The organism is Levilactobacillus mulengensis (genome assembly GCF_003946045.1).
Lineage (GTDB): Bacteria > Bacillota > Bacilli > Lactobacillales > Lactobacillaceae > Levilactobacillus > Levilactobacillus mulengensis.
Map to the genome: position 1 here is coordinate 1 of NZ_RHNW01000011.1, position 57,671 is coordinate 57,671.

The following is a 57,671-nucleotide window of genomic DNA, read 5'->3' on the forward strand; positions in this document are numbered from 1 at the left end:
AATCGGTCGAGGACTTAACCAAGTTGAAAAACGTGGTGTTCTCAATAGAAAATAATTTGATGATATCTAGTTTTGAGAGAAGAAGTTCTTTCACAGTGTAGTGGCGATAGCCTGAAGGATACACCCGTTCCCATGCCGAACACGGAAGTTAAGCTTCAGCACGCCGATAGTAGTTGGGGGATCGCCCCCTGCGAGGATAGGACGTTGCTACGCGATTATTCCGGCATAGCTCAGTTGGTAGAGCACCTGACTGTTAATCAGGTTGTCGACGGTTCGAGCCCGCCTGCCGGAGTCGGGTTAACCTGGTTAGCCAGTTGATATGCCGGCTTAGCTCAGCTGGTAGAGCATCGGTATCGTAAACCGAGGGTCGGGGATTCGAATTCCTCAGCCGGCATCAAAGTAGTCGTTGGTCGTAGACCAGCGGCTTTTTTTGTGTTTTCATAAAATAAACTGACAATTGAAAGCCAAAACGGAGTTGACACGTATCATACAATTGGTATAGTCATTTCAAAATAATTGGTATAGAACTAAGAATGCCGGTTTGAAGCTAATTAGGATAATAAATTAAATATTGATTTATTTGATAAACCTATTGTGGTCTACTTCTGAAAGTGATATCCTATATTTATCGAATAGAGATACGAAAAAGGGAGAGGTCATCATGAAAAACGTCTTATTATTATCCGGAAATGAAAATTCAAGTCATTTATTTTTAGGTGAAGCCAAACGAACTGCAGAAACTCGGCACGCACCGTTGTGCTTTAAGGCGGCTGTGATGGCTGACTTGACTCCTGAACTGTTAGCAGACCAAGACCTGATCCTGTTAGCCCCACAAACGGCTAACGCTGCTGATACGGCGGCCATGAATACCCAGGTCCCAACCGTTGATATTCCTAACGACATCTATGGTTGGTTAAACGGTCAGGCTTTGGTTAAGTTTGCTTGTGGCAAGTTAAACTTAGTGCCAGCCGCTGCCATCTAAATTAGAATTCCGCGTGGGACGCCTTGTGAATCTGCAGGGCGTCTTTTTTGTGCCGGCTGAACAGCTTATTAGCGTCTCAGAGAGCAATTAAAACGAATTTTATACATAAATTTCTTAATATTTTGAATGAGGCAGAAATGAATAAAAATTAAGAAGATTGCATGAGACGACTAATAATTTCATCATTGTTTTTTGTCGGACACCAAAGGAATGGAGACGCTTTTATTCGGAAAACCGTTGCGTAACGGGAGTTCGTGCAGTATAATTACTACTATGTTTTATTAGAGGTCTATGAGACACCGTCGCCATCAGTTTTTACGATGTGCATTGCGGAAAATAAAATTATTCATTTTCAGAAATGCAATGGAGGTATTATCGTTTTGAATAACAAACCAGAACCAAGCACCACTACTGACCGAACATTCTTCGGTCAACCGCGTGGGTTATCAACGCTGTTCTTCACTGAAATGTGGGAACGGTTCAGTTACTACGGCATGCGGGCTATCCTGATCTACTACATGTACTACTCAGTGACTAAGGGTGGGTTAGGCTTTAGCCAAGCAACTGCTGCGTCCGTGATGTCCATTTACGGATCCATGGTTTACTTGTCCTCAGTTCTTGGAGGGTACATGAGTGACCGTGTCTGGGGGAGTCGGAAGACCGTCTTCATCGGTGGTGTCCTGATTATGTTCGGGCACATTGCCTTGTCTGTTCCAGCCGGTTCCATGGCACTCTTCATCTCAATTCTCTTGATTGTCTTGGGGACTGGGCTGTTGAAGCCTAACGTTTCCGAAATGGTTGGGGGACTTTACGATGAGGGCGATACGCGGCGTGATGCTGGGTTCACCATCTTCGTCTTCGGGATTAACCTGGGGTCCTTGGTTGCACCGCTCTTAGTTGGGTGGTTAGGCCTGAAGTACAACTTCCATTTAGGGTTCTCCTTGGCCGCTATTGGGATGTTCTTGGGCCTGGTTCAATACTGGATCGGTGGGAAGAAGTACTTGAGTAAGGATAGCCTTTACCCAACTGACCCACTGGAACCCGGCGACATGAAGAAGCTGACCGTTCGTGGGACCATTGGTTTGGTTGCTTTCGGATTGATCATCATCTTGATGTACCTCTTAGGTTCACTGAATTTAAACAACTTCGTGCTCTTACTATCCGTTATCGCGATTGCGGCACCAGTCGTTTACTTCACGATTTTCTTAACTAGTAAAAAAGTTACCAGCACTGAACGGAAGCACGTGTGGGCTTACTTAGGCCTGTTCATCGCTGCCATGATCTTCTGGGCAATTGAAGAACAAGGGTCCTCTGTGTTGGCCTTATTCGCGGCCAACCAGACGAACAACCATTTCTTAGGCATCCACATTTTGCCATCTTGGTACCAAATGTTAAACCCACTGTTCATCTTGATCTACACGCCATTCTTTGCCGCAATGTGGAACCGTTGGGGTAAGAAGCAACCTAGCTCACCAGCCAAGTTCGCAACTGGGATGCTGTTTGCTGGGGCTTCTTACCTGATCATGGTGGTTCCCGTTGTTATGTTCGGGACGGATGCCCGGGTCAGTCCGCTTTGGTTGGTCGGTAGCTGGGCAGTTGTTGAAATTGCCGAACTGTTGATTTCACCAATCGGATTGTCCGTGACGACCAAGTTAGCACCAAAGGCGTTCCAATCTCAGATGATGAGTATGTGGTTCTTAGCCGATGCTGCTGGACAAGCCGTTAACGCGCAAATCGTTAAATTATACACGCCAGAAAACGAAGCAGCTTACTTCATGGGCGTGGCCATCGTGGCCATTGTCGCTGGGCTGATTATGTTTGCCCTGGTTAAACCAATTAAGAACTTAATGGCCGGAATTAAATAATTTGTTTCTGGCGAAAAAGTGCTACTCTATGATGGAGTAGCATTTTTTGTATCCTGATATTTTGAAAGGGGGCGACGACGTGGTTAAAGTGGCCATGATCAGTGACTTACATTTAGACATCAATCACCAGAACGCAGAGGCCGTCGCACAGCAGCAGGCGACGTATCTGACCCAACGGAACGTGGGACTGTATTTAATTGCAGGTGACGTGACCAATTACTTTAGTCAGTCGCTAGCCTTCGTCACCCGGCTACAGGCGTTGCTAGCGCCAGCTAAAGTGCGCTTTATTGCGGGCAATCATGACATGCTGCACGACATTACGTATGCGGGCTTAGAATCGCCGCAGACGCCCGTTTACTTGCATCGCGGGTATTTAGACCTCCCCGGGACTAACTGGCGGGTAATCGGCAATAACGGCTGGTATGATTATCAATTTGCTAATAACCTGGCCGGTCGGAACTTCTTGAGTTGGAAACGGGCCTTTTGGATCGATAGTACCATCGTCCAGCCCCAAAGTGATTCGGAACGGCTGAACCAGGTCGTGGCACAGATGACCGATCAGTTGGAACAGGCACGAGCAGCCGGCAAACGGGTCCTGTTTATGACTCACTTTGTCCCGCGCCAGGACTATATCCGGTACACAGATGACAATCGCTTCTGGAACATGGCCAATGCGATGCTGGGGAGTCCACGAATCGGGGCTGTTTTGGAAAAATATTCAGTGGCTGATACTTTATTCGGTCACGTCCATGGTCGATTTGCACCCGCAACCTTTGGTCCAACAACGTATTACAATCAAGCAGTAGGGTACCACAATCGGCGACTCAACGAGTGGTCTCAGCCCGATTTTTTTGTTGAATGGCAGCGCCAATTAAGGATTTTGAATTTAAAATAAAAAAAACTGCAAAAAAGTCTTGACGATTTATGCAGTTTTTTGTATGATAGTGTAGTTGATTCGTTACGACGATTCACGTTTTTGGTGGGGTAGCGAAGTCTGGCTAAACGCGGCGGACTGTAAATCCGCTCCTTCGGGTTCGGTGGTTCGAATCCACTCCCCACCATTTTTATTATTGGGCTATAGCCAAGTGGTAAGGCAACAGGTTTTGATCCTGTCATGCGCTGGTTCGAACCCAGCTAGCCCAACTAAGGAACAGTCACGGTGTGTGACTGTTTTTTTATGTCTTCAAATATATATAATGTTAAGATTTGGCGCCCGGGGAATTTTCCGAGCGCCTTTTGTGTACGCAATGAAAATAGTTTAAAATGGGACAGTTTTTTGTGGTCGTCCTGTAAATGAATCGGTAATTAAGTAAACACGCGGGGAAATCCAGGCGTTCATCCGGGTTTCACCGGCACCAAAGATGGATAGAACATGGTACCAGCAAATTATAGGGACAATCGTTACCCTGGTTTTCAATTTATCATCGCTGACAAATAGTTCGTGGGGTGTTAGGATAATCTTAAAAGGGGTAGTCGGTGCTCGTGAAAGGGGTGGCAGTTGATGTTTAAAGAAAAATGGCAACATCGTAGTCAAGTTCAGCGGCCTAGTTGTCGGTGGATCTATGCTGGTGTCACCCTGGTGAGCTTAGGGGCGGGGGTCATGCTCGTCACGACGCCGGTCTTTGCGGATACTCGTGAGACGGCTACCGGCGATGGCGCGCCCCAAACGGAGAACGTGACGGCCACCCAAACGACACGTTCGGCCACGCCGGCTGATGTGTCGCAGTCCGGCCAAACTGGTACCGGTTCTGGGACTGGTGCCGTTCAGAAAGGCACTGGGACGTCAGACAAGACAGCGACGCCGGAAAGTCCGGCTAAGCCCGTGACACCGAGTCCTGAACCGACAACGAAAACAGCACCAACGACTGGAACGGAACCAACACCAACGACTGGGAAGACGCCAGAGACGCCCGCGCCAACTGATACGCCGACGCGGACGACGGTGAACTTCAAGCCAACGGTTCCAACCGAGAAAACAACTACGGCAATCAAGCCATCGTTTCGAGCGGCTCGCTACTTACTAGCGAGAGGCGCGGCGCAACCAACGGGACAAGACGACCCGGCGACTGAAGATTCGGCGACCGTGACATCAGATACCACCCCTGCGAGCGATGTGCCGACAGTACCCGCTACAACGGCAGCCGTGACCACGACTCCCGATGCCGATACGCAATCTGCGTTAACCTACACGTTAAATGACGGCAAGGACGGCTACGTGGTGACGGGCTTTGCCAATCAAGCACATGGCACGCAGCTTACGATTCCGGATACCTATTTAAACTTGCCCGTCACGGAGATTGCTGCGAACGCCTTTAATGGGGCCGGACTGACGGATGTGACGTTGGGGCAGAACCTACAGGTCATTTGGGATCATGCGTTTGCGAATAATCAATTAAAAACAATTAAATTTACGAGTGGTATCTGGTCCGTGGGGGCCGGGGCGTTTGCCAATAACGACTTGGTGACGGTTGATCTGGGGAACTTGCAGCAGATCAACGCCGGGGCCTTTCAGAGCAATCAGATTCAGCGACTGGTTCTTCCCGACTCGGTGACTAGTATTGCGGACGATGCCTTTGAAAATAATACGATTCAGTCCCTGACGTTGAGCCAAAAGGCGGTCTCAATCGGGACGTCGGTGTTTGCGAATAACCAGATTCAGGGCCACTTGGTGTTACCTGAGACGCTGACCGCGCTGGGGGATCAGGCCTTTGCCAACAATCAACTGACCGGGTTGACCTTAGACGCTGGCTTGAGCCTGCTGAACACCGGGGTATTTGCCAATAACCAACTGACCGGCACGTTAACGGTTCCCGCCACCATCACCAGCATTGGGGATGACGCCTTCGATGGGAACCAGTTGACTGGTTTGCAGCTGGACGATAGCGTGACATCGATTGGGACGGCCGCGTTTGCGCATAACCGATTAGCTGGGCCACTTAACTTACCAGCCAGTCTGACGCACTTGGGGGACCAAGCCTTCTGGGATAACCAGTTGCGGAGCGTGACGTTGAATGATAAATTGACGGAGATTGGGCCGCAGACGTTTGCCGATAATCAGCTAACGGGCACCCTGAATCTGCCGGACAGCATCTTAAACGTGGGGACATCGGCCTTTGCCAATAACCAACTGACCGGTTTGACCGGTGGGACCAAGCTGAACACGATTGAAAAGTATGCCTTTTACGGGAATAGATTGACTGGAACGCTGACGTTGTCGGATCAAATGACCAGTATTGGTGAGTCCGCCTTTGCGGGTGGCAACCAATTGACGCGACTTGAGCTGGGAACGGCCCCGTTGTCAACGATTGAAACCAATGCGTTTGCCAATAATAACTTAACGGGTGTTCTGAATTTTCCGGATACGCTGACCAACATTGGAGCCGATGCATTCGTGAATAACCAATTGACCGGGTTGACCTTTGGGACCGGTTTGGTGACCGTTGATGATGAAGCGTTTGAACATAATCAACTAAGTGGGACCCTGACGCTGAGCGACAATGTCCATGATGTCGGGAAATATGCGTTTGCCTATAACAAGTTGACTGACCTCGAAATGGGGTCGAACATGAACAGCTTGGAAAATTATTCGTTTGCTTATAATAGCTTACAGAAAATCAATGCTCGCGGCCAGATTGCGACGATTGGCGACTATGCCTTTGCCGGTCAAACCCTGTTGAACGCTGGTATTGCAGGAGCTATTGTGGCGAATCAAAATGGCACCATCACTACGGTAGCTTCTGGGGTGCAGCAGGCGATTCGCGATGCGCTGGGGATGAAGAATCTTGATATTGCGGGATTAACCTTCATTTTCACCGACAATCAAGCCCAACTGGTCTATGATCCGGTTACGGATACTTTGACGCTGCCGACTGTTTCTGACAGTGCGACTTTGCCGGATTGGGTGCAGAACGGCAAGGTGGTTCTGAGCCTGACGACTACCAGCACTGATACCGGTCGTTATGGCGTTGAAAACCTCAGACTGGACTTGAATCGGTGGGTCACGGACGACGTGGCGATTCCGAGTAATCTCAGCCGCGACCCTAGCATGATCGACATGTTGAAAGGGATGCGGGTGGATAAGGCGTGGGGGATTACCGACCGCGTTGGCAATACGCAAGTGGTTGTGACGGTTCCCGTGATTGGCGGGTACACCGCGAACAAGAAGACCATTACGGCGACGGTCAATCCAGACGGCACGATCACGGCCAATGAGGATGTCTTGTACACGCCGGACCTAACGCCCGGCGGTGGCGGCCATGATACAACTAAGCCGACACACCCCGGCGACACGACTGATCCGGACACGCCTGTGACGCCGGTTAACCCGGGAAATACGCCCGGTGGTGATCCGGCCGTGACGCCAGTGATGCCTCCAGCGACACCAGTCGTCACGCCGACGACTGGTGGAGATAAGGCCATTCCTTATCCACCTAACTTTGACGGTGGAAAATCGCAGACAAAGCAGGGGTCGAACGCCCATCAGGCTGGCGTCGTTTCACCGAAACTGGCCATTGAAGGACCAAACTGGCAACTGAAACGCGTCGTGCCGCAACGCTTGACGACAACTGGCATCCGGCAACGGGGCACAACACGGATGACAGTCGCTACGTCAGGGTATCAGGTTAACTCACAGTTTGAGGGTGGCCAGGTTACCCGGACAGAGCAACAGTCCACAGCCGACTTACAAGCCACGAATCCATCACGGCCATCGGCGTCAGCTGTTAAGCAACAGACGTTACCGCAAACCAATGAACACCCAACTGGTTGGCAGTGGTTAGGGACGATGTTGCTGGTCGGATTGAGTTGGTTAGGTTTAGCTCACAAGCGAAATCACAATTGAATTTAACGGTTTACTAGTACGATTGACACGTTTTCTGTGTGTTGACCGTACTTTTTTGTGAAATTTTTTAATTTTCAGAAAAAAGTTTTTTCACCACACTTTTTTGATTGTGTTACGAGATTGCTCTGGGGTGATTCGGTTGTGCTCAAGTAAATAAGCAAAGTCACTAATTGTGGTAGGTGTGGGGGAAATTTGGTTCGATAAAAAACATCTGCATATAGCGGTAATCGTTATCCCCCTTGGCAATTAAGTAACACTGGTGTTTTGGTTAAGTCGTGATAGTATGAATATCATAGAATATTTCGCATAAGCAACTAATGCGAAACGAAACGGTCTGTAAACTAATCACTCGAAGACACCAGCGAAGGGAAGATATCATGCGGAACAATAAGGATAGGGGAGAACAACTTACTCCTACACACAGCAAGTGGCTGTTCATTAGTCTGACGATTGCGGCACTAAGTACAGGAATCGCCATTAGTGGTGAGACGGCTAACGCTGATACGGAACCCGCGACTTCCCAAATTAGTGATGAATCAACGCAAAATGATGTTGATTCAGATGTGAAAGCACCAAAAGCAGAAGTTGCCGATACAGCGAAAGATGAAAATCCTGACGCTGGTTCGGATAATCAGTTAGATGTTGAAAAAGATGAGAATAGTTCCAACCAGTTAGACAATGAAGAAGATAATGGTGAAGACACGATTGATGAGGATGAAGAAAAGTCTGAGGATGAGACCGAAGATGAGACCGAAGAACCTGTCAGTCCAGCAAATACGCCTGATGAAACGGTGACACCCGCTCCAACGAATGAGCAAACCGAAAAATCTGATTTTACCTTTCACCAAACTAGTGAGAACACAGTTGAAGTAACCGGGTATACAGGTGCAACACAACAGCAGGCCGATGGATCAGCACCAGTTTCAGGTTATAGTACCGAGATTACAATTCCAGATATGTATGAAGGCAAGTATGTTTCTGGTATCGCGGATAATGCGTTTAACAATGACGGTTCGGCTAATGATCACTTAACGATTGTTCCCGCGCTGACTAAGGTCACCCTGGGGAAAAACTTAAATTACATTGGACAGAATGCCTTTGCCAACAATGCGTTAACGTCTTTGACGTTGCAGGGAGCCACCTGGATCAACATCAAGGAAGGCGCATTTAAAAATAATGAATTGACTAACGTTGAATTGAATGGTGCCGTTCAGATTGAACAGGACGCGTTTAAGGGAAACCGGTTGACGACGTTAGTCTTGCCAGATACGGTGAACGCTATCGGCGCATCAGCATTTGAAAATAACCAGCTGACCGATTTGACGTTGAGTACGGCACTGGAAAGTATTGGAACCTCAGCTTTTGCTAATAACCAAATTGTTGGGGCACTGGTCTTACCAGCAAAATTAAAGACGTTAGGCGAGTATGCATTTGCAAATAATCGCTTAACGTCAGTGACCCTTAATCAGGTGTTAACTGATTTAAACACGGGAACCTTTGCCAATAATCAGTTAACTGGACTATTAACCATTCCAGACAATATTGTTCGGATTGGAGATAGTGCTTTTAGCAACGACAAAAAGAAGGGAACCGGTCTGACCGAGCTTCATTTGGGGACCGGTGTTCAGTACATTGGCAATCAGGCGTTCACGGATAACGCACTGACAAACTTAGAAATACCTGATACGGTAAATAAAGTTAGTGTTGGGGATGAGGCGTTCAGCGGCAATCAGCTACAGACGCTCAAACTAGGGAAAAATGTCAGTACAATTGGGAATTCTGCGTTTGCGGACAATCAGTTAACGGAGATGCTTAATATTCCTGATTTGGTTGAAAAAATTGGTAATCAAGCTTTCATTGGTAATCAGTTGACCGGACTGGATTTAGGTAGTCAGATTACCTCGATTGGTGATTTTGCCTTTGCGAATAATCAGTTGGGTGGTACGCTTATCTTGCCTGAAAAGGTTAGTCTTGTGGGCAAATCAGCTTTCGAAGGTAATTCATTGACAGGACTACAGTTAGTCAATAAAGAGGCCTCTTTAGGTGATAGTGCTTTTGCAAGGAATGCGTTGGGAAAAATTAATTCAGCGGACATGACCTGGTCAAATGGGGACAATGTCTTCAGTAATCAGAAAGCATTAACACTAGCAAATGTGCCAATGTCGACAACGTCAGCCCACAATATTAAGGGGCTTTTAGTTAAACAACTTAACATGAAGCCTAGTGATATTGGGCAGTTAACGTTTACTCCGAGTGACGGAACTAGTTTGAAATATGATGAAACGACTGATAGTTTGTTGTTACCTCAGGTTTTTGACACAAGTCATGATGGTGAATTGACAGTTACGTTCACAACGAACACGGCATTTACTGGTCAGCTTGGGTTTCGGGCCCTGACTTTGGACCTACATGTATGGACTTTTTCGGGCCAAGTTGAAATACCAGTTGCTATCAAAGATATTAATAGCAAGTACGTCTTTAAGAGTATTTGGTCCGCTGTGGTTAGTGGTCAGGTAGGATCGACCCAATCAGTTGCTGTGCCAGTCATGGCTGGTTATCGAATTCTTAATCCAGATACGCAGCGGGATATAACCACTTTTACCGCCTCGATTGGTCCAAACAGGGTAACGACGCCAGATACAATCGAGTATTTGCAAGTCGCATCCGATGGCAACGAGTCAGGGACGACGACACCCACAAAGGAAACGGAACCGGTTGACCCTGAAACGGGCGAGACTGTAACGCCGCATCCAGATGGCAGGGCTGAAACGACTGCAACGTCGAATCCAACTGGCAACACGCCAGATAGATTATCCGATAAAACGGTGACTGATGGAACAACTAGCACATTAGATGAATCAGCCAACCATCAGATTGGCTCAGAACAGAAAAAACAAGTGCAGGTACAAAAAGCGTGGGCGCCAGTGCAATATCGGCTAGCGAACGCGCCGGTTGCGAGACAATCGGGCAAGCGGGCGCATGTTGCCTATATTTCTGCTCAACCAAAGATACAACAAGCGGATTGGGCAAGTCGTCAGGCAGAGACACCGGCTGACTCAGTTGACGTCAATGGCTCAATGACTGAATCGGTATCGACCCAACGCATGGGGCAAGCTAAGATGGTCATGACGGCAACATCGCTGCCACAAACGAGCGAACAAAACAGTCAGCGGCGCTGGTTAGGAGCCATTGGATTAGCGGCCGCTAGTTGGCTGGGGTTTACGAAGAAAAAACAAGATGATTAATAGCAACGCTGAAATGGGACAGATTCCAACGAATTTGGCCCATTTTTTTCAGGAGAGGATGGGGTTCCAACGACAAAATTAATGACGGAAAACCGGCCATTGACGGCTGGACAGAAAAAATGGTTGTCAACCGGTCTAACGGTGATCAGTTTGAGTGCAGGCTTGGCGTTGAATGCCAACATTCTCAAGGCCCAGGCGGCAGACCAGCCGGCAACGACCGCCAGTAGCAGTTCGGTGACCGCGGTCACCCCTAGTGAGCCGACGACCACTGACACGGCGGATAAGACTAAGGAATCAACGGCGACAGAAACAGACAGCACCAAGACTACCGAGAAACAGTCTGCGGGGGATGAGGACGCCGAAAAGAATCAGTCGACCGCGACTGATGAACAGTCGGATACGGAATCGCAGCCTGATGTGAAAGAAGAAACGCCGGCTGAACCTGTAGCACCACAGAATCAGGGGCCATCGTCATCTGAGCTAAACGATGATGAGAAGACGGCTGGGAGTGATGAGAAAGATTCAAAACAGTCCGACCAGTCTAAGGTAGTCAAGTCAGTTCAAAAGCAACAGGTGAAGCCGGCAGATAACGATAAGAAACAGACAGTGCCACCAGTAGAAACGACTGATGAGAAGACTGATCAGCAGAAGTTTGTGGTGGCTGACAGCCAATTGTTTAGTTCGCGGTTATTTTTGTCACGCATGAATGTACCTATGGCTGCGAACTTGTTGGCTGATATGGCCGATACATCTGTTGAGACGCCGACTACTGAGACGGATAAGAATGGGGTTGTTTATCAAAAAGTTACGAGTCAATATGGTGATTCGTATACTATTACCGGCTACACAGGAACTAGTTCGGAGGTTACCATTCCGGATGTTTTTGACGGTGCGTGGGTGACAGCGATTGGTGATAATGCTTTTGCTGGTAAAGGATTAACGAGTGTAACTTTTGGTGCGAATATTACCTCAATTGGTAATAGTGCGTTTCAAAACAATAGCCTCACTAGTGTCATTTTGCCTGACAAATTAGGTGTGCTAGGAAAACAAGCATTTGAGCATAACACGTTAAAGAGCATTACATTTGGGGAACATACTACTGTTTGGGATATTAGTGATGAGGCCTTTGCAAACAATGCTTTAGAAAAGCTTTCACTACCCGATTCACTTACGGAAATTGATGATTCAGCATTTGAGAATAATCTATTGAATTCGGTTCAGTTGGATGAGGGCTTAACAACTATTGGTACAAGTGCTTTTGCCAACAATCGATTGACTGGGGCATTGACAATTCCAGATGCTGTTACAACAGTTGGGGCCTCGGCCTTTGCGGGTAACCCTGATGGTACTGGTAATCAGCTGACAAGTGTGACCTTTTCTGGGGGACAACTCCAAGAGATCTTTGATGATGCCTTTATGAATAATGCTTTGAAGACAGTTAGCTTTACTAATCATGATAAGAATCCTTTGTTAGTTGATGATTCTGCATTTGCTGATAATGGTGACTTAACTCAGTTAACTTTGAATGATGGTCTTAAAAATATTGGGCCAAATGTGTTTGCCGGGGATAGTCTTTCTGGTACGTTAAAGTTGCCCAATTCGTTAGAAACGATTGAAAAAAATGCATTTGCTGATAATGACTTAAGCGGAATAACATTGGATACCGTTGAAAGTAAGTTAAGTAGTATTGGGGAAGATGCTTTTTTTGGTAACCAGATTTCTGGTGCGTTGTCACTGGACGATAATTTAACGACTCTGGCGGCAGCCGCTTTTCAAAGTAATCAGATTAGCGATGTCCGCTTTGGCAATGACTCTGCATCAAGCAAGTTGACATCAATAGGAAATTATTCATTTGCAGACAATCCTCTTAATATTACGGTAGAGGAGGGTGGACTGGTTATTCCCAATAAGGTAACGTACGTTGGTATCTCATCTTTCAGCAGCAATGATGAGAACAAAGCGAGCCACGTAGCTAAGTTGACGTTGGGACCAGCTGTGACGGATATTGGGGCTTCAGCCTTTGAGAATGATGGGCTGACTGGCGCGTTAGTTATTCCAGATAGCGTCAAAACAATCCGTGCTTCAGCTTTTAAAGACAATACATTGGATAGTGTGGCTCTAGGAAATTCAGTCACTTTGATTGATGATTCTGCGTTTGAGAACTCGGGCTCAACCAGTTCAATGGTCATTCCAAATAGTGTCAAGACAATCGGTTCATCGGCTTTTAAAAATACGCAGTTAAATAATTTAACGCTGGGTACCGGTATTACCACGATTGGTTCATCAGCTTTTGAATATGCAGGACTGGTTAATAGTTTAGTCATTCCAAAGGATGTCAAAACGGTTGGCCCTAGAGCGTTTGCTGGTAACAAGCTAAAAGATTTAACTTTAGGCCAAGGTCTAACTGGTGAAGATGGTAGTGTTGGCAATGAAGCCTTCGCTGAAAATGATTTACAGACGATTCATAACACTGCAGAAGAAATTAAAAAAATTGAAAATTTAGGTGACGATGCTTTTGCAAACCAAGAAGAATTGACCGTTGAAGTTAGTCGTGAAGGAAATCGATTAACTGGCGTGAAAAAAGCAATCGAGGATAAGCTGGGCTTAACATTGACTTCACCAGTGTTTACCTATGGCGGCACAGAACTAAAATATGATGATTCAGACGGCGGTACGTTAACATTTTCAGAAGAAATTAGTGGAACGAGTCTAGTATTAGCGGTAAGCTCGGGAACGACAGGAGGTAGCACGGATCATTCTGGGAATTATGAAACTCAGAAGTTGACGTTAAAATGGCTCACAACCAGCAATTCTGGCACCAGCACGCCAGGTACACCAACGGCTCCTGAAACTCCTGGTACGCCAGGCGCATCGACACCAACCACGTCAACGACGCCTAAAAGCAAATTACCTAAGAATAAGTCACCTAAAGCCAAGTCACCAAAACCCAAGCACCCAACAACCAATACCGGCAAAACAGCGCCCAAGCAGCCAGCAGGGAAGCCAACGCGGCAACCAGCCACGCAGTATCCCGTGCAAGCGCAAGGACACCGGGCGACCGCGACTGCTCGGCGGCCACAATCGCTGAGCTGGAATCAGCTCACCACGACGCGTGCAAACGGGGCCTCGACCCCCGCAACCGGCTGGCACTACAGCCAAGCTCAAGGTATCTGGGTGGGGTCCGCTGGCACGCTAACGCCAGCCACCTCGGCGACGCTACCGCAAACGCGTGAACAGCCAGCGACCGGTTGGCAACTAGTCGGACTAGCCCTCTTGTCCGGCCTCAGTTGGTTCGGGTTACGGCGCAAACGCAACTAAATAAGCAACGCAAATAGGCCTGTGCCCCTTGGTACAGGCCTATTTCGTGTCCCAGCAGTTACGTAGCTAACCAACCCGGATGAGCGACTATTTGGCAGTCAAACGGTTCACCCCAGCAATATCCCCAGAATCACCCGAAAAAATTGACATTCACCCCTAACTTCGCTAAAGTCAAACTAATAATTGCTCCAGACCATTTGTGTATTTGATAGAGAAAGTGGGGTCTTATGATGGCAACAATTGTGAAACCGGAAGACCTGTTCGCCTTGCGTCCGCTGGCTCAACCAGTGAGTGATGGGCAGCGGGTGTACTACGTGGAGAGTCAACTAGACCAGCAGAAGAATGCCAGTCAAGCCGCTATTTATTCCGTCCAACTGGCGGATGGCAGTGATCGCCGGCGATGGAGTCCGGCCGATGTGAGCGTCAACGAACTGGCGTTAAGCCCGAGTCACCTCTATTTAGCCTTCAGTGGTGTGGTCAAGGACCACACCCAATTGTTCCTGGTTCCGCTCAACGGTGGGGCGCCGGAACAGATTACGCGCGGGGATGCCGACATCAGTCAGCTGACCTGGGAAGCCAACACCGACGTGCTCTACTTTCAAACGACGACCGGCGCCAAGCGACCAGCAAAGGATGCGCTTCCTAGCGTCCAGGTCGTCGACAAATTACAATACAAAATGAACGGCCGCGGCCTCTTACCACAAGGCCTGACGTATCAATGCATTCGTTACCAGTGTGCCAGTCGTGACCAGTCTGTCGTCCTCGAACGCACGGATCCCTTTACCGTATCCGCGGCCAACGACCAGGGCCTCTTGTTCTCAACGGAACGCCTGCCTGAAGACGAGCACGATTTCAGCGAGGGCGTTTACTGGCATCCCTTTGATGGGACGGCCGACCGGCTTCTAAATGAAAAGCTGCCCGCGGGGTCGTTCGACCAGGGACAGCTGGATGCCGACGGCCAACACGTGTTGATGTGGGGCCAGGACAATCACATCCCCAACGTCTCGCAATTCCACGCGTGGTTGGGCAACCTCACGACCGGCGAATTGACCGACCTGACCGCGCCCCGTGACGTGGAGGTCGGTGACATGCTGGCCGTTGACAGCCAACAGCGGCAGTCCGGCCAGTTTGTGGCTTGGCTGACGCACAACACCTTTTTAACCTTGGAAAATGAACACGGGCGGTTGAGTCTGGTCAGTCAAAGCCTCGACGGCGACGCGAAACCGCGGACGTTGCTGGGTGGCGACCGGGCCATCACGGACTTTAGCGTGGTCGATGCCCAAACCATCGTCTTCACCGAGTCGACCATGACCAGTGTGAGCCGGTTAAAGGCCCTTAACGTCGCCACAGGCGAGGAGCGGGAGCTGACTAACCCCAATGCCGTCTACGAGGCCAAACACGCGCTGGTGGCCGGTCAGCGCTTCACCTTTAAGGGCGCGGCCGACTGGGACATCGAGGGCTGGTATTTCCCACCAGTCACGCCGGCGCCCCAACATCCCGCCGTGCTCTACGTTCATGGGGGACCGCAAGTCGACTTTGGCTACGGCTTCTATCACGAGCTACAATTTCTCGCGGGCCAGGGGTATGGCGTCATCACCATAAATCCGCGCGGCGGCAACAGTTACGGCCAGGACTTTGAGACGGCTGTCATCGGCCATTACGGCGAGGGCGACTTCGAGGACCTGATGCTGGGGACCGACGCGGCGCTGAAATTAGACCCGACGATTGATTCCAAGCAACTGTGCGTCACCGGTGGTTCCTATGGTGGCTTCATGACCAACTGGATTGAGACCCATACCAACCGCTTCGCTGCGGCCGTCACGCAACGCTCCATTTCCAATTGGATCAGTTTCTACGGTACCAGCGACATCGGCTACTTCTTCACGCCATGGGAACTCAAGCAGGACATGCACAACATCGACGTGCTCTGGAAATTCTCGCCACTGGCCTATGTGCAAGACGCCACGACACCGATTCTGGTGCTCCACGGCGAGGAAGACCTGCGCTGTCCCACTACCCAGGGCGAGGAGTTCTTCGTGGGCCTAAAGGAAGCCGGCGTGGACACCCAACTGGTCCTGTTCCCGAAATCAAATCACGAACTATCCCGTTCCGGCCTGCCAAACTTGCGGATTGAACGGTTAAATCGCATCAATCAGTGGTTCCAAGACCACTTACCAGCTAAGGAGGAACATTAAGTTATGAAAATTGGTTTTATCGGCGTCGGCGGAATGGCTCAAGCCATAATCGGCGGCCTGCTCAAGGCGAAAACGTTTGCGCCTAGCGACATCATCGTGCACAGTCATCGTCCAGAAAGCTATGGCCCTTACGCTAAGGCCCACGGACTCCAAGCAGCAGCCAGTAATCCGGATGTTGCGGCGGCCAGCGACCTGGTCGTCTTAGCCGTGACCCCCAACGTGGCCAACGACGTGCTCCAGGAAATTGAAGCGCAACTGGTTGACGGGCAAAAGACGTTGATCTCTATCGTGGCCGGGCTGTCCCTGACAGACATGGCCAACGTGGTGGGCGAAAACGTGCCAATTTTACGGACGCTGCCCAACGTGAACGTTGAGGTGGGCGCGGGGATGACCGCCGTAGCCGCCAACACGCATTTGACCGGGGATGACCTGGCCGCTGCGTTGCGCGTGTTCAATACGATTGGCTCCACGACCACGTTAGCCGAAGACCAATTCGGCGTCTTCAGCGCGTTGGCCGGGAGTTCACCAGCCTACATCGACTTCTTCATCGACAGTCTGAGCCGCGCCGGCGTTAAGCACGGGCTAAGCAAGGACCAGGCCACCAAGATTGCGGCCCAAGCGACTTTAGGTTCCGCTAAAATGGTTCTGGAAAGCGACAAGATTCCGTTTGCCCTGATCGACCAGGTCGCCTCACCAGGTGGTAGCACCGTGGCCGGGTTACTGGCGATGGAAGAGGCCGGGCTGATGACGGCGGTGGTCAAGGGTATCGACGCCACCATCAAGCGCGACGCCGGCGGTCCAGCTTAAAGCACCTTTGCGTGTCGGGGAGTTCCGTTCCCGGCGGCGGGCTCAAGGCGCCCTGCTGTGGGGCCGGTTCCAGCCTGAGAAGCGGGCTTCCACCTCGACTTTGAGCCTGAGAAGCGGTCTCAAAGGTCGTCCCATGGGCTAAGCTGAGTGAGAAACCTCAGCTAAGACCATCGACACAGCCGGGCGCCTTGGCCCGCCTCTGGTCACTTTAGACTGGTTGGGTGCTTTGAGTCTGGCTGCTCGGCTATTGTGGACTAGCTGCCTAATGCTTTGAATGGTGTATTGTGGACGCTGTCATTTAAAATCAGTGCTACCAAGGACATGGACGACCGTAATACGCGATGCTAGTCGGTTAGTTTGGCTGGGGTTCGGAGCCGGAGACAGACAAAATGGGACCCGCTGTGTCAGTGCTGTAAGGCCGGGAGATTTTTCCCGGCCTTACAGCACGGGACGAGCTTGGAGACGCTGTTTCTTGCGGCTTCAAGTCGAGCCGTAGGACCGTTCCTCAGGCCGAAGGCGGTCCCCATAGCGGGTCGCGTTTTGGCGGTCGCAGGTGGAGAACCCCAGCCCCAAACATAACAGAATAAATATCGCGTTTTGCGGTCGGGTGAGTTGCCTTTTTGGTCTATACCGATTATAATAACAGTGTTGACTGAAGGTATAATTGATGAGGAGGAGACTCATGAGTATTGTTTTAAAGCACGCGAAGATTTACACCGGTGACGAGGTTATTCCAGACGGGTTTATTCGTTTTGATCGTGAAATTGAAGCGGTTGGTCCCGTGGCTGATTTTCGCCCCTTACCTGCCGATGAAATCCACGTGGTGACTGGCAAGACGATTGTTCCCGGATTTATTGACGTTCATAGCCATGGGGGCTACGGATATGATAGTATGGATGGGGACCCCGACCAAATTGATAAGATGGTTAACTTGATGTCCTTAGAAGGTATCACGTCCATCTTCCCAACCACGATGACCCAGTCTAACGAAGCCATTGACCACGCCATGCAAGGGATTGCGGTGGCCGCCGAACGGAATCCGTTGATTCAAGGCGTCCATTTGGAGGGGCCATTCATTGCGGCCATTTTCAAAGGGGCGCAGCCAGAAAAGTACATCAAGGATCCCGACGTTGCGCTGTTAGACCGCTGGAACAAGCTGTCCGGTGGCCGGGTCAAGCTGATTACCTACGCGCCAGAAGACGACGGGGCCAAGAAGTTTGAAACTTACTGCTTAGCCAATGGTATCGTACCTTCCGTGGGGCATTCTAACGCCACGCGGGAACAGTTGTTGGAAAGCCGGGCCACCCATGTGACCCACTTGTACAACGCACAACGGGGCTTGCGGCACCGCGAACCCGGGGTTACCGGTCACGCCATGCTGGAAGACAGCCTGTTCTGTGAAGTCATTTGTGACGGGTTCCACATCGTGCCCGACATGATCAAGTTGGCCTACGAACAAAAGGGGCAACACCGGCTGGAACTGGTGACCGACTCCATGCGGGCCAAGGGCATGCCAGAAGGCGTCAGTGAGCTGGGTGGCCAAAAGGTGATCGTTAAGGACCGTCAAGCACGGCTCGAGAGCGGTAACCTGGCGGGCTCCGTGCTCCGCTACGATGAAGCCTTCCGCAACGTCATCGCCTTCACCGGCTGTGACGTCGACGAAGCCGTGCAAATGAGTGCTGTGAACCAGGCCGAAGAGTTTGGCTTGACACAGAAGGGTAAACTGGAAGTAGGCCGCGATGCCGACTTAAACTTGTTGACCCGCGACCTGCACGTGGACACGACCTTCAGTTTAGGCCGGAACATGCAGAAATTAGTTAAATAAAAATGTAGTTATTTTGAGAAGGGACGTTGGGTGCTGTGAGTTCACCGATTTATATTCAAATTCATAATGACATTAAACGTGCAATTGAAGCCGGAAAATGGGCGGTAGGCGATCGAATTCCGTCCGAACGGGAGCTGTCTCGTGATTTTGATGTGAGTCGGATGACGCTCCGTCAGGCCATTCAGACGTTGGTGGATGAAGGAATTTTGGAACGCCAGGTGGGTTCTGGAACCTACGTGGCCAATCAGAAGGTTCAGGAAAAGATGTCCGGGGTGACCAGTTTTACCGATTTAATGTTGACCCAGGGCAAGCAACCCACCAGCAAGACCATTTCGTATCACGTCATGAATCCATCCCTGAGTGAAGCCGAAAAGCTCAAGCTCAACGAGGATGATCAGGTGCTGCGGATGGAACGGATTCGCTACGGCGACGATGTCCCGATTTGTTTTGAAGTGGCCACCGTGCCAGAAAAACTGGTCGACGGCTTGAACAAAAAGGAAGTCACGAGCTCGCTGTACCGGGCCTTGGAAGACAAGAAAAAGTTGAATCCAGGCAAGGCCCAACAGACCGTCTCGGCCATGTCCGCCTCAGAACGGATTGCGGAATACCTGAATATCAAGCGGGGCGACGCCATTTTACGGTTGCGTCAGGTGACCTATCTCCAAGATGGCACACCGTTTGAATATGTTCGGACGCAATACGTCGGCGAACGGTTTGAATTTTATTTGGAAAAATAAGCTAGGAATGCGAAAAGTGCCTCACAAAGGTTAGCTGAAATGCTAACGCGTTTGTGAGGCACTTGTTGTAAAACCAGTTATTGGCGCTTGGCCTGCTGCCGCACGAGGTGTAGGTAGCGGGGAATGACGGCGATACGTTTGAGACGCTTGGGTTCCTTCAGGGTCCGGTAGAACCATTCCAAATGGTGGTCTTGCCAGAACTTGGGTGCCCGAATCACGGCGCCGGCTAGAACGTCAAAACTGCCGCCGACCCCCATCCAGAGGCCCTTGGTCGTGTGCCGGTACTGGTGAATGAACTGCTCTTGCTTGGGGAAACCCAACGCGGCGAAGACCATGTCCGGTTGCTTGGCCGTGATGTCGGCCACGATGGGGGCCTCGTCTTGGAAATAGCCATCGTGAATGCCGGCAATCTCTAAACCCGGGTAGTCGCGAGCGAGAATCGGCTTGAGTTGGGCAATGACCTCTGGCTTGGCGCCCAAGAAGTAAGCGGAGCGGTGTTGCTCACTGCCCCAGGCAAGCAGGTCCTGTAAGGTGTCGAAGCCGGTGATGCGTTCGGGGAGGGGCTGCTTTAAAATCTTAGCCCCGTCCAGGATGCCGACCCCGTCCGGAGTGATGAAGTCTGCGCCTAAGATCAGGTCGCGGTAGGCCGCGTGTTCATGGGCGTACATCGCAATTTCAGGATTGGCGGTCACCACGAAGGTATTTTTCTGCTGGGTGATGCGCTGCTGTAAGACGGGTAGTAAGTCCGCCGCAGTGGTCTTGACGAAGGGCAAGTCAAGCACGGTGACGGTGGGAAATGTGGTTTGCATAGGGGGACTCCTCTCAAGATTGGCACGAGAGCGAATTAAGCCCCCGTAACCGCATGAAATAGTATGACGCTCTGTTTGTTTCATGCTAAAATGAACGTATTGAAATTAAAAATGAAACGTGATAATTCAGTTCGAAAACCAGCTAAGGAGTAGCTATTATGACGAATTTGTATCCTGACGACAGTATGACTCTGCATACGGATGCCTATCAGATCAATATGATTCAGACTTATTACGAACAAGGCATCGCTGACAAGCGCGCCGTCTTTGAAGTCTTCTTCCGAGACATGCCGTTTAAAAACGGTTACGCGGTATTTGCTGGCTTGGAACACATTGTTCATTATATCCAAAATCTACATTTTTCCCAAACAGATATTGATTATTTACGGGAAGCTGAAGATTATTCCGAAGATTTTCTAAACTATCTCGCCAATTTTAAATTCCGGGGCTCGATTCGCTCGGCCGTTGAAGGGGAATTAGTTTATGCGCACGAACCCCTATTGCAGGTCGAAGGGCCACTGGCCGATTGCCAACTGGTTGAAACGGCTATCCTGAACATCATCAATTACCAAACGCTGATTGCCACCAAGGCCGCGCGGATTCGTTCCGTGGCTGGCGATGACGCCCTGATGGAATTCGGGACGCGGCGGGCGCAGGAATTTGATGCCGCTATCTGGGGCACCCGGGCAGCCTTTATCGGCGGCTTTAACGCCACGTCTAACGTCCGTGCGGGGAAGATTTTTGGGATTCCCATCAGTGGGACCCACGCGCACGCGCTGGTCCAGACCTACGGCAACGACTACGACGCCTTCACGGCCTACGCCAAGACCCACCGCGACTGCGTCTTCCTGGTCGACACCTACGATACGTTACGCAGCGGGGTGCCCAATGCCATCAAGGTGGCCAAGGAACTCGGTGACCAGATCAACTTCCAAGGGGTGCGCATCGACTCCGGGGATATGGCTTACCTGTCCAAACGGGTTCGCCAAAAGCTGGACGAAGCAGGTTTCCCGAACGCTAAAATTTATGCGTCTAACGACCTGGATGAAAAGACGATTCAAAGTCTCAAGATGCAGGATGCCAAAATCGACGTCTGGGGGATTGGGACCAAGCTGATCACGGCTTTCGACCAACCCGCGCTGGGCGCCGTTTACAAGATGGTGGCCATTGAAGACGAGACCGGCAAGATGAAGGGCACCATTAAGTTGTCGAACAACGCCGAAAAGGTCACGACGCCAGGCAAGAAGCAGGTTTGGCGAATCACCAAGAAGGCGGATGGCAAGACCGAAGGGGATTACGTGGCCTTGGTCAACGAGGATCCCCGCAACGAGGACTCGCTGTTCATGTTCCATCCCAGCTTTACCTACATTAACAAGACCGTGAACGACTTCAATGCGCGGCCAATTTTGCAAGATATCTTTGATCAGGGTGAACTGGTTTACAAATTACCGACCCTGTCGGCAGTGCGTGACCGGTGTCGCGGGGCCTTAGCGAACCTGTGGCCGGAGTACAAGCGGGATCTGAATCCACAAAAGTATCCCGTGGACCTGTCACAAGATTGCTGGGACCACAAGATGGCCATCATCAAAGACATTCACAGTTACGTTCAAACCATGCCCGAGTAAGCCCGAGCAAATAAATGAGGGGGCAGAGTTATGCGTGCCATGCAAAAAGAAATTATTGCGGCGTTGAAGGTGCAGCCCACCATTGATCCGGCGACTGAAGTTCGGCGGAGCGTGGACTTTTTAAAGAGTTACCTTCAACACTATGATTTTATGAAGACCTTAGTCTTAGGGATTTCCGGTGGTCAGGATTCAACCTTGGCCGGCATCCTGTGCGAGCAGGCGGTCACGGAATTACGCCAAGAGATCGGCGACAGCGACTACCGTTTCATTGCCGTGCGGTTGCCTTACGGCGAACAGGCCGATGAGGATGACGCCATGATGGCCATCGACTTCATGGGTGCCGACGAAGTGGAACGGGTGAACATCCAACCGGCCACCGACGCCATGGTAGCGGCCGTTTCAGCCAACCACGAAAACGTGAGCGACTTTAACAAGGGCAATATCAAGGCACGGCAACGGATGATTGCCCAGTACGCGATTGCTGGAGCGCGCTCCGGTGCCGTTGTCGGGACGGATCACGCCGCCGAAGCCGTGACGGGATTCTACACCAAGTATGGGGATGGCGCCACGGACATTTGCCCAATCTGGCGGCTGGATAAGCGCCAGGGGGCGGCTATGTTGACCTACCTCGGTGCGCCGGAGCACCTGTACAAGAAGATTCCCACGGCTGATTTGGAAGAAGACCGGCCAGCCTTGCCCGATGAGGCAGCGCTGGGCGTGCGTTACGAAGACATTGACGACTACCTGGAAGGCCGGACCGTCAGTGACACTGCAGCGGAACGCATCGAGAACTGGTACCGGAAGACCGCGCACAAGCGCCACTTACCGGTCAACGTTTACGATACATTCTGGCAAGACTAATTTGGAGGCACCAAGACGATGCAAAAAAATAATATGAACGGCTACATTAAAGTTCTCTCGGGCGTGTTACAAACGACCGAAGAGGGTGCGGGTACCATGAATGATGATTTTGAAAAGATGCGCAACGCTATCGACAACGACACGGTCAGTGAGCTGAGCCAAGTCGACCTGCAAAAGGTGGCCGACAATTTCCAACGCGGGACCGACGCCTACGAAGACAACCTGAACAAGCTTGAACAGGCCAGTGTGCCCGTTCGCGTTTTGGGCAAACACAAGTCCCTGGTAGCCGCTTACCGGACCTACACGGACGCTTGCCAATCCATGACGGACAGTATTGACGTGGAACACCAAACGGTCAACGCTGAGGCCTTCAACGCGGCAGAAGCCACGCAAGAAAACGCCATGGAAAAGGTCACGGCTGCGACGCAACGGATCATGACGAGTCCCATGTAATCAGTTAAATAAAAGGGTCGCTTCACAGCTTGTGGGGTGACCTTTTTGCTTGCGGTAATTCGCCGTGCCCAGCGGGTAGCATGGTATAATGTAGCAAGACTGTACCGTTTCCGGCGGCGGATTCAAGGTGTCCCGCTGTGGGGGGGGGGCGGCTCCAGCCTGAGGAGCGGTCTTCCGCCTCGCCTGGAAACCTCGCTAAAAATCGCGAGTTTTCCAGGTCGCCCCATGGCCTAAGCTGAGTGAGGAACCTCAGCTAACGCCATCGACACAGCGGGGCACCTTGATCCGCCTCTGGTCACTGAGACTTGCTAAATTATCCGGATGCGACGATGTAATTTCAGATTTTTTATTTCGTTAAACGTTCCCTGCGGTTAATACTGGTTTAGCTCGTGGCATCGTCGTATTCCTATGGCGTGTTGTTAGCTGTTTTATCTGGTAACACTATTTCTCTAGGAACTTACAAAACTGAATATAGAATAATTTAAAGACACTTATTTAAAAAATTAGAACGGAGGGGTTGCATGGCAACTACCCACGAAACAGCACTAAGCGACCTGGCCAAGCCGGTTCAGCAGCAACTGAGCCAGTACCGGGTCCAACAGATTCAAGCCGTGTTGACCCTGTTAGACGAGGGCAATACGGTGCCCTTCATTGCGCGGTATCGGAAGGAACGGACGGGCTCACTGGATGAAGTGGCCATTCGCGACATTGAGGATGAAGCGCACCGCCTGCTGAAGTTGAATCAGCGACGGCAAGAAGTTTTAAAGATTATTGCTGAGCAGGGTAAATTGACGCCTGCGCTTAAGCAAAACTTGGCCCACGCCACGGTTTTGCAGCAGGTGGAGGACCTTTACCTGCCCTACAAGCAGAAGCGTCGGACCAAGGCCACGGTTGCCCGCGAGGCTGGGCTGGCGCCATTAGCGCAATGGTTATTGACCTTTCCGGCGTCTGGCTTAAACGCTAAGGCCCAGCAGTTTGTGGCGCCTGCCAAGGAATTGCCGGATGTCGCCGCCGTTTGGGCCGGGGTTCACGAAATCCTGGCGGAAACGTTTAGCGAACAGGCGGCGTTTCGGGAATGGATTCGTAAATACACCTGGCAACATGGTGAACTGACCAGCAAGCTCAAGCGAGGCGCGGCGGACGATGATGACCAGCAGGTTTACGCGACCTACTATGACTTTAGTCAGAGTTTAAAGCAGTTGCCGCCATACCGGGTCTTGGCCATCAACCGGGGCGAACGGGAGAAAATTTTGTCCGTTGGCATCTCGGTTGACCCAGCATCCATTTTGCAGTATGGGCATTTCCGCCTGGTTGGGCAACACCAGGGGCCAGCCGTGGCCAAGGTGAAGGAGGCCTTCGCGGACGCCTACAAGCGGTTCTTGGGACCCGCCATTGAACGGGAGCTCCGCCGGCAGTTGACGGACCAGGCGGACGAGCACGCCATTCAGGTCTTTGGCAACAACCTGTATCACCTGCTGATGCAGGCCCCCTTGAAGGGGAAGGTCGTCATGGGCTTTGACCCCGCGTACCGGACGGGGTGTAAACTGGCCATCATGGACCCCAACGGCCGTTTTCTCGCTAAGCAAGTGATCTATCCGCACAAGCCAGCGAAGGCCAAGGAACGGGCAGCCGCGGGTCCCGCGTTTAAGAAATTGCTCGAGGACTATCACGTTGAAATGATTGCCATCGGGAATGGGACCGCTAGCCGGGAGTCCGAGGAGTTTGTGAGCGGCATTTTAAAGACGCTGGATTATCCGGTCTACTACGTGCTGGTCAACGAGGCCGGTGCATCGGTCTACTCGGCTAGTGCCAACGCCCGCGCAGAGTTTGCGAACTTTCACGTCGAGGAGCGGTCGGCCGTCAGCATTGGCCGGCGCCTACAGGACCCCTTGGCCGAATTGATTAAAATTGACCCCAAGGCGGTCGGCGTTGGCCAATACCAACACGACGTGCCCGAGAAGGCCTTGGACGAGCAGCTGGACCGAGTCGTTGAAACGGCCGTCAACCAGGTCGGCGTCAACGTGAACACGGCAAGTCCGGAGCTTTTGACCCATATTTCCGGGCTGACGGCGACGACCGCGCAAAACATTGTGACCTATCGCAATGATAACGGGAGCTTTGCGGCGCGGCAGGAGTTGAAGAAGGTGCCGCGGTTGGGGCCCAAGGCCTACCAACAAGCGGTCGGCTTCCTACGCATCATTGATGGTCGCGAACCCCTAGACAACACGGATATTCACCCGGAAAGTTATCCGGTGGCGCGACAATTGTTACAGGCATTAGGGTCGGATCAGACCATTGGTCAGCCTAAGCTACAGCAGCAATTGGCTCAGCTCAATCAAAGCCAGTGGGCGGAAAAGTTAGACGTTGGCTCCGCAACCCTGAGTGATATCGTGGCCAGTCTGCGAAAACCGGGTCGGGACCTGCGAGACAGCATGCCGGCGCCACTGTTGCGCCAAGATGTGTTGACCATGGCCGATTTGAAACCGGGGATGGAGCTGCAAGGCACCGTCCGCAACGTGGTCGATTTCGGGGCATTCGTGGATATTGGCGTCAAGCAGGATGGGTTGGTCCACATTTCTCAGTTGGCCGACCATTATGTGAGTGACCCCAGCACGGTCGTAACGATTGGGGATGTGGTCACGGTCTGGGTGCTGAGTGTCGATGAGAACCGGCAACGGATTCAACTGACGATGCGAGCTGATAATCATGACTAACGACGACTTACAACGGTTGGTCGAACAGATTTCATTGGCCAGCTTCGGTAAGCCCTTCCGCCATCACGCCACGTTTAACGCGCGGCTACGGACGACGGGCGGCCGTTACCGGCTGACGGATCATGATATTGAAATCAACCCCAAGATGCTGACGGAACATGGTGAGGCCGTTTTGATCGGTGTGATCAAGCATGAGTTGTGTCACTATCACTTGCACTTGGCGGGCCAATCCGGTCAGCACCGGACCGTGGCATTTAAAAAGTTATTGCAACAGGTGGGTGGCCTCCGGTTCGCGCCGGCACCGCCTCACCGTCAACCCCGGATGCGTCGCTGGATGCTGTACGAATGCGTTCAGTGTCACCAGCAGTATTATCGGGCACGACGCATTGATGTTTCCAAGATGGTTTGCGGACGGTGTCACGGTCATTTGCGTTGGCAAAAGACTGTGATTGCCGAGGAGCGGCCACAATAACGTAAGGAGGTCATTACTGATGGGTAAAACCATTATTCGGGTTCCCGCTACGGCGGCTAACCTGGGCCCCGGAATCGATTCGATTGGGGCGGCATTACATTTATATTTAACGGTTATCATTGAAGAAAAAACGGAAGCTTGGCGGGTCAACCACGCGTTGGGCACTGAGATTCCTCGCGATGAGCACAACTTGATGGTGGAAACGGCTTTGAAGGTCAATCCCGATTTGCCAGCGCACCAGTTAACGGTGATGTCGGACATTCCCGTCTCACGGGGGTTGGGGAGCTCGACCAGTGCCATTATCGCTGGGATTAAGATTGCCAATGAGTTGGGCGACATGAATTTAACGATTCCCCAACAGTTGAACTGGGCCGTCAAATTAGGAGGCACACTGGATAACGTGGCGCCCGCCTTGATGGGCCAGGCCACAGTTGCCACGGCGGAGGGCGATGAGGCCCACGCCATCAAGCTCCCACTACCGGACTTGCAGGTGCTGGTCTTCATTCCAGGACAAAAGCTATTGGCCCGCAAGAGTCGCGCGGTCTTACCGGAAAAGTTGCCCCTGCAGACGGCGGTTCATGCCAGCAGTGTGGCCAACGTCTTGGTTGCCGCATTGCTCAAGGGTGACTGGGACTTGGCCTCAACCATGATTGAACGTGATGAGTTCCATGAGCAAGCACGTTCGCAACTGGTACCGGAGCTTAATCAGATTCGAGCAGCCGCTCACGAGCTAAATATCACCGGTACCTACCTCAGTGGGGCTGGTCCAACCGTTGTGACCTTCGGAACCTCGCCACAGTTAACAATTTTGCGGGCAAAGCTGGCCAAGCTTGATATGGCCGGTAGCTTGCGGGTTATCGACCTTGATCAGGACGGTGCGACCGTCTTAACCGATGCATAAATAAAATTTTTTTGAATTAACTTGCAAAAAATATTGTCAGGTGCGGAATCATTTGTTATACTATTTCTTGTGAGTTAATGCGGCCATGGCGGAATTGGCAGACGCGCAAGATTAAGGATCTTGTCCGGGTAATCCGGGTGGAAGTTCGAATCTTCTTGGCCGCATCAGAGGTTTACAGAAAGTACCGACCTATTGGGTTGGTGCTTTTTTGTTTTGTCGTGGTGGTAAACGTGCAGGTTGCAGATACTGTAGGACCATATTTTAAAAGACCAATTGTTCGGTACTTGCCGTCGAATTGGTCTTCTAGTTTGTTTTTTCAAGTTAATAGTAAAGGATACAAATATTATTCAATAGCTTTGTGATGGCTCGTGTAAGTTATTCCGTATACATTCTGAATGACTCGAAGAGTGTGTTTAGTACGTTTCATAGTGATTACATGGTATGAGGTACCACCCATAGTTGTTTTTACATGTACTTTATAGAGACCGTGGCCTTTACTGATTACGTAGCGAACGGTGCTGGGATATGTATCAGATTGGGTCATCCCCTCCCAAAAGCTATGTTTATGGCCAACGTATGTATAGGCTTTTTCCCAGGTACTTTGCTTGTAATGTCCCCAGCCCAGGTGTTTCTTCCAATTCCCACGTAGAGCTTTAGGCAGAGTAGAGAGAGTTTTGGCTTGGGCGTTTATTGGTGTATTAGAGACACCGAGTCCAAGTGAGACAGCTACAAGGGCTGCCACTAGTAAATGTTTTTTCATTGAGTTACGCCTCCTGTTATAGATACGACTAAATAATATCACTGTGGAAAATAAGTTAATAGTGGCTCAACGCAATGAATTAGTGCTTTTGAGGTGTTTCATGGAAAATTGAGGGGGGCCACTTTTTAAACGAGGCTTAAGAACCGTGTTATCCGAGAGTCATGGTGGTTTAACGATGACCCCCAAAAACAATTAAATTAACCCCGAAAAATGACAAACAGGTAACATTTTCGCCAAGGAATCGTTTTCATGAAAATAGGTCTTCAAAAATCCTTAAGAAGAGCGTAAGATTGAAAATTAAATCAACCACTTTTCATTTTTCTAAGTAAATGTACTGACAAGCGGTGGTGAACGCGTTATAGTGGTTGTCTTGTGTCAATTTAATTGACCATAATTTTAGAAGGAGGTCGGCGTATGAGCGACTTAACCAAGGGCAATTCCCTCAAACTTATTTTCTTTTTCACGATTCCATTGTTGATTGGTAATTTATTTCAGCAATTATATAACGTCTCTGATACTGTAGTTGTGGGGCAAACCCTTGGTGTGAAGGCGCTGGCTGCCGTTGGTGCGACCGGTTCGATCAACTTCTTAATTATTGGCTTCGCGCAAGGTCTAACTGCTGGCTTGGCCATTATTACGGCCACCCGGTTCGGGGCCCGCGATTACAAGGGTGTGCGGCGGTCCTTTGCCGCGAGCATCATCATTTCAATCTTAATGACGATTGTGTTGACGGTTCTGTCGTTGACCTTCGTTGATCCTATCTTGAAATTGATGCAAACTCCAGCGTCCATCTTTGACAACGCCCGGATCTTTATCAGCACGATCTTTGCCGGGATCTTTGCGTCGATGGCGTTCAACTTACTTTCTAACATTATTCGGGCGCTCGGGGATTCCCGGACGCCGCTGATTTTCCTGGTCATCGGGACCGTGGTCAACGTGCTTTTAGAATTACTCTTCATCCTGGTCTTCCACATGGGCGTCGCCGGTGCCGGGTGGGCAACCGTCATTTCTCAAGTGGTGGCTTCGCTCCTCTGTGTGGGCTACATCATCCGGTCCATTCCCATCCTACACATCTCTAAGGAAGATTTTAAATTTGGATTCGATGAACTCTGGCAACACTTCTCCACGGGGATGCCCATGGGCTTTCAGCTATCCATCATTGCGATTGGCACGATGGTGATGCAGGCAGCCTTGAACTCTTTGGGGACCGACTCCGTTGCGGCATCGACTGCAGCGTCTAAGGTCGATCAACTGTGTTCACTGCCGATGTCTTCCTTCGGGGTCACCATGGCAACCTTTGCTGCCCAGAACTTTGGTGCCGGTAAGTACGGCCGTATCATGGAAGGGGTCAAGAAGACCCTCTGGTTATCCGGAACCTTTGCCGTCTTGGCGGGGAGCTTGGTCATCTTCTTCGGTAAGCCAATTGTGACGTTGATCATCGGGACAGCCGACGAACACGTCATTCAATTGTCGCAAACCTACTTCAACATTATTGGGAGCACGTATCTTTTGTTAAGTGTCCTCTTTATCATCCGGAACACACTCCAAGGTCTGGGACGGCGAGTCTTGCCAACCTTAGCCGGTGTTGGGGAACTGACCATGCGGGTCTTTGCGGCGGTATTCCTGGTGGGGACGTTGGGGTATGCCGGGGCCGTTTCCGCCGAACCGTTGGCGTGGTTGGGTTCCTGTGCCATCCTGGTACCCTCTTGGATTCGGGCCGTGAAGCAATTACGGAACTTACAACGTTCAGAAGACATCGCTGCTGGGAAGGACCCAGAGGCCGAAGCGTTGGCTGCATCAGTTGCGCGCACCGAACCTGTGGGTGAAACAATTTCATCAGCACCTGAATTAGAGTCTTACCGTAAAGCGTGATAAACTATGGTGTGGTCAGTGATGACCGCACCATTTTTCTTTACCTAAAAATGTAAAAAACGCACAAGGAGACCTTGCGAAATGAAAAATTTTATTTTTGATATTGACGGGACCTTACTGGATACCGAGGCCATGTACATGAAGTCGCTTCAGGCCGTTCTTCATGACCGGGGAATTGAACGGGAATATGCGACGCTGGCGAAGACGTTTGGGATTCCCAGCCGGGACGCATTGATTCGCTTGCAGTTACCGGATGTCGATGACATCTTGGCAGAGTGGGGCCCCCGGACGCAGGATTACCGGGATACGGTGGCCATCTACGCGGGGGTCAAATCGGCTCTTGCCCAGTTGAAGGCGGCCGGTGCGGGTCTCGCCATCATGACCTCCAAACAACGGTTTGAATATGACCGGGATGTGGTCAGCATGGGGCTAGACAGCTACTTTAGCCAGGCCATCGTTGCCGAAGACATTGCCCACGGCAAGCCGGAGCCGGATGGTATCCTATTGGCGATGGACCGGCTCGGTGCCAAGCCAGCGGAGACCGTTTACGTGGGGGACACGGTGTACGACGCCGAGGCTTCGGCGGCGGCCCACGTGACCTTTGGTTTTGCTGCGTGGAATGGGCGAACACCAACTGATTTTACGCCGGACGTTAGTTTTATCACGCCAGCGGCCATGTTGGACCACCTGTAAATTTAGCTGAGGGAGTAGCTGGAACCGCTTTTTTATGCTATATTTAATTCGGACGCAATTTACGGAAAACCGCTGAATAGCGGAATTGATGAAGGGGTGGCAGAATGCTCGCCATAATCGTCACGAGCCACGGTGAATTTGCCCGTGGAATTTTACAAAGTGCCGAAATGATCTTCGGTAAAGCTCAAAAAATTATTGCCGTCACACTGGCGGCCGACGAAAGTGTCGAGGACTTGGCAAATCACTACCAGGCGGCGATTCAGGAAATGGCCCCGGTAGACGAATTGTTGTTTTTAGTCGACTTATGGGGCGGTTCGCCCTTTAACGCGGCTAGTCGGGTCGTTGCCCAGCATCCGGACCGGTATGGTCTCGTGGCTGGCTTGAATCTGCCAATGTTGATTGAAGCACTGTCGATTCAGAACCAGACCTTGGCTGAGGTGATTCCCCACTTGGAGCGCGCAGCTCAGGGGGGAATTCGCCATTTAGATTTACAAGCGAACACGGGAGATGACGAGTTACTATGACGATGACAATTAAATTAGCGCGGGTCGATAACCGCTTACTGCACGGTCAAGTTGCGACGGTGTGGACCAAGACGGTACGGCCTAACCGGATTTTGGTCGTCTCCGATGACGTGGCACAGGACCAACTGCGCAAGACGCTGATCGTCCAAGCGGCACCAGCTGAAGCTAAGGCCAACGTCATTACGTTAGCGAAAATGGCGCAGATTTATCGGGATGCCCGTTTTGATGGGTTTCAGCCGATTGTCTTAATGGAAACGCTGCCGGAAATGGCTAGTTTGGTCGATCAAGGTGTCGACCTGACCGCGACTGGCGTGAACGTGGGGAACCTGGCCTATACGGCGGGGAAGACCCTGTTGACGGCTAGTCTGTCCGCCGATGAAGCGGACGTCGCTGCTGCCAAGAAGTTGGTTGCGGCCGGTGTCGATGTTTATGCGCAGACGGTTCCCACGGATCGTAAACAGGATTTCTTAAAGTTAGCAGCTAAAAAGGGTTTGTCGTAACACCTCACTCGGTGGTCACCCCACCTGAGCGGGGTGTTTTTGCGGTACATATTAGAAAGTAGAAGGGAGTCAACGGGTCATGAGCATTTGGGGAGTTTTGATTATTGCCTTCTTAGCGGGGATTGAAGGTGTGATTGATGAGTGGGAATTTCATCAACCCATCGTTGCCTGTACGCTAGTCGGTTTGGCAACCGGGAATCTCGTGAGTGGGATTGCCCTCGGGGCTTCACTGCAGTTGGTGACTCTGGGCTGGATGAACATTGGGGCCGCTGTTGCCCCTGATCCGGCGCTAGCCGCCGTTGTGGCCGCATGGTGGGTCAGTGGCCCGGCACACCTGCCCGTGGCAGCAGGGGTCATTTTAGCCATCCCCTTGGCCTTGATTGGTCAGGGCTTGACTCAGGGCTTGCGTAAACTGATTATTCCGTTGGTGCAACAGGCCGACGTGGCCGCTGCCAGTGGCAATCTGCACCGAATTGACTGGATTCTGCGCCTCAGCGTGGTCTTACAGGGACTTCGGGTCCTGATTCCCACGGCACTCTTGATGTGGATTCCTAGTACCTGGATTCATGCGAGTTATCACCTGTTGCCCCAAGTCATTCAGGGTGGTCTGCGGGTGTCCGCGGGTCTGCTGGTCGTGGTCAGCTTTGCCATTGTTATCAACATGATGGCGACCCGGCAGCTCTGGCCGTTCTTCTTCATTGGGTTTGCCCTCGCGACGGACGGTCATCTCAGTCTGGTAGCGCTAGGTTTAATTGGCGTGGGACTGGCTATTCTCTACCTGCGTCTACAGGACGGCGGTCACCACGATAATGGTGGGGGCGGCGGTACCCAGACCGATGAAGACGAATTGGACCGCGAACTGGATGATCTTTAAGGAGGCGTGACTAGTGGCAACTGAACAAACAAAACCGCGCCAACTCACGCTGGGGGATCAGTTCCTGATTTTCGGGCGATCCGGTTGGGAACAAGCAGCGTGGAATTATCCGCGGTTACAAAATTTAGGTTTTTGTTATTTAATGATTCCGGCGATTCGGCGGCTTTATCCGGATAAACAAGAGGCCGGTGCCGCAGCAGAACGGCATTTGGCACTATTTAATACCATGCCCTACATGCAGTCATTGATTACCGGGGTGACGCTGTCGCTCGAAGAGGACCACGCGAATGGCAAGCCGGTCTCGGCTGAGGACATCAGTGCCGTGAAGGTTGGCATGATGGGGTCCTTGGCCGGGGTGGCCGATCCCGTTTGGTGGGGGACCTGGCGACCGATTCTGAGTGCCTTTGCGGCCAGCTTAGCGCTAAGTGGCTTTGGTATCGTTGGGCCCTTAGTCTTCTTTATCGGTTGGAATGTGGTGCGGTTGGCCTTTCGCTGGATTGCGCAGCGGTGGGGCTACCACCAGGGACTCAAGGTCGTGACGGCTCTGAGCAGCGGCATGCTTCAGAAACTTACGTTGGGGGCATCCATCGTTGGGATGTTTGTCATGGGCGCTATCGTGCCGCGGTGGACGCGAGTCAAGCTGGCACCCATCATCGCGACGAGTGCCCAGGGGAGTCTGTCGTTGCAAGGCATGTTGGACCGGTTGTTGCCGGGGTTGGTACCTTTGCTGTTAACGTTGGGCTGTGTCTGGTTATTGCGCCGCCACGTGAAGCCCTTGTGGCTACTAGTCGGCGTCTTCGTCATTGGCCTGGGTGGTTACTGGTTGGGCATCTTCCGGTAATCGCGGCGGGTGTTTGGGTGGTATGCGCAATTGCTGTGGTGAGACGTTGAGAAGCCGGGACTGGGCCAACAAGCGTGGTAATGGCAGACAACGAAGCGTAAGCACAGGGAACATAGGAACACCGCCTATCTTCTGATTTGGTAGCCTTACTATAGCATGACCAGAACGATGGTTCACGCCATTTACCTTATAACCTTTTTCATAAAAAGTAACGATTAAATTGTATACAAAAACGCGCCTGGGAGAAAATTCCAGACGCGTTTTGTGTTCTAATCTACATAGCGGAAACGTGCGCCAAAAGGCAGTCGGTTCCGCTTAAAACTGATAACCAACCAATCCAAGACCAGGGTTGCCTGGTTGTCAGCCTTAATGCTCGCCGACTAATCGCCTTTTGTCCCACTCTTATCCCACGGTTACTTGATCCCGGCCGTTACGTTTAGAGTAGTACAGGCTCTGATCGGCTCGCCGGTAAACGTCCAACTGTTCCTCGTCGGCCGTTTGGAGCTGGGTCAGACCAACTGAGATACTGACGCTAATTTGCTGGCCGCCGTGCGAGAAGATGGCCGACCGGACACTCTCGGCGATGTCGTCGACGTGTTCACGGGCCTGATCCGTCGTGTAATTCTTAAAGAGAATCGTAAATTCCTCGCCACCAGTTCGGTAGAGAACCAGATTGGGGTCGATGCGCCGAAGCTGATCACTGATCAGGGTGGCGGTGTGGCCCAGCACGTAGTCGCCCGCCAAATGGCCGTAGGTATCGTTGACATGCTTGAAGTGGTCGATGTCGAACAGCATCAGTGTCAGTGGCTTGTGGGTGACCTTACTGTTATCAAAGGCCGCGCCGAAGTCATTTTTAAAGGCAAAGTAGTTCTTCACATGGGTGAGGTCATCGTAGTTCGTGGTATAGGTCAACTGCGCCAGGGTAGCCGCGCCACTCATCAACGAATCCACGTAGATGTACATGATGGTGAGCAGGAAGAAGCTAAAAATCAATTCCCACATCATAATTGAGGAGGAGAGGCCGAAGCGTTGGCCGACCACGCCCCAGAGAATCGCGGAGAGCAGCAACGAGGCAATCGTGTATTCAATGTAGTCGAGCCACATGTGGTGCCGGCGACTGCGGACGAACTTCATCACGTAGAAGTAGGCGATGAAGACCACCGCGAAGACCCAGGCGAGTCCCAGACCCAGCGTTTGGTTGACGACCATGAATAACAGAATGGCCAGAACCAACTGCCAGAGTTTAATTTCCAACATTAAAAAGTAACTGACAAAGACGATCGCAAAAATTTGAAAATTGGTGAAGGCCCAGCTATAAGGCGTGTGGTTGACGGCGAGCTGCACGCCAACGTTCAACACAACCATATAGACCAGACCGACGTCGGTGCGGACCTTGTCTTCATTGGGGTGCTTGCCGCGGGTTTTGAACCACCGAATAATGCGGTTGGTGAGGTACCAGTACAGCGTCAACACGCCCAGCAAGAAGAATAGACTCGTAATTGCCGGGGTCACAAACCAGTGAGACCAAGTCATTAAGGAACACCATCCAATCTATATTCAGCATTTATTTGTACCTACCATACATGTTAACTCTCAAAACTTAAATGTGACACATGCAGTTGCCCCATTTTGGGTAAAAAGAGGGAGTCTCAGCACCGAAACCGGTTCCGAGACTCCCTTATAAAATTTAAACTAAACTAGGTTTACCGTATAAGTAACCTTGATGTAGGGTGATACCGAACTGCTTGGCCAAGGCCTGGTCGTCCGCGTCCTCAACCCCTTCAAGAATCAACCGTAAGCGGTATTCCCGAGAAATTTGCGCCCAGAAGGCAAGGCTAGCAGGAATCAAGTCGGCTTCCCCACTCATCCGTAGGTTTTGCATGGCAAACTTGATTTCATCCACGAAGGGTAACAGGTCGCGAATGTTTTGGTACGTGTTGGAACCCGTGCCCACGTCGTCTAAGACTAACCCAATGCCATATTGGTGAACGGCCAGACTGAATTGCTTCATTTCCTCGAGGGTGGGGGCTTCTGTCAGCTCAATGGTCAATGCGGCTGGGGCAATGCGTTTCTTTAAAGCAATTACCGTCCCCAACGTGAGGGGGTTGCGAAGCTGTTGATTATTGAGATTAAAAGCGAGTACCTGATTGTTAACGGCTGTATGTAATGAAGAAGCCGTGTCCTCAAGGAGCTTAGCCTGATCGGCGACAGAGATGTCCGTAAAATGATGCGGCAAGACCCAAGCGTCCTCTTCCTGCTTACGTAACAAGACTTCATAGCCGAAGACTCGGTGGTCATCTTGATTGATTTGTGGTTGTACAAAGAAACGATACATAACCGATCCACTCCTTTAGAATCTTCTTACCCGTAACTTTAAGTCTATTCTACCGCAAACTTTTAAAAGCACAACGACATATATCGTTTATTGTGGTAACTGCGGGAGGCTATGACTTGCTTGCGACTCAAATCATTGGCTAATCACACTAACGGATGGGGTCGTGATTAGGGCGACTGCTGACAATACTGGCTAAGTTGCTTTCCCTACTGGGAGTAGTCAGTTGCGTGATTTTAGCCGGAATAGGAGAAGTGTGTATTAGTTAACGAATGATAACCCACAACTGTCATTTTTAATAAGTAAAACGTTAAAACTTTTGGCAATCAGCGAACTAAATTTTGTTAGGGATATCCTAAAAATTGCGCCGTCAAGTCAAAGCCACGTGCAAGCGATTTGCCAATTTTACCGGGTGCTTCCAAAAAATGCAAGCAAAAAATCCCCGGGGCCGCAATCTTAAGAATTAGCCGACTGGTGTCACCAAAAAAGGCATCCGGAAATTTCCCGAACGCCACGTGAAGTCTTGTTAATTTAGTAGCCGTATCCGCCGCCGTTAGTCCCGCTATTGTCGTAGGAGGAGTCACCGGTCGTGCTGGTATCGGCGTCAGTCGTGAATTGCTTGGTGTTGGCCAGGCCCAGCGTCTTGCGAATGTGGTTCGAGACGCGTTTCAACTCGGTCGTGGTTGGGACTTGATAGGAGAGCCCATCGATCATCGCGTCTTGCCCCTGTAAGGTCTCAGACTTGATGTGGTGGGAGGCATCCCCGTACTTGGCCCGAATCTGCATCAGGTCATCGAAGGTCAGGTCGGTCTTAAGGTTCCCATTCAATGATTTCAAAATGGTTTGGTAACGGGTGATGGAGGACAGGCCAGCCGCCTTCACGACCAGTTTCTGTAAGACCTCCCGTTGCCGTTTCTGTCGTCCGTAGTCACCTAGTGGATCGTCATGACGCATCCGGGAGTAGTCGAGGGCTTGTTTCCCATTCAAATGGCTCTTCTTACCCTTGACCACATTGGCAGCGCCGTACTGGAAGGTCAGCGTGGGTTTCACGTCGACACCCCCGACGGCATTGACCATCTTTTCCAGGCCCCCCATGTTGACGATGGCGTAGAAGTCAATTGGAATGTCCAGCAGGTCTTCCACGGTCTTCACGGCCGTCTTTGGCCCACCAATTGTGTAGGCCGCGTTGATCTTTTGAATCGAGGCGTTGGCCCCGGAACCGACCGTTACCCGGGTATCCCGGGGAATACTGGTCAGGTAGGCGGTTTCCTTGGTCGGGTTAATGGTGGCGACCATCATGGTATCGGTCCGCCCGACGTCTGAACGGCCCAGCGCCCCGGTGTCGGTCCCCATTAGGAGAATCGAGAAGGGCTTGTTGGACTTCAATACGGCGGAAACGTTCCGGCTCTTGGCAGCGTTCGAGGCCTCGTAGGTCTGGCTAAACGTCTTCTTTGCGGACATCCAGGCCTGGTAGCCATACGCGAGGCCGCCACCTAGCATGATCAGGACGAACAAGACAACCGTCCACATGATGGGGCGGTGTGGGTGAACCTTGGGTGTTTTAAAGTGTGAGTTACGGTCGGCACGGCTGTCGTAGACCTGTTCGAAATCCTCGGGTTTGTGCTGCCGTTTAGGTGTGTTATCGTTTGGCATAATTATTTCCTCATCCTCATTAAAAACTTTGGCTGACGCACCGGGCCAGGCGCACATGTCGCGTGGCGGCACCGGTGATACAGATTTATCAATTCCCCTGGAATCCCATCTGTAGACTCAATTAATTCATTAGACCATAAAAATCGTCATTCGTAAATGTTTCCTCCGGCTAAATCGGCTAGTTTGGGGAGCCGTCTAGACCGGCTAATGGCAAATCTACTGAGTTGTCAAGGTGACCTAAAGTGTATTATAGCGCTATTTGTAACCGGTTGCGAAGCGGGCCGACGGTGGAGGCGTGCTATAATAAGAAGCGTTGCTTAAGAAACTCTAATTTTTGGTAATGTTTAAGTGGGGAGGGACGCCGATGGCCGTCTTTATTCGAAGCGTTTCGGGTGTGTTGATCATCCTGGTCATGATTGGCCTGGGCTACGTGCTTTCCCGGCGTGGTTGGTTTGATGACCAAGCACCCAAGTTGATTGCCCGGCTGGTCACGCAGATTGCGTTGCCCGCTTACATGATCAGTACGATCACGGCGAAATTCTCGGCGGAGACGCTGAAGAAGACGTTGCCGGATCTGCGATTCCCAATCGTCTCAATGCTGATCATGTTTGGGCTCTCCATCATTGCCTTTCACGCGTTTCGCATTAACCCCAAGCACCGCGGGCTGTTTGAATCCATGTTTTTGAATTCTAACACCGTGTTCGTGGGGTTGCCAGTCAACGAAGCGTTGTTTGGCCCCAAGAGTCTGCCGTTTGTGCTGGTCTATTACATGGCCAACACGACTTTTTTCTGGACGCTGGGGGTTTACCTGATTCAACGTGACGGGCAGGGCGCAGCCAAGTTTGACCTCAAACAGACCCTGCAGAAGATTTTTTCACCGCCGTTACTGGGATTCATTCTGGGGGTCCTGCTGGTGTTGCTCGACATTCAATTGCCTGGCTGGATCATGCAAGACTTCCAATATGTTGGTGGCCTAACGATTCCGTTGTCGATGATTTTCATCGGGACGGCAATTGCGGGGGCGGGCTTACAAAATGTCCACGTCGACCGCGACAGCCTGGGGATTCTCCTGGGACGCTTCATCGTCGCACCGGTCTTGATGGGCTTGCTTGTCTTACCAACTAGCATGCCAATTCTAATGAAGCAAGTCTTTATTTTACAAGCAGCGATGCCCGTAATGACCAACGCGCCGGTAGTGGCCAAACTCTACCGCGCCGATGCCGATTACGCGGCCATCATGGTAACCGAAACTACCCTCCTAAGTTTAGTGGTCATTCCGATTCTGATGGTCATCGTGCAACACGTTGCCTGATTGATGCCGTTTGACTTAATAAGGAGGAACATTTTTTCGTTTTGAGAAAAACACTATTGTATATCGCGTTTTCAACGTTAATGTTTAGTTCCATGGAAATTGCCTTGAAGTCCGCTGGAAATGCGTTCAATCCAATTCAGCTGAACCTGATTCGCTTTTTCATCGGGGGCTTGATCCTATTACCCATTGCTTTACGAGCCTTACATAAACAAAGTCACCGGTTAAACCGCAGTGACTGGGCCCTGTTCTTCTTGACCGGGCTGGTCTGTGTCATCATCAGTATGACGCTGTACCAATTGGCCATCAGCGTGGACGAAGCCTCAACCGTGGCCGTTCTGTTCAGCTGTAACCCCGTCTTCGCCTTGATCTTCTCTTACCTGATCTTGCACGAACGGTTAGGCCGAGCGAACTTGATTGCCGTGATCGTGTCGATCATTGGGCTGGTCGTCATTGTGAACCCCGCCCATTTGACCAATCCAGTCGGGTTGATGTTGGCCATTGGCTCCGCCTTGACCTTTGGGTTGTACAGTATCGTGTCCCGGTGGGGGTCCGTGCGGCACCACTTCAACGGCATCGTCATGACTTGCTTTACGTTCTTGGCCGGGTCATTGGAACTGTTCGTGATCATGCTGATCACCCACATCCCCGCCGTTGCGGGTGGCTTACGGCAAGCAAGCTGGTCTCGCCAATTTGCCGCGATGCCGATCTTGCAAAATATTAGCTTACAATACTTCTGGATCTTATTCTTCATTGGGGTCTGTGTCACCGGTGGTGGGTTTGCCTTTTACTTCTTAGCCATGGAACGTTCCGACGTTTCCACGGCGTCCCTGGTCTTCTTCATCAAGCCAGGGTTGGCACCCATCATGGCCGCAGTCCTGATTCACGAAAAGATTTTGACCAACACGATTGTCGGCATCGTCATTATCCTGATTGGATCGGTCATCACCTTCATGGGGAACCGGGTCAAGGCGCGCGAATCTGCTTTGGCAGAAGAAGACGCCAGCGACTTCCAGGAAGCCGACGATTCTGTGGCTGCCAAATTAGCCGCGCACTCCGAATCATCAGCCGACTAAGCGTTTAAACACTTAAATTGAAATTGGGCGTTCTTCTGAGTTCTTGGGAGGACGTCTTTTTTTGCGGCTTAGGCGGGTGTTTCCAAAAAGTCAGGTGGGGAAGAAAAATACGTGAAAATGAGCACAAATTGCGCGAAGCCACGCCAAACCTATGTTATGATTATCAGTGAGAATTGCAAAGAGAGAAAGGGAGCATGATCAATGGCAACGCTGGTCATTTTACGGCACGGGGAAAGTGTCGCGAACCGAGACAACATTTTCACGGGGTGGAGTGACGTGCCGCTGACGGCCAAGGGGCGTGAACAGGCGGCTGCAGCTGGCAAATTGGTGGCGGCCACGGGCTTACAGTTCGGGGCGTTACACACCTCCATGCTGCAGCGCGCCATTGTGACGTCTAACATCGTGCTGGAGGCTATCGACCAACTGTACATCCCCGAATATAAGTCATGGCGGCTAAACGAACGCCATTACGGCGCGTTACGTGGGAAGAACAAGGCCGCGGTCAAGGCGCGGGTCGGCGAGGCCCAGATCAAGATTTGGCGGCGAAGCTTTGAGACGGTGCCACCCTTACTGGATCACGTAAGTCAGGACCGGCGTTACGATCAATTCGGGCCGCACGTGGAGCCCCGGGGTGAGAGCCTGGAGATGGCCTATCATCGGTTATTGCCGTATTGGACGGATCAGATTGCGCCGCGGTTGTTGGATGGGCACAACCAGTTAGTCGTGGCCCATGGCAGTACGTTACGCGCATTGATTAAGTACTTGGACCACGTGGCCGATGCGGATATTAGCAAGGTTGAAGTTGCAAACGGTGAACCCATTCGCTACGACTTTGATAACCGGCTAAACGTGTTAGCCAAGCAAACCCTGTAAGTTTTTAAAGTAAATAATAAGTTCCCGCTGTTGGCGAAGACATTCATTGTCTTTAGCCGACTTTTTCGTATAATCAAGGTAAGACAGTTAGGTCCGACCGTTTAGGCGGTAAAAAAGCAGTAGGGGAATCTAATTGGGGGAGAGAAAATTGAATAAACGAAACTTACGCCATTGGGCGGTATTGTTCGTCGTCATCTTGGGGATTGGCGGCGTGGTTTTTGGTATGCACGCCATTGACCAGCAGGATAAGCGAGAAGTGGCGATGAGTAATCGGCAGCACGCCCAGCAGACCAAGGCGACGTTGGCGGCGGGCGCCGCGGCCAGCAAGCGTCACCGGAATTTAAGCAAGACGGCCTTTGACCGCACGAACAAAGGACAGGCGCATCCAAAATTTAGCTCCCACTTGACCAAGGAGCTGAAGAACAAGAAGTTTGTGGGCACGGCGCTGGTCGTGAAGAATGACCGGGTCGTTTATCAGCGGGCCTTCGGGTTTGCGAACGCCAAGAAGCACAAGAAGAACAAAGTTACGTCGCAGTATCTGATCAACTCGGTGCAGAAATCCATGACCGGCCTCTTGGTCATCAAGGCGGCTCAGGCGGGGCAACTTCAGCTGACGGACCGGTTGAACCAGTATTATCCGGGCATCAAGGGCAGTAACCGCGTGACGATTCGCCAGATGCTCAACATGGAGGCCGGGATTACCGGTGAGCTCAAACCGGGCCGGACGCTGACGGAAAATGAGGTTTACCAGTATGTCAGTCAAAACGTCCGAATCAACCCTAGCAAGATCGGCCAATTCGACTACCAGCAGATCTGTTTCACGTTGCTGGCGGGCATTTTACATCAGGTAACGCATGATTCTTATTACGATTTATTTTACCAACAAATGGTCACGCCGCTGAACCTGAACCACACCGGCTTTGCGCAGCTGCGGTCCAAGACCAAGGGGATGACGACGGGCTATGCCGGCGCCACACCGCGGGATTACAGCGACCCGCACAAACCATCGGCCGCCAGCATGGCCGTTCAGGTGGCCACAGGAAACGCCACAATGAGCACGGGTGACGTGTTCAGGGCGGAGCGGGCAATTGTGCAGGGTAGTCTGCTAAGCACGCCAGCGGGCGCCCAGGTGCTGCATGAGGCGGATGCCACGATTCATTACGCGGGTGGGGTCTACCACCTCGACCAGGGCAACGGGTATTACGGTCACGGCATGGGCGATTACTACGAGAGCACCTTTGCCATCAGTAAGAACGGCAAGAACGGGGTCGTCTTCCTGTCGAACAACTTCGAGAAGAAAACGATGTATCCGGACTGGTCAACGGAAGACCTGGCCTTACAGACGTTCCAACAGATCAATGCAGCGAAAAAATTAAAGTAAATCAGCGACTGCTTAGCCGTCTGTCCATTGGGGAGACGGTTAGGCAGTTTTTTAGTGGCAAATTTTATCAGGAAGTAGTGTTGTTGATGAACAAATTGGGTAGTGGGGATGATTAGTCAACTCATTATTAAATAGATAAAATGTGGCAATGTGCGGTAAACTAAAGAAAAAGGAGGCGGAGCAATGCTCGAAGTTGGCTTCAATCATCAGTTATCCGGGGTGTACGGCGTGTCGCTAGCCGGCATGGTCTTGTTGGCGGTCATCGTGGTCCCACTGGTTCAGAAACGGTGGCACCGGCGCTACCCCGTGCTCAACAGTATGTGGTGGCAACTGACACCCATCCTGGCATTTTCGGCGGTCCAAATGGCCTATGTGCGGTTTAATTTAGTGTTGGGTGGGCTGTTTTTATTGATTGATCTGATGCTCATTTTGGATGGGTATCAGCGGCAGGTCGCTAGGCAACGACATGATCAGCAGGAAAACAAACGGCATCAAAAAAACGTCTGAGATTTTTATCTCAGGCGTTTTCTAGTGATTACTTGAAATAAAGTTAACCGGTTAGCTATTATACAAAATCATTAAATGTTGATGGTGGGAAGTTTTGGAGGAATGTATTTATTTTGTAAGTGAGAATAGATGATTAAGTTAAACGATTAACCTTATTGATTAATGTAAACGTTTTTAGCTTCAAATGCAATGTGTGGCTGTCTATTTATAGCGAACGGTGTATTGATTTTTTTGAAAACGATTATGGTGTTGGACTTGAAGTTACTTGTTTAAAATTTAATAAGCTGGGTAAAGCTAAATACACGTACAGAATCTGAATGAAAGTTGGCTTAATGCTGACACAAAAGGGAATCGTATAGGGCAAATTTTTATGGAAACACTTTTAACAGATGGTAATAGTGAACGCTCGTGATTACTTAAACAAATAAAAAATTCAAAAAACATAATATAGTAGGAAAAAATAAATGCTATATTAATGATTGACAAATGGATTGTAAGCGAATACACTTTGTCTTGTAAGTTCAAGTTAAGCGGTAAACCAATTCCAAAACCAAAAGTTTAAGAAAGCTGTTACTACTGCATTTAATTTTTATTAAGCAATCTTTCATTTAGGTTTATCGGTTAACAAACAGTGGAGGTGTGTGTCATCAATACGAAGACGGAGTTTATTTTGAATACAATTGCCTTTGCTGAGCAATTGCAATCCGGTATTTCTCAGTTAGAGGTAATCCCAGCTGTTGCACGGATGGGGTTTCAAGCCGTTGAAATCAGGAATGAATTTTTAGCAGGCAATGTAGAAGAGTTACATCAAATTCGAGATGAGGCTCAGAAGAACAAGCTCAATGTTTACTATAGTGTTAATGATCCGTTATTTATCAATCAAGGTATTAACCGGAAACTGACACAGTATATTGCAGAGATGCATGAATTAGGGGCCAATCACCTTAAACTTAATTTCGGACAAGTTGCTGAACCTAACGATGAGCTTGTTAGCAAATTGAGTGAGTATTTGGATGACGGCTTCGAACTTAATGTTGAAAATAATCAGACGTCATCCGAAAGCAAGCTAATTGATATTGCAAAATTCTTCAAAGTAGTTCGAAATTTAAAAATTGATATCGGTTTTTGTTTTGATTCGGCCAATTGGTATTGGACTGGTAATACGCCAGAAGATGCGGCAGCACAGCTGGCGAGTGTGACGCGTTATCTCCATCTTAAGAATAAGCGTGGTAGCGATGAAAATCTTAGTGTTACCCCCTTAATTGAAGGTGACATTGATTGGAAAAAACTTGTAAAGAGCTTTCCTGATGTTCGTGAGGTAGCTTTGGAATATGCAGGTACACAGGATGAGGTTCAGCAAGGGCTACAGGCAATACAAAAAGAATACTTGAATTGATAATTGATCAATGAAAAGAGGATGACAGTCAAATGTTAGAGATGGTAAACCAAGTATTCCAGACTTTTGGTGCGAGCGTAGTTGTGCCAATTATGATTTTCATTGTTGCACTTTTTCTGAAAGTCAGAGTACGAACAGCAATGATGAGTGCTTTCTATGCTGGGGTGGGGTTGACTGGTTTTGGTTGGATTATTTCGGCCTTTACACCAGTTGTCACGAAAGTTATTAAGCAAATGGTTAACAACACTGGAATTAAGTTGCCGATTGTTGATATTGGTTGGCAAGCGGGATCATTAGCTACTTTTGGTTCAACGGTTGGTCTGAGTTTCTTTGTTTTTGGATTGATTTTAGAACTAGTATTGTTTGCTGTAGGGGTCACGAAAGTATTTATGCCCTCGAATTTATGGAATAATTTCGGATTTATGGTTTGGGGAACGATGGCCTACTATGTAACTAGAAACTTCTGGCTCTCGTTAGGTTTATCGTTCTTCATGTTACTTTACACTTTAGCTTTAGCTGAAATTCAAGCGGATCGTTGGTCTGACTATTATGGTGTTAAAAATGCTACGGTTAGTTCTTTACATAACATGGAGCAAGCTGTTCCAGCAATCTTATTAGACCCGTTGTGGAATCTAATTGGTTTGAACAAGGTTAAGATGACGCCTGAATACTTTAAAGATAAGTTAGGAGTGTTTGGTGAGCCGACGACCTTGGGAGCTATTCTGGGGCTTATCATCGGGATTCTTGGAAACCTTAAGATCTTAACCACAATGGCCGCTTGGGGACAGATTTTAACCTTTGCAATTGAATTATCAGCCGTCATGACTATTTTCCCACTGGTAACTGGTGTCTTCTCAAAAGCCTTTTCACCACTGGCAGAGGAAATTGACCGTAATAGCCATCGTAATGATGATCCTGATGAAGAAGAAAACAAGGGTTATGATAAGAAACGGTGGTTCTTAGGTGTCGATGATGGTGTTGGGTATGGTGAACCAGCAACGATTATTTCTGGCGTTATCTTGATTCCAATAATGGTTGTGATTGCATTTATTTTACCTGGAAACAAGACGTTACCTGTCGTTGATCTGATTTCAATTCCATTTATGATCGAATCAATTGTAGCAGTAACTCGTGGAAATATTTTAAAAGTTATCTGCAACGGGATTGTCTGGTTCAGCTTAGGATTATATGCAAGCAGCTGGTTAGGTACAATTTATACTGGAGCAATTTCACATTATGGAGTCGCAATTCCAGCTGGTGTTGTCTTGATTACTAGTTTTAACTTAATGGCACGTCCCATGAACGCTGTTGTGTTTGCTGCTTGGATTTCTGGTAATTGGGTCTTTATTGGATTAACAATTATTGCTTACTTAATTGTCGAAGTGTTACTTCGTACTCGACGTGAACAAATTTGGGCTTACTTAAAACGTATGTCAGAAAAGAACGCTGGGTTTACTGGTAGCAAAGAGAAAATTACGTACGACAACGATTAGCTAAAAATATATATGGAGGGTTTTATTATGAAAAAAATTGATGGACATTTGCATTTAGTTCGTTCTATTGCGGGGTTTAATGGTAAAGGCCGGATGACACCATTAGGTGATGGTCGTACAATTTGGGATGATGGGACTGCAATCAAGTTGATTCCAGATGGCTGGGGTAGTGATGATTTCACTGCTGAATCAGCACTTAAGGTTATGGAAGAAAATGGTATTGACAAGGCTGTCTTGCTGCAAGGGAGCTTAAATGGTTACCAAAATTACTACTCATACCAAGTTGCTAAGAAATACCCAGATCGGTTTGTTGCAGCCTTCTCCGTTGATCCGTTCTCAGAATTTTATATGAAGATTGTTAAGCGTCATGTAGAAGACTTAGGTTTCAGAAGCATCAAGTTTGAAATCAGTCAGGGTGGTGGGATGCATGGTTACCACTTCACTACGCCATTTAGATTAGATACCGATCCACGAATTGGTCGTATTTTCCATTTTCTGAGTGATTACCCTGGCTTCTCCGTTGCTGTTGACTATGGTGACTATACGCAATTTAGTCATCAACCAGAGGCAATTGCTAACTTGGCAAAGACATACCCACAACTTAACTTTGTCGTTTGCCATTTGTCATTCCCAAATGCAGATCATCCAGATCGCTTAAAGGCTGAATTAAACCAATGGGCTGGTATTGATAACATCTATACCGATATTTCAGCTATTCAGGATATTGATGGAGAAACTGAATTCCCATTCCCTCGTTGCCAAAAAGATGTCAAAATTGCTAAAGACATTTTAGGCGCCGGACATATTATCTGGGGGACGGATTCACCATGGTCTTCAACCTTCAATTCATACAAGAATTTATCTACTTGGCTTGAAGCAACTGATATCTTCAATAAAAAGGAACTGGAAGATGTCATGTATAATAACGCAGAAAAAGTGTACTTTAATAAGGCTGCTGTCCAAGCAATGAAGGACGCAGAAGATCCTGTACTCAAATAGTATAAAATCCACTCTGAATAGGTAATCAAAAAGCCTGGAAGAGCTGTAATCTACTTAAGATTACAGCTCTTCCAGGCTTTTTTAGTGAGGTTAAAAGCTTTCACGGATAATCATGTCCGTTGGAACTACTTTAACTTGTGGAGCAGGTTCGTTAGTAAAAGTAGTTTCCAATTTATCCTTTAGTAAGTTCATTGCAGAGCACCCAATAGTAAAAGAATCTTGGCGAATACAACTAATACCAGGGTTTAATAACTGCATCCACTCAAACTCTTCGTATGTGGCAACTCCAAAATCAGTTGGATAGGTGTAGTTTAGACGTTGAGCAGACTTTAGCAACTGCAGGAGAACTCGGGAGTTCATTGTAAAAAAGCCGATTTTTTTATGAGGATTAGTCATGATCTTTTTCAGAACCTGATCGAAACCATTACTTTTAGTCAGCTCGGTATTATAAGGAACGGTTAACAGATGTTCATCGTCAAGATAGTTAGTAGCAAGCTTAAACCCAGCGTAACGATTTACCCGGGTACTAAAACTGTCGAGTGGCCAACTAATGAAGTATAAATCCTCATAGCCATTAGCCTGCATTTGAGCAACCATATTTTTTACAGAGTCTCGGTTATCAGTAACGATAGTGTCAATGACGTTACGGCGAGGTTGTCGGTCGACAATGACAGTATATGCATTGGAGAGTTGATTGTAGATATTACTATCTGGATTGACTGGATCAATAATTAGTCCAGCGACTTCTTCTTCACGCATACGATTAATGTTCTCAATTTCACGTTGTTCATCATTGTTGGAGTTTGTAAAGATAACCTTGTAGCCATACTTCTCACAGCGTTCGGAAATTCCAGAGATGACGGGTGTCGTAAACGGATTTGTGATGTCAGCAACCGAGACACCAATAGTTTTATTTTCGTTTTTTGCAAGATTCCTAGCTGTTGTGCTGGGGTGGTAATTGGTTTTATTGATAATGTTAGCTAGCTTTGTCCGTGTGTTATTAGACATTTTTGCATAGTTACCATTCAAAAAATTAGACACTGTTGCTGTGGAGACTTCAGCTAGCTTTGCAATATCTTTAATGGTGAATTTATCCAAAATAGGCCTCCGAAATTCTTAGTTTTGTAACTTAATTTTAGCATGTTTGCAAACGATTAGGTCATGCATACCCTAGTATTTATGTTAATACCTTAACACTAAAGATAGTTGTTTTGTTCTTTCTTTGGGAAAAAGGTGTGTGATTTCAGAAGAAACAGCTATTTGAACACCATTTTAGCCTAACCTATTGACAAAATAAAATGATAGTCTTAAAATCTGTGTATAAGGTAGTTAAGCGGTTAACCTTAAGGGCTTAAGTGACTTGAAAATATTGGGTGCCGTTTTATTTTTAAATTCAGTTGAAAACGCTGCCAGATAATGATATACAGCGAATGAGCTATTTTGAAAATAAAAGTAAAAGGTGTTTTATAATAGTTTGTTAACCGAATTACTTAACTCTCATTTTCAAAAGAATAACAAGTCAGAATTTTAAAAAGGAGATTATAAAATTGGCTAAAGCAAAAGTATTAGTGACTGGTATCATACCAGAAGAAGGATTGACGGAATTACGAGACGTATTTGACGTTACCTACGAGCCAGAGAAAGAAACCCGTGAGTGGATTTTATCTAATTTGGATCAGTTTGATGGCCTATTGCTGATGGGGACTAAGGCTGACCGTGAATTAATTGATGCGGGTAAGAACTTAAAGATTATTACGGCTAATGGAGTCGGATTTGATCACATTGACATCGCATACGCAAAGGAGAAAGGTATTGTGGTGTCAAACTGTCCAATGGGTGTTCGAGTACCAACATCTGAGATGACTTTTGCATTGTTGCTAGCCACTGTTCGGCGCCTATCTTTCTATGATAAGGTCGTTCGTAACGGGGGATGGCTGGACGTTTCCGAACAGAAAAATATGGGAATGAGTCTGCAAGGGAAAACCTTAGGTATTTATGGTATGGGGAGAATTGGTTCTGAAGTTGGCAAGTTCTGTCAGGCACTGGGCATGAAGGTTATTTATAATGATGTTCATCAATTAGACCATAGTCTTGAAGAAAAGCTGGATGTCAACTACGTTAGCTTTGATGATTTAGTTCAAAAGGCCGACGTAATCACGTTACATGCACCAGCTTTGCCATCAACGAAAGGTATTTTTAATGCTAGTGTATTTTCAAAAATGAAGAATACGGCTTACATTATTAATGCTGCTCGTGGCGTCCTAATTAAAGAATCCGACTTAGTTGTCGCTCTTAAGAATGGTGAAATTGCAGGAGCAGGACTAGATGTATTTGAGAATGAACCCAACGTTTCTGCTGAGTTGCGTTCATTAGATAATGTCATCATGTCTCCCCATGCAGGGACGGGAACGTTAGAAGCACGGACCGCAATTGCACAAGAGGCTTCAAAGAATTTAATCTCATTTATTCGCGACGGGAAAGTACTGAATCACGTTAATGCTTAAAGGTTTCTAAGTACCGCGATGGTTTCTTAAAGATAATGTCGCAATAACCACTTCTCTGAAGGGAGTGGTTTACTTTTAGAGATTTTGTTAACCGGTTAACTAGGAGGGAAATTTTGAAATTTGAAAAAGTTTTCAAAGATGTATTGGATCACTGCTATGCAATCATGCGACTGAAGCATGATGATCATGACTTTATTGTTGTTGCTTCGGAAGAGAATAAGCCCTGCTATGCGTATGACTTAAATGATAACTATCGACGAGTAACCGTCTGGCCGGACGTTGGCGGAACCATGACAATGGTTCAAATTCCAGGGACTCTAAACTTCTTGGCCACACAGCGATTTTATCCGGGATTCAATTCTGCTGCTTGCAGAATCGTGAAGGAAACATTTAATGGAAGCGAATGGGACCAAACGATTATTGGTGATTTCCCGTATATTCACCGATTTGATATCTTGCCTAAATCTGATGGTAAAGGCTATTGGTTCGTAGGCTGTTCGATTGCTAATTCTAAAAAGGACACTGACGATTGGACAGATCCTGGAAAAGTTTGGGTTGGCGAGTACAAAGACAGCGAAAGCCGTGTCGATAAGTTACGGGCATTACCAAACTTTAGACTGACTAAAAATCACGGCTATAAACGAATGAGTGGTTATTCGTTAATCACTGGTGTTCAAGGAATCTTTAAGTTGACGCCACCAAATGAATCTTCTGACTGGAAGCTAGAACAGCTTTCAGACATTGAAACTTCCGATATTTTTAGCGCTGACATCAATCAGGATGGACGTCAAGAATATTTGACGATTGAAGAATTTCATGGTCCATACTTGCGTGTTTCAGATGATAATTTTAAGTCCATTACCCGGAGCAAAGCTGATACACCATTTGGACATGCAATTTGGGGTGGTCGCTTAGGAAAGCGTGATTACTTTATCTTTGGTTGGCGGTCAGGAAAACAAAATCTGGAACTCATTTCTAGTGAAAATTTGGATGCGCAATTAATTGATCAACAGGTTGGACCAAGCAATGTAACAGTGTATGAAAAAAATGGGCGAACTTATTTGTTATCAGCTAATCGAGAAGCCAATCAAGTTGCAGTGTACGCTATCGATTTGGAATAGGAGCGTGGGTGAATATGTCCAACAACTTTTTAACCATTGATAATGGGGGAACTAATACGAAAGTTGCCATCTTTAATGATCAAGGGCAGCAGCTTGCAGTTGCAGCGTTTCCTACAAAAAATCGTGAACGGCAATCAGGTTTCCATGAGGTTAATCTGGCAGAACTACGTCAGGACTTAGGTAAAACTATTCATAAGGCGTTGAAAAAGTCCCATTTATCGGGTAGCCAGATCAGCGGCATCTCAACTGTAGGCCATGGAAAAGGTCTCTACACGTTAGATCGTGAACGGCACATTTTTATGGATGGGATTCTTTCAGCTGATAGTCGGGCGGAGGAATATGCTGAGAAATTTGAAAAGCGAGTCCACGAGATTTTTGATATTAGTCATCAGCATGTCATGACCAGTCAGGCACCGGTAATTTTGCGATGGCTAAAAGACCACGAACCGCAGAATTATGCAGAAATAGGTTTCGTACTTTCGAATAAAGATTTTATTCGTTTCCTGTTGACCGGAGAAGTTTTCCAAGAAATTGGAGATGCCTCAGGAAACAATTTAGTAAATCTGAATACGAAGACTTATGACGACAGATTATTAGATTTCTTTGGTATTCCAGAAATGACCGACAAATTACCTAAACTTGTTCAAGCAACTGAGCAATGTGGAACGGTTTCAACTAATGTTGAAGACCTCACTGGTTTAAAGGCTGGGACACCAGTATTTGGTGGTATGTTCGATATTGATGCCTGTGCGATTGCGACAGGAGTGCTGGACAATGATAAGTTCAGCTTAATTGCGGGAACTTGGAATATGAATATTTTTCCTAATGACCACATGGCCCCTGAAGAGAGTGGATTAATGAATTCAATCTTTCCAACCGGGAAGAAGCTTATTGAAGCATCCAGTCCGACTTCGGCAGGAAATCTAGCTATCATGATCAAAATGCTGATGACAGCAGAACAGAGAGATGCGGAAGCTAATGGTAAGTCAATCTACGACAATCTTGAGGTCTTTCTTGAAAATACAGATGCGACATTCTCAAAGATGATTTATTTTCCGTTCTTGTATGGTAGCAATGCTGACCCAGAAGCTTCTGGAGCATTTATCGGTTTGCGTAGTGCAAGCACTAAATCTGAAATGATTCGTGCCGTATATGAAGGAATTGCATTCGCCCATCGTTATCATGTTCAATCTTTACTGCGAGTATTAGGGCACCAACCACAAGTCATTCGTATGTCTGGTGGTGGTACAAACTCACCAAGTTGGGTTCAAATGTTTGCTGACGTTTTAAACTTGCCAATCGAATTGGTTGAAGCTAATGAGCTTGGTGGTTTAGGTGGAGCGATAGCCTCTGCTGTTGGGACTGGACAATATTCTAACTTAGAGGAAGCAGTTGCCAAAATGTCACGGGTTAAGACACGTTATGAACCTCGACCAGAACAGGTAGCTATCTATAATCAAAAATATCAGGCTTATGAGTCACTATTGACTGCCTTAGATGGTCATTGGAATCCCTTGAAGAGCTTCCAGGAAGGAGTAGTGCAATGACAGTAAATGCGTTAGGAATTTACGAAAAGGCTTTGCCACAGAATCTTAGTTGGGAAGAAAAATTTAACTTAGTACATGAATTGGGTTTTAACTTTTTGGAGTTCTCAATTGATGAAAGTGATGAGCGGTTAGCACGATTGGACTGGAGTAAAGAGCAACGCGCTGAGTTTAGAAAAGCAATGTGGAATACGAACAGTCGAATTAACACCATGATGTTGTCTGGGCATCGTCGCTTTCCGTTAGGCTCAGCTAATCCAGAAATTCGGGCTAAAGCGTTGGATATGATGCAAAAGGCAATTAACTTGGCGGTTGATTTGGGTATACGTAATATTCAGATAGCTGGATATGATGTTTATTATGAAAAGAAAACAGTCCAATCACGAGAATACTTTGCTGAGAATTTAACGAAATGTGTCCGAATGGCTGCCGAAAAGCTTGTGACGCTATCTATTGAAACCATGGATGATCCATTCATCAATTCGATGAGCAAAATTGTTCACTATAAGACGATGATTAAGAGTCCATTCTTGCAAGGCTATCCAGATTTGGGAAATATTTCTGCTTGGCCAGAAAATGATGTTTCTGAGGATTTGGAAAATAACATTGAACATGTTGCGGCTGTGCACTTAAAAGATACATTGCCGGTTACGCCGACGTTTAAGGGAAAGTTTAAGGAAGTTCCTTTTGGTGAGGGCTGTGTTGATTTTGAAGGGTGCTTACGACTGCTTGAACGCTTAAATTATTCTGGCAGTTATACGATTGAAATGTGGACTGGGACTTCTGATGATGCTGTAGAAGAAGTTAAAAAAGCCAAGCAGTTTTTTGATGAACTTTTTCAAAAAGTAGGGATTACTCAGGAGCCGGTATCGGTTGTAAAATAAGGAGAATAAATTATGCTCGAAAGTTTAAAACAAGAAGTTTATGAAGCAAATATGCGTTTGCCAAAGTTAGGGTTAGTGACTTTTACTTGGGGAAATGTTTCAGGAATTGACCGTGAAAAAGGGCTTTTCGTCATTAAGCCCTCTGGAGTTGATTACAATGATTTAAAGCCTTCTGATATGGTTGTCGTGAACTTAGATGGGAAAGTTGTGGAAGGTGAACTGAATCCATCCAGTGACACACCTACGCATACGTATCTCTACAACCATTTTCCAAAGATTGGTGGGATTGTGCACACTCATTCCCCTTGGGCAGTTTCATTTGCTGGAGCTAAGATGGACGTACCAGCCATGAACACGACGCATGCCGATACTTTTTATGGAGATGTTCCGGCTGCAGACGCCTTAACAGAAGAAGAAATCAAGGAAGACTACGAAGGCAACACAGGCAAGACCATCGTTAAAACTTTCAACGAACGTGAAATCGATTATGAGGCGGTTCCGGCCGCTTTGGTTAGCCAGCATGGTCCATTTGCTTGGGGACCAACTCCTGATAAAGCAGTGTATAATGCTAAGGTGTTAGAAGTTGTCGCAGAAGAAGATTATCACACGATGCAATTAACACGTGCCAATAGTGAATTGCCACAATACTTGCTAGATAAGCATTACTTGCGTAAGCACGGAAAGAATGCTTATTATGGTCAAAATAATGCGCATTCTAAGGATCATGCTGCACGAGAAAATTAATGCTTTCAGTTTATATCAGATCTAGTAAGTGACGATATTCTCCCCAAAATTCCCTCTATTAACACTGGTTGACAGAGAGTCAAATCTTTTGACTAAAAGTACGCACTAAAAAACGTCTGAGATTTTTATCTCAGGCGTTTTCTAGTGACCAACAACTTAGGCTAAGGCACCCATTGGATCCCAAGGAGCCAAAACAGTTGGTTCTTCAGTTTCTTGAATTTGCTTCAAGTCGTCAGGCAAGAATTGCTTGTTGACCACAACTTGGTAGCAGTATTCGTCCATCCAGGCGTCGCTCATCACGAAGTAACCCTTCGTGCCGACCTTTTCACCCCAGGAGTTTTCAACCTTCCACTTGGTTGGTTGGCCGTCGACTAAATCGACACCAGTCAAGACCATGGCGTGGGTCATCATGCTTTCCCCGTAGTCCAGGCGTTCTGCCTTGGTCGTGGAGAAGTCGATGCTGAAGAGGGCATCCTTGTCGTAGTACTTGGTGTCCATGATTCCCTTTTGACGTTCGGAAGATTGACCAACATCACAACCGAACCAAACAGATTGGCCAGCCTGCAATTGCTTGATGGCTAATTGTTTGAAGTCCTTCATTGTAACGTTCAAATGCTTCACTTGACGGCCGTTGACCACGTTACCCAGCATTTCAACGGTGTAAGTGTGGTTGTATGGCTTGTCAGCGGTTGGCGCGTTGATGATGGACACGTAATCGGTCAAGTCCCAGTTGATGTACTTGTCGAAGAATGACTTTGGCGTTAAGTCCTTGTCGATGTGGTATTGCTTGTCATCGTCGCGGTATTCGAAGTCAAACTTGCTGACGGGTTCGCCGAGGGAGAAACTCAGTAAGCGGTAAACTTCGCCGAGCATCTTGTCTTTGGCAGCGGCGATGTCGTCGGTGCTAGCCTTGTCAGCAACCAGCTTACGTAAAATCACGGCATCCTTACGCAGCTTCAGGTTCAAGGTGCTGTTGAGTTCGTTAGACTTGGAACTGTTGTAGGTTTCAGGCATCACAGACTTGGGCACAATCCCGTATTTTTGAATGATAGCACACAGCATGTCCCATTGCCCACCGTCTTGTTGGGGGGTCGCCATTAAGAAGGCAACCTTCCGACTAGACGTAGGTTGGTCAGCGGTGGCCAAGACGTTTTCGTAGAAGTAGTTAGCTTTTTCAAATTTGTCCCAGAAATTGGTGTAGTTTTGGGATAATTCAAAGTCACTTAAGTTAAACAGGTCGGCTAAGTGATGACGCATGGTGTTCAATGCGGCAAACATCCAGCAGCGGCCACTTTGCTTTTGGTTAGCAACTTTCCCGGTGTCCAAGTCAATGGAGAACACGGGAGTCATGTCGGTTTCGGAAGCGTAATCGGCAGACGTTGCTAAGATACCTTGATGACTGACGGCGCGTTCTAAAACCTTTGCGGTTGGGTCAGTAGCTAAAGCTTGTTGATAACGGGCGGTTTGATCCGCCGTAATTTCTTTACTCAATGACGTCACTCTCCTATCTTATTCTCTCATTGTACTCCAATCTTCTCATTTTTTGTATAGAATTGGGCAAGTTGCTGAAAAATATGGTGACAGGCGAGGCGGGTTTGTGGATACTAGGACTAAACGAAGTGAAAAGGGGCGTGGTGATTTGGCTATTGCGGATAGTATTTTTTACATGGTGGTTTTAGGCGCTGTTGGGGCGACGGTTGTTGGGTTGGTGTGGTTGTTGCTGAGACGTCGAAAGTAAATAATGAAAAAGGGATTGCCTTTCCTCGTAGAACTTGAGGAAGGGTATCCCTTTCAACTTTTAGGTATTTAGTCGTAATTCAAATGCTTGTCTTGATCCAACCCATTAATTTCGGCAATTTCTGCATCCGTTAAGTGAAAACCAGAAATTTCAAAGTTTTCGCGCACCCGGGCTGGCTTGGACGACTTCGGAAAGACCACGAAGCCCGTGTCGATTTGCCACCGCAAAACGATTTGAGCAGGGGACTTGCCGTATTTGTCGGCCAACTTCGAAATGACGGGGTCTTCGAGAATCAAATGACCGTGACCAATTGGGGAGTAGCCTTCATTGATGATGCCGTTGTCCGTATCGAACTTGCCCAGGTCGGCTTGCACCTTGTAGGGATGGCGTTCGATTTGGTTGACCATTGGCTTAACCTTAGCCATGGCAAAGACCTGTTCGAGTTGGTCCTTGGAGAAGTTGGACACCCCGATGGCCCGGACCTTCTTTTGTTGGTACAGGGTTTCTAGGGCGCGCCACGTGTCCAAGGTCAGGTCGAAGTTTTTCTCATTAGGCCAGTGGATCAGATAGAGATCCAGGTAGTCTAGCTGTAAGTCGGCTAACGTCTTGTCAAAGGCGGCCAGGGTCTTGTCGTAACCTTGATCGGCGTTCCAGACCTTAGAGGTGATAAACAGGTCAGACCGGTCAACGCCGGAAGCCTTGATAGCCGCGCCAACGGCTGGTTCATTGCCGTAAATGTGGGCACAATCGAGGTGCCGGTAGCCAGCGTCTAAAGCTGTCTTGATTGATGCGGGGACGTCCTTGCTATCAATTAAATAGGTCCCGAATCCTAACATTGGGATGGTCACGCCGTTGCTTAACTTTGTCGTTTCCATGTCTTTACCTCGCTCTACAAATATTTAACGCATGCCTTAATGATACACTACCGAGCTATTAGTTTCATGGGTGAGGCCTTAACGACAGTCATATATTGATGGCTGTACGAAAAACGCGCCTGGGATTTCTCTCAGACGCGTTTGTTATTGCAATTTTAGATGGTGGAACCAGCTAACCGCCCTATGTCCCACTCTTGAAAAATTAGTCGCGAGCGTTCAAGACTTCTGGGCCGTCTTGACGACCAACGATGACCGTGTTGACCGTGTCCAGGAATAAACCATGTTCCACGATACCCACGATGCCGTTTAACGTGTTGGCTAATTCGTGAGGATGGTCGATGCGACCCAGGTGCAGGTCGATGATGTAGTTTTTGGAGTCGGTTAAGACGTGGCTGCCGTCTTCTTGCATCCGGAAACTAGGGTTGAAGCCCATCTTGTCTAATTTTTCCAAGACGTGGCTGGAACCGAAGGGGATGACTTCCAGTGGCAATGGGAACTTGCCCAGGTGGTGAACCATTTTGCTCTCATCCACGATCCACATGTTCTTGGTGGAGTTGATGGCAACGATCTTTTCCCACAGGTGAGCGGCACCGCCACCCTTGATACCTTGGAAGTTGTCGTCAATTTCGTCGGCACCGTCAATGGTGAGGTCGAGGTGGTCGACTTCATCTAATTGCTTGATGGTGATGCCGAGGGATTCGGCTTGCTTGGCGGAACGGTCGGACGTGGCCACACCAACGATACTGAGGCCTTCGTTCTTCACTCGTTCGCCGAGGGCGTCAATCATGTAACGGACGGTCGAACCGGTCCCGATACCTAAAATCATGCCGTCCTTAACGTACTTAACGGCTTCTTGGCCAACAAGGGCTTTTAATGCGTTTTGATCCATCTTAACTACTCCTCTTCTGTGTGTTCTAGATGTAAAGCAACTGGCTTGACCGCCGCGTCACCGGTCACGGGTAGCTGATTAGCTGCCAAAATGGCCTGTTCCTCGGGGTGCTGGCTGAAGTACCGTTTGGCGTACGGATCAAGCAGTTTAACCGTCACGTTCGCGGTCGTTGCCAGTTGGGTAAAACGATTTATCAGTTGGTCAGCTAGCGTCGTGGCGGACTGTGAAGGGCGGACAAAGATTTGTTCAAGCACCCAGCTGGTGTCGCTCAAACACAGGTAGTGTAGGCTTGCCAGCAGCTGCTCGTCTTGGGTAATCTGCAATTGCCCGGGGTGTTCCGTAATCGTCATGGGTAAACTCCTTTCATGACCAGTCTCGCCTCTAATTCTGGTCTATCGGCCGGTCATTGTCAACTCCTTTTCCCCGGCAAAAAAGTTTGACGCTGGGCAGACTTTTGCTGGTAATCACGGGGGAGGTTGCTTACACTAAAGTAGGCATTGCCGGGCCGACCGAATTGGGAGGCTCACACTGTTTAAACCAATAGCTACAAAAGAAGCTCGACCAATTCAACCGACCAGTTCGGATATAATCGTTGCGAATGCTGGTGTAAATGGTAAAATTACTAACTCACGGTAACTAG

At 48.9% G+C, this 57,671-nt stretch carries 45 protein-coding genes, 5 tRNA genes and 1 rRNA gene; 41 read left to right on the forward strand and 10 right to left on the reverse strand.

Translation table 11 applies throughout. The annotated features are described in order from the left end of the window. Positions 1 to 96: 96 nt before the first annotated feature. The 15 genes from rrf to EKM84_RS10065 all read left to right on the forward strand — a co-directional run bounded on the left by rrf (position 97) and on the right by EKM84_RS10065 (position 19,814). A 5S ribosomal RNA gene (gene rrf, locus EKM84_RS09995) occupies positions 97 to 213 on the forward strand. 6 nt (positions 214 to 219) lie between these two features. Continuing rightward, a tRNA-Asn gene (locus tag EKM84_RS10000) sits at positions 220 to 292 on the forward strand. 29 nt (positions 293 to 321) lie between these two features. Further along, positions 322 to 394, forward strand: a tRNA-Thr gene (locus EKM84_RS10005). A gap of 267 nt (positions 395 to 661) precedes the next feature. Then, on the forward strand, positions 662 to 982 hold the full coding sequence (locus EKM84_RS10010) for a PTS sugar transporter subunit IIB (RefSeq protein WP_125765628.1): 321 nt from the start codon (positions 662 to 664) through the stop codon (positions 980 to 982). A 380-nt stretch (positions 983 to 1,362) separates the two neighbouring features. Beyond that, positions 1,363 to 2,847 carry a peptide MFS transporter gene (locus EKM84_RS10015; RefSeq protein WP_125765629.1) on the forward strand — a complete coding sequence of 495 codons (1,485 nt, stop codon included), beginning with the start codon at positions 1,363 to 1,365 and terminating at the stop codon, positions 2,845 to 2,847. A 94-nt stretch (positions 2,848 to 2,941) separates the two neighbouring features. Beyond that, on the forward strand, positions 2,942 to 3,742 hold the full coding sequence (locus EKM84_RS10020) for a metallophosphoesterase (protein ID WP_125765722.1): 801 nt from the start codon (positions 2,942 to 2,944) through the stop codon (positions 3,740 to 3,742). Between the two features lie 83 nt (positions 3,743 to 3,825). After that, positions 3,826 to 3,908 (forward strand) — tRNA-Tyr (locus EKM84_RS10025). Between the two features lie 10 nt (positions 3,909 to 3,918). Then, a tRNA-Gln gene (locus tag EKM84_RS10030) sits at positions 3,919 to 3,990 on the forward strand. 358 nt (positions 3,991 to 4,348) lie between these two features. Then, positions 4,349 to 7,687, forward strand: coding sequence for a leucine-rich repeat domain-containing protein (locus EKM84_RS10035; RefSeq protein ID WP_125765630.1), 3,339 nt, complete (start codon positions 4,349 to 4,351; stop codon positions 7,685 to 7,687). A gap of 377 nt (positions 7,688 to 8,064) precedes the next feature. After that, positions 8,065 to 10,932 (forward strand): leucine-rich repeat domain-containing protein, encoded by a 2,868-nt coding sequence (locus tag EKM84_RS10040; protein WP_164511375.1) that lies wholly within the window; start codon positions 8,065 to 8,067, stop codon positions 10,930 to 10,932. Between the two features lie 81 nt (positions 10,933 to 11,013). Then, positions 11,014 to 14,250, forward strand: coding sequence for a leucine-rich repeat protein (locus EKM84_RS10045; protein ID WP_125765632.1), 3,237 nt, complete (start codon positions 11,014 to 11,016; stop codon positions 14,248 to 14,250). Between the two features lie 230 nt (positions 14,251 to 14,480). Continuing rightward, positions 14,481 to 16,445 (forward strand): S9 family peptidase, encoded by a 1,965-nt coding sequence (locus EKM84_RS10050; RefSeq protein ID WP_164511376.1) that lies wholly within the window; start codon positions 14,481 to 14,483, stop codon positions 16,443 to 16,445. Between the two features lie 3 nt (positions 16,446 to 16,448). Further along, positions 16,449 to 17,252, forward strand: coding sequence for a pyrroline-5-carboxylate reductase (gene proC / locus EKM84_RS10055; RefSeq protein ID WP_125765634.1), 804 nt, complete (start codon positions 16,449 to 16,451; stop codon positions 17,250 to 17,252). 682 nt (positions 17,253 to 17,934) lie between these two features. Next, a complete protein-coding gene (gene nagA / locus EKM84_RS10060) occupies positions 17,935 to 19,077 on the forward strand; it encodes an N-acetylglucosamine-6-phosphate deacetylase (protein ID WP_125765635.1) in 1,143 nt (380 codons plus the stop codon). A 35-nt stretch (positions 19,078 to 19,112) separates the two neighbouring features. After that, complete coding sequence (locus EKM84_RS10065) at positions 19,113 to 19,814, forward strand: GntR family transcriptional regulator (protein WP_125765636.1); 702 nt, start codon at positions 19,113 to 19,115, stop codon at positions 19,812 to 19,814. 77 nt (positions 19,815 to 19,891) lie between these two features. Here the strand turns inward: EKM84_RS10065 and EKM84_RS10070 are convergent, their stop codons facing one another. After that, the gene (locus EKM84_RS10070) at positions 19,892 to 20,623 is read right to left on the reverse strand and encodes a WecB/TagA/CpsF family glycosyltransferase (protein ID WP_125765637.1); all 732 of its coding nucleotides are present in this window, start codon (positions 20,621 to 20,623) and stop codon (positions 19,892 to 19,894) included. A gap of 158 nt (positions 20,624 to 20,781) precedes the next feature. On the opposite strand from EKM84_RS10070, the gene EKM84_RS10075 reads away from it, so the two are divergent. The 7 genes from EKM84_RS10075 to EKM84_RS10105 all read left to right on the forward strand — a co-directional run bounded on the left by EKM84_RS10075 (position 20,782) and on the right by EKM84_RS10105 (position 27,813). Continuing rightward, positions 20,782 to 22,248: a nicotinate phosphoribosyltransferase gene (locus tag EKM84_RS10075; RefSeq protein ID WP_125765638.1), complete on the forward strand. Its 1,467-nt coding sequence runs from the start codon at positions 20,782 to 20,784 to the stop codon at positions 22,246 to 22,248. 30 nt (positions 22,249 to 22,278) lie between these two features. Further along, complete coding sequence (nadE, locus tag EKM84_RS10080; protein WP_125765639.1) at positions 22,279 to 23,109, forward strand: ammonia-dependent NAD(+) synthetase; 831 nt, start codon at positions 22,279 to 22,281, stop codon at positions 23,107 to 23,109. Positions 23,110 to 23,127: 18 nt separating this feature from the next. Next, complete coding sequence (locus EKM84_RS10085) at positions 23,128 to 23,562, forward strand: hypothetical protein (protein WP_125765640.1); 435 nt, start codon at positions 23,128 to 23,130, stop codon at positions 23,560 to 23,562. Between the two features lie 521 nt (positions 23,563 to 24,083). Then, a complete protein-coding gene (locus EKM84_RS10090) occupies positions 24,084 to 26,276 on the forward strand; it encodes a Tex family protein (protein WP_125765641.1) in 2,193 nt (730 codons plus the stop codon). Beyond that, on the forward strand, positions 26,269 to 26,748 hold the full coding sequence (locus tag EKM84_RS10095) for a SprT family protein (protein ID WP_125765642.1): 480 nt from the start codon (positions 26,269 to 26,271) through the stop codon (positions 26,746 to 26,748). The genes EKM84_RS10090 and EKM84_RS10095 overlap by 8 nt, the downstream gene beginning before the upstream one ends. A gap of 19 nt (positions 26,749 to 26,767) precedes the next feature. Beyond that, positions 26,768 to 27,649 carry a homoserine kinase gene (gene thrB, locus EKM84_RS10100; protein ID WP_125765643.1) on the forward strand — a complete coding sequence of 294 codons (882 nt, stop codon included), beginning with the start codon at positions 26,768 to 26,770 and terminating at the stop codon, positions 27,647 to 27,649. 79 nt (positions 27,650 to 27,728) lie between these two features. Then, positions 27,729 to 27,813, forward strand: a tRNA-Leu gene (locus EKM84_RS10105). 179 nt (positions 27,814 to 27,992) lie between these two features. On the opposite strand, the gene EKM84_RS10110 is transcribed toward EKM84_RS10105, so the two are convergent. Continuing rightward, entirely contained in the window at positions 27,993 to 28,409 is a 417-nt protein-coding gene (locus tag EKM84_RS10110; protein WP_125765644.1) for a hypothetical protein, read from the reverse strand. 414 nt (positions 28,410 to 28,823) lie between these two features. On the opposite strand from EKM84_RS10110, the gene EKM84_RS10115 reads away from it, so the two are divergent. The 6 genes from EKM84_RS10115 (at position 28,824) to EKM84_RS10140 (ending at position 33,713) form a co-directional block, all read left to right on the forward strand. Further along, positions 28,824 to 30,281 carry an MATE family efflux transporter gene (locus tag EKM84_RS10115; RefSeq protein WP_125765645.1) on the forward strand — a complete coding sequence of 486 codons (1,458 nt, stop codon included), beginning with the start codon at positions 28,824 to 28,826 and terminating at the stop codon, positions 30,279 to 30,281. 81 nt (positions 30,282 to 30,362) lie between these two features. Further along, positions 30,363 to 30,974, forward strand: coding sequence for an HAD family hydrolase (locus EKM84_RS10120; protein ID WP_125765646.1), 612 nt, complete (start codon positions 30,363 to 30,365; stop codon positions 30,972 to 30,974). A gap of 104 nt (positions 30,975 to 31,078) precedes the next feature. Further along, the gene (locus EKM84_RS10125) at positions 31,079 to 31,498 is read left to right on the forward strand and encodes a PTS sugar transporter subunit IIA (RefSeq protein WP_125765647.1); all 420 of its coding nucleotides are present in this window, start codon (positions 31,079 to 31,081) and stop codon (positions 31,496 to 31,498) included. Beyond that, positions 31,495 to 31,998, forward strand: coding sequence for a PTS system mannose/fructose/N-acetylgalactosamine-transporter subunit IIB (locus tag EKM84_RS10130; protein ID WP_125765648.1), 504 nt, complete (start codon positions 31,495 to 31,497; stop codon positions 31,996 to 31,998). The genes EKM84_RS10125 and EKM84_RS10130 overlap by 4 nt, the downstream gene beginning before the upstream one ends. A gap of 79 nt (positions 31,999 to 32,077) precedes the next feature. Then, a complete protein-coding gene (locus tag EKM84_RS10135; RefSeq protein ID WP_125765649.1) occupies positions 32,078 to 32,872 on the forward strand; it encodes a mannose/fructose/sorbose family PTS transporter subunit IIC in 795 nt (264 codons plus the stop codon). Positions 32,873 to 32,885: 13 nt separating this feature from the next. Further along, the gene (locus EKM84_RS10140; RefSeq protein ID WP_125765650.1) at positions 32,886 to 33,713 is read left to right on the forward strand and encodes a PTS system mannose/fructose/sorbose family transporter subunit IID; all 828 of its coding nucleotides are present in this window, start codon (positions 32,886 to 32,888) and stop codon (positions 33,711 to 33,713) included. Positions 33,714 to 34,115: 402 nt separating this feature from the next. On the opposite strand, the gene EKM84_RS10145 is transcribed toward EKM84_RS10140, so the two are convergent. From EKM84_RS10145 to EKM84_RS10155, 3 genes are all read right to left on the reverse strand, one after another. Then, the gene (locus EKM84_RS10145; RefSeq protein WP_125765651.1) at positions 34,116 to 35,246 is read right to left on the reverse strand and encodes a GGDEF domain-containing protein; all 1,131 of its coding nucleotides are present in this window, start codon (positions 35,244 to 35,246) and stop codon (positions 34,116 to 34,118) included. 154 nt (positions 35,247 to 35,400) lie between these two features. Next, the gene (locus tag EKM84_RS10150; protein ID WP_125765652.1) at positions 35,401 to 36,048 is read right to left on the reverse strand and encodes an EAL domain-containing protein; all 648 of its coding nucleotides are present in this window, start codon (positions 36,046 to 36,048) and stop codon (positions 35,401 to 35,403) included. Between the two features lie 528 nt (positions 36,049 to 36,576). Beyond that, positions 36,577 to 37,698: an LCP family protein gene (locus tag EKM84_RS10155; RefSeq protein ID WP_125765653.1), complete on the reverse strand. Its 1,122-nt coding sequence runs from the start codon at positions 37,696 to 37,698 to the stop codon at positions 36,577 to 36,579. A gap of 364 nt (positions 37,699 to 38,062) precedes the next feature. Here EKM84_RS10155 and EKM84_RS10160 point away from each other — a divergent pair, with 364 nt between their 5' ends. The 8 genes from EKM84_RS10160 (at position 38,063) to EKM84_RS10195 (ending at position 46,732) form a co-directional block, all read left to right on the forward strand. Next, positions 38,063 to 39,010, forward strand: coding sequence for an AEC family transporter (locus EKM84_RS10160; RefSeq protein WP_125765654.1), 948 nt, complete (start codon positions 38,063 to 38,065; stop codon positions 39,008 to 39,010). Between the two features lie 41 nt (positions 39,011 to 39,051). Next, complete coding sequence (locus tag EKM84_RS10165) at positions 39,052 to 40,083, forward strand: DMT family transporter (RefSeq protein ID WP_125765655.1); 1,032 nt, start codon at positions 39,052 to 39,054, stop codon at positions 40,081 to 40,083. A 201-nt stretch (positions 40,084 to 40,284) separates the two neighbouring features. Beyond that, positions 40,285 to 40,956: a 2,3-bisphosphoglycerate-dependent phosphoglycerate mutase gene (locus tag EKM84_RS10170; protein WP_125765656.1), complete on the forward strand. Its 672-nt coding sequence runs from the start codon at positions 40,285 to 40,287 to the stop codon at positions 40,954 to 40,956. A 148-nt stretch (positions 40,957 to 41,104) separates the two neighbouring features. After that, on the forward strand, positions 41,105 to 42,337 hold the full coding sequence (locus tag EKM84_RS10175; protein ID WP_125765657.1) for a serine hydrolase domain-containing protein: 1,233 nt from the start codon (positions 41,105 to 41,107) through the stop codon (positions 42,335 to 42,337). Positions 42,338 to 42,520: 183 nt separating this feature from the next. Continuing rightward, positions 42,521 to 42,844 (forward strand): hypothetical protein, encoded by a 324-nt coding sequence (locus EKM84_RS10180; protein WP_125765658.1) that lies wholly within the window; start codon positions 42,521 to 42,523, stop codon positions 42,842 to 42,844. Positions 42,845 to 43,514: 670 nt separating this feature from the next. Continuing rightward, positions 43,515 to 44,240 (forward strand): sugar phosphate isomerase/epimerase family protein, encoded by a 726-nt coding sequence (locus tag EKM84_RS10185; RefSeq protein WP_125765659.1) that lies wholly within the window; start codon positions 43,515 to 43,517, stop codon positions 44,238 to 44,240. Positions 44,241 to 44,272: 32 nt separating this feature from the next. Next, a complete protein-coding gene (locus EKM84_RS10190) occupies positions 44,273 to 45,733 on the forward strand; it encodes a PTS galactitol transporter subunit IIC (protein WP_125765660.1) in 1,461 nt (486 codons plus the stop codon). A gap of 27 nt (positions 45,734 to 45,760) precedes the next feature. Then, positions 45,761 to 46,732 carry an amidohydrolase family protein gene (locus EKM84_RS10195; RefSeq protein WP_125765661.1) on the forward strand — a complete coding sequence of 324 codons (972 nt, stop codon included), beginning with the start codon at positions 45,761 to 45,763 and terminating at the stop codon, positions 46,730 to 46,732. A 90-nt stretch (positions 46,733 to 46,822) separates the two neighbouring features. Here the strand turns inward: EKM84_RS10195 and EKM84_RS10200 are convergent, their stop codons facing one another. Continuing rightward, on the reverse strand, positions 46,823 to 47,830 hold the full coding sequence (locus EKM84_RS10200) for a LacI family DNA-binding transcriptional regulator (protein ID WP_125765662.1): 1,008 nt from the start codon (positions 47,828 to 47,830) through the stop codon (positions 46,823 to 46,825). 449 nt (positions 47,831 to 48,279) lie between these two features. On the opposite strand from EKM84_RS10200, the gene EKM84_RS10205 reads away from it, so the two are divergent. From EKM84_RS10205 to EKM84_RS10225, 5 genes are all read left to right on the forward strand, one after another. Further along, the gene (locus EKM84_RS10205; protein WP_125765663.1) at positions 48,280 to 49,236 is read left to right on the forward strand and encodes an NAD(P)-dependent oxidoreductase; all 957 of its coding nucleotides are present in this window, start codon (positions 48,280 to 48,282) and stop codon (positions 49,234 to 49,236) included. Between the two features lie 113 nt (positions 49,237 to 49,349). Continuing rightward, positions 49,350 to 50,357 (forward strand): hypothetical protein, encoded by a 1,008-nt coding sequence (locus tag EKM84_RS10210; RefSeq protein ID WP_125765664.1) that lies wholly within the window; start codon positions 49,350 to 49,352, stop codon positions 50,355 to 50,357. A 14-nt stretch (positions 50,358 to 50,371) separates the two neighbouring features. Further along, entirely contained in the window at positions 50,372 to 51,904 is a 1,533-nt protein-coding gene (locus EKM84_RS10215; protein WP_125765665.1) for an FGGY-family carbohydrate kinase, read from the forward strand. Then, positions 51,901 to 52,785 (forward strand): L-ribulose-5-phosphate 3-epimerase, encoded by an 885-nt coding sequence (locus tag EKM84_RS10220; RefSeq protein WP_125765666.1) that lies wholly within the window; start codon positions 51,901 to 51,903, stop codon positions 52,783 to 52,785. The genes EKM84_RS10215 and EKM84_RS10220 overlap by 4 nt, the downstream gene beginning before the upstream one ends. Before the next feature lie 12 nt (positions 52,786 to 52,797). Next, the gene (locus EKM84_RS10225; RefSeq protein ID WP_125765667.1) at positions 52,798 to 53,529 is read left to right on the forward strand and encodes an L-ribulose-5-phosphate 4-epimerase; all 732 of its coding nucleotides are present in this window, start codon (positions 52,798 to 52,800) and stop codon (positions 53,527 to 53,529) included. A 156-nt stretch (positions 53,530 to 53,685) separates the two neighbouring features. Here EKM84_RS10225 and EKM84_RS10230 read toward each other — a convergent pair whose 3' ends face one another. The 4 genes from EKM84_RS10230 to EKM84_RS10245 all read right to left on the reverse strand — a co-directional run bounded on the left by EKM84_RS10230 (position 53,686) and on the right by EKM84_RS10245 (position 57,381). Then, positions 53,686 to 55,020 (reverse strand): C1 family peptidase, encoded by a 1,335-nt coding sequence (locus EKM84_RS10230; RefSeq protein ID WP_125765668.1) that lies wholly within the window; start codon positions 55,018 to 55,020, stop codon positions 53,686 to 53,688. Positions 55,021 to 55,335: 315 nt separating this feature from the next. Next, positions 55,336 to 56,142 (reverse strand): aldo/keto reductase, encoded by an 807-nt coding sequence (locus tag EKM84_RS10235; RefSeq protein WP_125765669.1) that lies wholly within the window; start codon positions 56,140 to 56,142, stop codon positions 55,336 to 55,338. A gap of 202 nt (positions 56,143 to 56,344) precedes the next feature. Further along, positions 56,345 to 57,031 (reverse strand): ribose-5-phosphate isomerase RpiA, encoded by a 687-nt coding sequence (gene rpiA, locus EKM84_RS10240; RefSeq protein WP_125765670.1) that lies wholly within the window; start codon positions 57,029 to 57,031, stop codon positions 56,345 to 56,347. A 5-nt stretch (positions 57,032 to 57,036) separates the two neighbouring features. Continuing rightward, positions 57,037 to 57,381 (reverse strand): N-acetyltransferase, encoded by a 345-nt coding sequence (locus EKM84_RS10245; protein WP_125765671.1) that lies wholly within the window; start codon positions 57,379 to 57,381, stop codon positions 57,037 to 57,039. Positions 57,382 to 57,671 lie beyond the last annotated feature (290 nt).

Coding starts and splice junctions, on each gene's coding strand:
- EKM84_RS10010 (WP_125765628.1), top strand. CDS start 662: ATGAAAAACGTCTTATTATTATCCGGAAATGAAAATTCAAGTCATTTA.
- EKM84_RS10020 (WP_125765722.1), top strand. CDS start 2,942: ATGATCAGTGACTTACATTTAGACATCAATCACCAGAACGCAGAGGCC.
- EKM84_RS10035 (WP_125765630.1), top strand. CDS start 4,349: ATGTTTAAAGAAAAATGGCAACATCGTAGTCAAGTTCAGCGGCCTAGT.
- EKM84_RS10040 (WP_164511375.1), top strand. CDS start 8,065: ATGCGGAACAATAAGGATAGGGGAGAACAACTTACTCCTACACACAGC.
- EKM84_RS10045 (WP_125765632.1), top strand. CDS start 11,014: ATGACGGAAAACCGGCCATTGACGGCTGGACAGAAAAAATGGTTGTCA.
- EKM84_RS10050 (WP_164511376.1), top strand. CDS start 14,481: ATGGCAACAATTGTGAAACCGGAAGACCTGTTCGCCTTGCGTCCGCTG.
- proC (WP_125765634.1), top strand. CDS start 16,449: ATGAAAATTGGTTTTATCGGCGTCGGCGGAATGGCTCAAGCCATAATC.
- nagA (WP_125765635.1), top strand. CDS start 17,935: ATGAGTATTGTTTTAAAGCACGCGAAGATTTACACCGGTGACGAGGTT.
- EKM84_RS10070 (WP_125765637.1), bottom strand. CDS start 20,623: ATGCAAACCACATTTCCCACCGTCACCGTGCTTGACTTGCCCTTCGTC.
- EKM84_RS10075 (WP_125765638.1), top strand. CDS start 20,782: ATGACGAATTTGTATCCTGACGACAGTATGACTCTGCATACGGATGCC.
- nadE (WP_125765639.1), top strand. CDS start 22,279: ATGCGTGCCATGCAAAAAGAAATTATTGCGGCGTTGAAGGTGCAGCCC.
- EKM84_RS10085 (WP_125765640.1), top strand. CDS start 23,128: ATGCAAAAAAATAATATGAACGGCTACATTAAAGTTCTCTCGGGCGTG.
- EKM84_RS10090 (WP_125765641.1), top strand. CDS start 24,084: ATGGCAACTACCCACGAAACAGCACTAAGCGACCTGGCCAAGCCGGTT.
- EKM84_RS10095 (WP_125765642.1), top strand. CDS start 26,269: ATGACTAACGACGACTTACAACGGTTGGTCGAACAGATTTCATTGGCC.
- thrB (WP_125765643.1), top strand. CDS start 26,768: ATGGGTAAAACCATTATTCGGGTTCCCGCTACGGCGGCTAACCTGGGC.
- EKM84_RS10110 (WP_125765644.1), bottom strand. CDS start 28,409: ATGAAAAAACATTTACTAGTGGCAGCCCTTGTAGCTGTCTCACTTGGA.
- EKM84_RS10115 (WP_125765645.1), top strand. CDS start 28,824: ATGAGCGACTTAACCAAGGGCAATTCCCTCAAACTTATTTTCTTTTTC.
- EKM84_RS10120 (WP_125765646.1), top strand. CDS start 30,363: ATGAAAAATTTTATTTTTGATATTGACGGGACCTTACTGGATACCGAG.
- EKM84_RS10125 (WP_125765647.1), top strand. CDS start 31,079: ATGCTCGCCATAATCGTCACGAGCCACGGTGAATTTGCCCGTGGAATT.
- EKM84_RS10130 (WP_125765648.1), top strand. CDS start 31,495: ATGACGATGACAATTAAATTAGCGCGGGTCGATAACCGCTTACTGCAC.
- EKM84_RS10135 (WP_125765649.1), top strand. CDS start 32,078: ATGAGCATTTGGGGAGTTTTGATTATTGCCTTCTTAGCGGGGATTGAA.
- EKM84_RS10145 (WP_125765651.1), bottom strand. CDS start 35,246: ATGACTTGGTCTCACTGGTTTGTGACCCCGGCAATTACGAGTCTATTC.
- EKM84_RS10150 (WP_125765652.1), bottom strand. CDS start 36,048: ATGTATCGTTTCTTTGTACAACCACAAATCAATCAAGATGACCACCGA.
- EKM84_RS10155 (WP_125765653.1), bottom strand. CDS start 37,698: ATGCCAAACGATAACACACCTAAACGGCAGCACAAACCCGAGGATTTC.
- EKM84_RS10160 (WP_125765654.1), top strand. CDS start 38,063: ATGGCCGTCTTTATTCGAAGCGTTTCGGGTGTGTTGATCATCCTGGTC.
- EKM84_RS10170 (WP_125765656.1), top strand. CDS start 40,285: ATGGCAACGCTGGTCATTTTACGGCACGGGGAAAGTGTCGCGAACCGA.
- EKM84_RS10180 (WP_125765658.1), top strand. CDS start 42,521: ATGCTCGAAGTTGGCTTCAATCATCAGTTATCCGGGGTGTACGGCGTG.
- EKM84_RS10190 (WP_125765660.1), top strand. CDS start 44,273: ATGTTAGAGATGGTAAACCAAGTATTCCAGACTTTTGGTGCGAGCGTA.
- EKM84_RS10195 (WP_125765661.1), top strand. CDS start 45,761: ATGAAAAAAATTGATGGACATTTGCATTTAGTTCGTTCTATTGCGGGG.
- EKM84_RS10215 (WP_125765665.1), top strand. CDS start 50,372: ATGTCCAACAACTTTTTAACCATTGATAATGGGGGAACTAATACGAAA.
- EKM84_RS10220 (WP_125765666.1), top strand. CDS start 51,901: ATGACAGTAAATGCGTTAGGAATTTACGAAAAGGCTTTGCCACAGAAT.
- EKM84_RS10225 (WP_125765667.1), top strand. CDS start 52,798: ATGCTCGAAAGTTTAAAACAAGAAGTTTATGAAGCAAATATGCGTTTG.
- EKM84_RS10235 (WP_125765669.1), bottom strand. CDS start 56,142: ATGGAAACGACAAAGTTAAGCAACGGCGTGACCATCCCAATGTTAGGA.
- rpiA (WP_125765670.1), bottom strand. CDS start 57,031: ATGGATCAAAACGCATTAAAAGCCCTTGTTGGCCAAGAAGCCGTTAAG.
- EKM84_RS10245 (WP_125765671.1), bottom strand. CDS start 57,381: ATGACGATTACGGAACACCCCGGGCAATTGCAGATTACCCAAGACGAG.